Raw genomic sequence first — 56,543 nt, 5'->3', positions numbered from 1 at the left:
CTCGACGACGCGGGCCAGGCCGTCGATCCCGCGCAGGCCGCCGGTCCGCGCCGTGCCCGCACCCACCGGACCAGGCTCGATGCCCTGCCAGCGGGGAAGGAAGACGCCGAGCGTCTGCGGGTCGACCGGCTCGACCTCGGAGCGCAGCGCCGCCAGGGAGCGTCGTCGCAGCGTACGCAGGACGTCCGCGTCGCAGTACTCGTCGCCCGTGCCGCCCAGCACGTCGGGCCGCAGCCTGCCCTGCACCAGCACGCCCGCGTGCTCGAGGCGGCGCAGCACCTCCGTGACCACGGCCACGCCGAGCCCGAAGCGCTGCGCCACCTGCGTGGCGGCGAACGGGCCGTGCGTGCGGGCGTGACGGCGCACGAGGTCGCCCAGGGGGTCGGGGCGCACCTCGGTGAACACCTCCGGCACGCCGACGGGCAGCGCGACCCCGAGCGCGTCGCGCAGGCGCCCCGCGTCCTCGACCGCCGCCCACTGCTCGGCCCGCTCGGCGGGGACGCCACCGAGCCGCACCGTCAGGAGCCGTCGTGACCGCTCGAGCTCGTGCAGCCAGGCCTCGACCTCGGGGCGCACGTCCTCGCGCGTGCGCGCCACGACGTCGGCCGTGGGCAGCGGACCGTGCCGGCGCACCACGTCGGCGACGTCCTCGAGCGAACGGGCCTGACGATCGGGCGCGAGACCGGCGAGCTCGGCCTCGGTGCGCTCGACGGCGGCTGGGTCGAGCAGGTCGGCCAGCTGGGACTCGCCCCCGCCGCCCAGCAGCTCGGCGAGCAGCGTGGGGTCGAGGGTCAGGGCCGCGGCCCGGCGCTCGGCGAGCGGGGCGTCGCCGTCGTACAGGAACTGGGCCGTGTAGCCGAAGAGCAGCGACTGGGCGTACGGCGACGGCGTGGGCGTGGTGACCTCGACGACCCGGACGCGCCGCGCCGCGACGTCGCGCATCAGGTCGGTGAGCGCCTCGACGTCGAAGTCGTCCTGCAGGCACTCCCGCACGGCCTCGAGCAGGATCGGGAAGTCGGGGTACTGCGCCGCGACGCTGAGCAGCTGGGCGGCACGCTGGCGCTGCTGCCACAGCGGCTGGCGGCGGTCGGGGCGCCGGCGCGGCAGCAGGAGCGCACGGGCGGCAGCCTCGCGGAAGCGGGCGCCGAACATGGCCGACCCGCCGAGCTCGGCGCGGACCGCCGTCGCGACCTCGTCGGGGTCGACGAGCAGGTCGGCCAGCTCGATCGCGGGCCCCGCGGGGTCGTCCGCCCAGCGGGCGCCCAGACCGTCCGACGCGGGGGCGTCGGACGAGAGCATGTCGGGCAGCCGCAGCACGATGCCGTCGTCCGAGTGCAGCGCCGCGACGTCGACCCCGAAACGCTCACGCAGCCGCGCCCCGACCACCAGGGCCCACGGCGCGTGCACCTTGGCGCCGTAGGGCGAGTGCACCACGACGCGCCAGTCGCCCAGCTCGTCGCGGAACCGTTCGACCACGAGCGTCGTGTCGGTGGGCACCTCGCCGGTCGCCGTGCGCTGCTCGTGGACGTAGGCGAGCAGGTTGTCGGTCGCCCACGCGTCGAGCCCGGCCCGCTCGACGTGCGCGCGCGCCAGCTCGTCGGGCAGGGTGAGCAGCTCGCGGACCCATCCGCCCATCGCGCGGCCGAGCTCGGCGGGACGCCCGGGGGAGTCGCCCTTCCAGAAGGGCAGCCGACCGGGGACGCCCGGCGCGGGGGTGACGAGCACCCGGTCGGGCGTGATCTCCTCGATGCGCCACGTGCTCGACCCGAGCGTGAACGTGTCGCCGACGCGCGACTCGTAGACCATCTCCTCGTCGAGCTCGCCCACGCGCCGGCCCCCGCGCACCCGGCCACCGGAGCGTTCGGCGTCGACCGGGACGTCGCTCGTGGTCGCGCCGCTGGCGAGGAACACCCCGTACAGGCCACGGTCGGGGATCGTCCCACCGCTCGTGACCGCGAGCCGCAGCGCGCCCGGGCGGGCCGTGAGCACGTCACCGGCCCGGTCCCACACGATCCGTGGGCGCAGCTCGGCGAACTCCTCGCTCGGGTAGCGGCCCGCGAGCATGTCGAGCACAGCGTGCAGCGTGGCCTGGCCCAGCCCGGCGAAGGGTGCCGAGCGGCGCACGACCGCGGCCAGGTCCTCGACCGTCCAGTCGTCGACAGCGACCATCGCGACGACCTGCTGCGCGAGGACGTCGAGGGGGTTGGACGGCACCGACAGCGCCTCGAGCTCACCCGTGCGCATCCGGGACGCGGTGACCGCCGCGGGCACGAGCTCGCCGCGGAACGTCGGGAAGACGATGCCGTGGGACACAGCCCCGACCTGGTGACCGGCGCGACCCACGCGCTGCAGCCCGTTCGCGACCGACGGCGGGGCGCCGACCTGCACCACGAGGTCGACGGCGCCCATGTCGATGCCCAGCTCGAGCGAGCTCGTCGCGACGACCGCGGGCAGCCGACCGGCCTTGAGCTCGGTCTCGGTGCGGGTCCGCTCGGCCCTGCTCATCGACCCGTGGTGCGCGCGGGCCAGGATCGTGGTCGCGTCGCGCGTGTCAACCCCGACCGCGGTCCCCGACGCCGACGGTGCCGCCGCGGGCTGGAGGGCCCCCGGATCGGGCACGTCGAGGCCGTTGCGGGCGGCCCAGACCTCGTTCATGCGGGCCGTGAGGCGCTCGGCCCCGCGCCGGGAGTTCGTGAAGACGAGGGTCGAGCGGTGGTCGGCGACGAGGTCGACGACACGCTCCTCGACGTGCGGCCAGATCGAGGGGCGGGGGGCGGAGCCGGCCGCGGAACCGGTCAGGTCGACCTCGCCCGGGGGAAGCGGCGGGAGCGGGGAGCCGTCCTCGGCGAGCGCGGGCCGGGCCGCTGACCCCACGTCCGAGAGATCGGGCACGGGCACGACGACGTCCACGATGATGCGCTTGGTCGAGGGGGGCTGGACCACGACGACGCGCCGCCCGCCCTCCGCGTGCGGGCGCGCACCGCCGAGGAACGCCGCGACCGCGTCGACGGGGCGCACGGTCGCCGACAGCCCGATCCGCTGCGCGGGCCCCGGTCCGCCCGGCCGGTCGAGCAGCGCGTCGAGCCGTTCGAGCGAGACCGCGAGGTGCGCACCGCGCTTCGTGCCCGCCACGGCGTGGATCTCGTCGAGGATGACGGTGCGCACCCCCGCGAGCCCGGCCCGCGCGGCCGAGGTGAGCACGAGGAACAGCGACTCGGGCGTCGTGATGAGGATGTCGGGCGGCTTGGTCGCGAACGCGCGCCGCTCGGAGGGTGGCGTGTCGCCCGTGCGCACCCCGACGCTCACGTCGGGCAGCTCGAGCCCCAGCCGCGTCGCGGCCTGCCGGATCCCCACGAGGGGCGAGCGGAGGTTGCGTTCGACGTCGGTCGCGAGGGCCTTGAGCGGGGAGACGTACAGCACGCGGCAGCGCTCGACGGGCGGGACGGTGGCCGGGGCCGAGGTCAGCAGGCCGTCGAGGGCCCACAGGAACGCCGCGAGCGTCTTGCCCGATCCGGTCGGGGCCACGACGAGCGAGTGCTCGCCCGACGCGACCGCCGACCATGCGCCCTGCTGGGCCTGCGTGGGACCCGCGAAGGCACCCGTGAACCACTCGCGCGTGGGCGAGGAGAATCGGGCGAGCACATCGGACGGGTCATCCACCGGGCCATTGTCGTCCCGACCGCCGACACCGACGCGCGCACCGCCCCGGTGCCGGCGTGGCGGTGCCCGCGCGACGCCCCGCGGCGCGAGGACGCCCGCGGGGATGGCAGGCTGGACCCGTGCGATTCCGCGAGTTCTGGCAGCTGGTCGACGAGGTGCTGGGCTCGGCCCACGGCCGGGCGCTCACGCGTGACCTCGTCCTGATCGAGCTCGACAACCGCACGGCGATCGCCGCGCTCGACGACGGCGTCGAGCCGCGCACCGTGTGGCACGCGCTGTGCGACGCGCTCGACGTGCCCGAGCCGCTCCGATGGGGGAACGGCACGCACCGCCAGGCACCGCCGCGTCGATGACCGTCACCCGGTGGTGGCCCACGCTCGCGGACGCGGGCGACGCCGCGCTGGGCCTCGTGACCACGGCCCTCGGGCTCGGTGTCGCCATCTCGCTGGTCGACGGCGTGAGCGCGGACAACCCGCTCGCGGTGGTGCTCGTCGCGCTGGTCGTGGCGGTCGGCGACCTGGTGCTGCGCCCCGGGCTGCGGCTCATGGCGCGGGTCGCCGGGGCCGCAGGGGCGCTGGTCGCGGGTCTCGCCGCCCAGGTGCTGGTGGCCTGGCTCGCGCTGAGCACCGTGCCCGGGATCGTCCTCGCGTCCGGCTGGTCGGTCGTGCCCGTGCTCGTCCTCGCCGCTGTCGTCATGGCCGCGGGACGTTGGCTGCTGGGTGTCAGCGACAGCGAGTACGTGATCGGCGACGTGCTGCGCCGGGCCCGGGCACGCGCCCGGCGCGCCGGCGTGGCACCGGCCGCGGGGGATCGCGAGCCCGGGCTGCTCGTGGTCCAGCTCGACGGCGTCGGTGCGGACGTGCTCGAGCAGGCGCTCGAGGGCGGGCTCGCCCCGACCCTCGCGCGCTGGCTCGGCGACGGGCACCGGCTGCAGCGCTGGTGGGCCCGCGTGCCCTCCACGACCCCCGCGAGCCAGGCCGGCCTGCTGCACGGCGACTCCGAGCAGGTCCCGGCGTTCCGCTGGTGGGACCGCGGCCTGGGCCGCATGGTCGTGACGAACCATCCGGTCGACGCCGGGATCGTCGAGGAGCGGCTCACGACGGGCAAGGGCCTGCTGACCCCCGACGGCGTCGCGATCTCGACCATGTTCTCGGGCGACGCGGCCACGAACCTGCTCGTGATGAGCCGCTCGCGCAGGCCGGGACCCGACGGCTCGCGCTCCGGGCTCGGGCCGGGCGCGTCCTACCTGCGGTTCTTCGCGAGCCCGTTCGTGCTCCCGCGCGCGCTCACGCTCAGCGTCGGCGAGATGGTCAAGGAGCTGTACCAGGCGCGTCGGCAGCGGGTGCGGGGAGTCGAGCCCCGGGTCTCGCGCGGCGGCTGGTACGTGGTGCTGCGCGGCGTGTCGAACGTGCTGCTGCGCGACCTCAACACCGCGCTCGTCGCCGAGCACCTGGTGCGCGGCGCCCCGACGGTCTTCGTGGACCTGGTCGACTACGACGAGATCGCCCACCACGCCGGGCCCACGCGCCCCGAGTCGCTGCGCGCGCTCGAAGGGCTCGACCGGGTGCTCGGGGTGCTCGAGCAGGTGCTGCCCGTCGCGGGCCGTGACTACCGCGTGGTCGTGCTCTCCGACCACGGGCAGGCCCTGGGGGCACCGTTCGAGCAGGTCGAGGGCCGGAGCCTGCTCGACCTGGTGCGCGCGCTCATGTCCGACGCCGGGGTGATGGGCGTCGATGCGCCCTCGGGCGAGACCTGGGGTCCCGTCAACGCGCTCCTGACCTCGATGTTCGGCGGCACGGGCGCGCGGCCCACCGTCGTGCTGGGGCCCGACGCCGACGCGCACGCACCGGGGCGCCGCCACGCCGCGGACGACGCGCCGGGCGGGGTGCCCGAGGTCGCCGTCGCGGCGTCGGGCAACCTCGGGCTGGTGTGGTTCCCGCGCCTGGCCGAACGACCCGTGCTCGAGGACGTCCAGGAGCGGTGGCCCGGGCTCGTCGCGGGGCTCGCCGCGCGGCCCGGCGTCGGGGCGGTCGTGGTCGACACCGCCGAGCGCGGGCTCGTGGCCGTCGGCCCGCGTGGCCTCGCCCTGCTCGAGCGCGACGCCCTGGTCGAGGGGGAGGACCCGCTCGCGGCGATGGGCCCGCGGGCGCGCGCCGACCTGGCCCGGGCCGCACGACTGCCGCACACGGGCGACCTGCTGCTCGTCTCCGCGGTCGACGCGCGCGGTCACGTGCACGCCTTCGAGGGGCAGGTCGGCTCGCACGGGGGGCTCGGCGGCGGGCAGAACGTCGCCCTGCTGGTGCACCCCGACGAGCTCGCGACCGACCCGCTCCTGCTCGAGGACGTGGGCGGCACCGCGATGCTCGTCGGGGCCGAGCAGGTGCACGTGCAGCTCGTGCGGTGGGCCGAGCAGCTGGGGCTGCGGCCGTGACGTCGCCGCGTGCTCGCGAGACGCCCGACGCGTCCGACGCGCTCGAGGTCACCTGGCTCGGCCACGCGAGCACGGTCCTCGACCTCGACGGGGTCAGGGTCCTGACCGACCCGCTGCTGCGCCGGCATGCTGGCCTGCTGCGGCGCCGTGGTGCCGCACCGGCCGCGGGCTCGTGGGCGGCGCCCGACGCCGTGCTCGTCTCGCACCTGCACCACGACCACGCGGAGCTCGGGTCGCTGCGCCTGACCGACCCGGCCCCCGTGGTCGCGGCGCCCGCCAACGCGGCGTGGCTGCGTCGGCACGGCGTGCCACCGGCGGTGGGCCTGCGGGACGGGGACTGGTGGCGCGTGCCGGGGTCGGACGTCCGCGTGAGGTCGACGCCCGCGGTGCACGGCGACCGGCCGATGCCGCACCGGCCCGACGCCGCGAACGGGTTCCTCGTGGCCGGCCGCTCGGCCACGGTCTGGTTCGCGGGCGACACCGAGCTGTTCCCCGCCCTGTCCGGCCTGGCAGAGCTCTCGCCGGGCGGGGTCGACCTGGCCCTCGTGCCCGTCGGGGGCTGGGGGCCACGGCTGTCGGGCGGTCACCTCGACCCGGTGCAGGCGGCCCGGGCGTGTGCGCAGGTCGGGGCGCGGTACGCCGTGCCGGTGCACTGGGGCACGCTGCACGCACCCGCCGCCCGTCGCCTGCCGCCGGGCTGGATGGACCGGGCGGGCCCCGCGTTCGCCGTCGCGGTCCAGCGGTGGGCTCCCGGCTGCACGGCGCTCGTGCTCGAACCGGGGCAGCGCGTCCGGGTGCCGCGGCGCCGGTGAGCGCGTGCCGGCGTGCTGTCCCGGCACGACGCAACACGCCCGGCCGCGCGCTCGCGGATCGAACAGGTGTTCGGCTAGGGTGGGTGTGCGAGGCCGGAGCGGGTCCTCGGGAGCGAGTCGGGCACAGTCCGGCACGGCCCTGTGGACGGTGCTCGGACGCATGTCGGTGGTCGGGCATAGCGTCTCTCGCAGTCGACAGACCAGCCCCAGGACGCGCAGCGCGACGCTGCATGACACGACGAGGACACGAACATGGCAGCTCCCCAGGACCGGGCGAAGGCCCTCGAGGCCGCACTCGGCCAGATCGATCGACAGTTCGGCAAGGGCTCGATCATGCGGCTCGGCGACGAGGGGCGTGCCCCGGTCGAGGTGATCCCCACCGGCTCGATCGCGCTCGACATCGCGCTCGGCATCGGCGGGCTCCCGCGCGGACGCGTCGTCGAGATCTACGGCCCTGAGTCCTCGGGCAAGACGACTGTCGCCCTGCACGCGGTCGCGAACGCGCAGCGCGCCGGCGGCATCGCGGCGTTCATCGACGCCGAGCACGCGCTCGACCCCGAGTACGCCAAGAAGCTGGGCGTCGACACCGACGCGCTGCTGGTCTCCCAGCCGGACACCGGCGAGCAGGCGCTCGAGATCATGGACATGCTGATCCGCTCGGGCGCGATCGACATCGTGGTCATCGACTCGGTCGCCGCGCTCGTGCCCAAGGCCGAGATCGAGGGCGAGATGGGGGACAGCCACGTCGGTCTCCAGGCCCGCCTCATGTCCCAGGCGCTGCGCAAGATCACCGGTGCGCTCAACGCCTCCGGCACCACGGCGATCTTCATCAACCAGCTCCGCGAGAAGATCGGTGTGTTCTTCGGCTCGCCCGAGACGACCACGGGTGGCAAGGCGCTGAAGTTCTACGCCTCGGTGCGCCTCGACATCCGTCGCATCGAGACCCTCAAGGAGGGCACCGACGCGGTCGGCAACCGGACCCGGGTCAAGGTCGTCAAGAACAAGATGGCGCCCCCGTTCAAGCAGGCCGAGTTCGACATCATGTACGGCGTGGGCATCTCGCGTGAGGGCAGCCTCATCGACATGGGCGTCGAGCACGGCATCGTGCGCAAGTCCGGCTCGTGGTTCACGTACGAGGGCGACCAGCTCGGCCAGGGCAAGGAGAACTCCCGCGCCTTCCTGCGCGACAACCCCGACCTGGCGAACGAGATCGAGAAGAAGATCAAGGAGAAGCTGGGCATCGGAGCCGTCGTCGACGCGCCCGCCGACGCCGACGGCAAGCCCGGCTTCTGAGGTCGGCAGTGGCAGGACGAGGACGCCGCGGGGCGGGGGGCGACGAGCCCTCCGCCTCCGTGGCGGCTGCGCGGGGCGTGGGGACCGACTCCGAGGAGGTGGCCCGGGCGGTCGCCCTGCGGCTGCTGAACCACTCGGCCCGCAGCCGGGCACAGCTGGCCGAGGCGATGGCGGCCAAGGACGTGCCGTCAGAGGTCGCCGAGGCGGTGCTCGACCGGTTCACCGAGGTGGGGCTCATCGACGACGACGAGTACGCGCGCATGCTCGTGCGCACCCGTCACGCCGAACGCGGGCTGTCACGGCGTGCGATCGGCGTCGAGCTCCGGCGTCGGGGCATCGACGACGAGGTCGCCGCGTCGGCCCTCGACGAGGTGGACGACGCGCAGGAGGCCCAGGCAGCGCGCGCGCTCGTGCGTCGGCGCCTGGCGGCGACCCGAGGTCTCGACCCGCAGGTGAGGGCGCGCCGGACCTTCGCCGCGCTGGGCCGCAAGGGGTACTCGCCCGGGCTGGTCAGCCAGCTCGTCCGTGACGAGCTCGCCGCCGAGGGTGCCGAGCTCGAGGACGAGGACCTCCCCGCGGTCGACTGACCGGTCCGTCCCGATCCCACGGCCACGCAGCAGCGCCGTCACGGCGCGAGTGATCGAGGCGTGGGTGGGCTGACCTGCGTCGGCACCGGGTGGGGGAGAATGACCCTGACCGGTCGACACCCAGCCTGGATGCCGAGCCCGGCCACACAGTCCTGGAGGTGCCCGTGCCGTTCGGCGAGATCGGGATCGTCATCGCGCTGCTGCTCGTGTGCCTCGTCGCGCTCGTGCTCGTGCTGATCGCGCGCCGCGAGGCTGCCGCGCAGCGGGAGCAGGCCACGAAGGACGTCGCGGAGATCAAGAGCGAGGCGCGCGCCCTGCTCGCTGACGCCGAGCGCCGCGCCGACCGGTTGGCCGAGCGCGAGGACGCGATCGCTGCCGAACGGCGCGCTCTCAAGGAGCTCGAGCGCGACCTGCAGGCACGCTCGGCCGAGGTCACCGCCCTGCACGAGCGCACGGTGACCGAGCAGGCCGCCGCCGAGGCGCAGGCGCGCGAGCTGCTCGAGGCGTCCGCCGGCCTGACCACGGACGAGGCGCGGGCCGAGCTCGTGCGCCGCACCGTGGAGACGGCCACCAACGAGGCAGCCGCCCAGGTCCGACGGGCCGAGGCCCACGCCCGACGGACCGCCGAGGCCAAGGCCAAGCGCATCGTCGCCACCGCCGTGCAGCGCGCGGCGGTGCCCACGAGCTCCCAGTCCTCGATCACGGTGCTGCGTCTCCCCTCCGAGGAGATGAAGGGCCGCATCATCGGCAAGGAGGGGCGCAACATCCGCACGTTCGAGGCGCTCACGGGCGTCAACGTGCTGATCGACGACACCCCCGACGCCGTCGTGCTGTCCTGCTTCGACGCCGAGCGCCGCGAGCTCGCCCAGGTCGCGCTCGAGGCGCTCATGGCCGACGGCCGCATCCACCCGCAGCGCATCGAGGCCGCGTACGCCGAAGCGGTCGAGGGCGCCGACGAGCGCACGCTCGCCGCCGGGCACGACGCCGCCGAGCGGGCCGGCGTGGGTGGGCTCGACACCGAGCTCGTGCGCACCATGGGCCGGCTCCGGCTCCGCACGTCCTACGGGCAGAACGTGCTCGAGCACCTGGTCGAGACGGCCCTCGTGGCCGCGGCCATCGCCGCCGAGGTCGGCGCCGACGTCGAGACCACGCGGCGCGCGGCGTTCCTGCACGACCTCGGCAAGGCGCTGACCGCCGAGAAGCAGGGCACGCACGCCCAGCTCGGCGCCGACCTCGCGCGCCGGCACGGCGAGTCGCCCGCTGTCGTCAACGCGATCGCCGCGCACCACGACGAGGTGCCCGTCGAGACCGTCGAAGGCGTGCTCGTCCAAGCGGCCGACGCGATCTCCGCCTCGCGTCCCGGCGCCCGGCGCGAAGAGCTCGACCAGTACGTCGAGCGCATGGACAAGCTCGAGCAGCTCGTCACCGCCCACGCCGGCGTGCGCCGGGCCCTGGCCATGTCCGCGGGCCGTGAGGTGCGCGTGGTGGTCGAGCCCTCGGAGGTCGACGACTACGCGCTCCCGCAGCTCGCCGTGGCGATCGCCAAGCACATCGAGGCCGACCTCGCCTACCCGGGCGAGATCAAGGTCACCGTCGTCCGCGAGATCCGCGCGAGCGCCACCGCCGGCTGAGCGCTGACCGAGGCGTGGGGCGCGGGCCGCAGCGACACCGACCCCGCGGGGTCAGGAGCGTCGGGGGGCCAGGCACAGGGTGACCTGGTGCGCGGTCTCGCCCACCACGGTGTCGACGATGGCCGGGCCGTAGCGGTCGTACTTGGCCTTGTACGCCGCATCGACCGCATCCTCGACGCCGGGGGATGCCGCGGTGAAGGAGACGTCCTGCTCGATCCCGCCAGCACGGATCCGGCCGGTGCCGTTGTTCCGTGCACGGACGTACCAGGGGTTCTTCGGTCCGTAGGCCGAGCGGACGTACAGGCCGTCCCCGACGCGCACGACCCACACGGTCACGTACCGGGCCAGCGTGCCGTCGCGCCGGGCCGAGGCGACGTGCAGCTCCTCGGAGCCGCCGATCTTCGTCAGCTCGTCCTGGGTCCAGCTCGCAGTCATCTCTGCGCCCCGATCGGCTGTGGTGCGGGAGTCCGGGCTCACGGCTCGCCTTCCATGGTGGCACCGCCGCGCGGGACGTGCAGCGTCGATGATGAGCGCGCGCCTGACGTCGCGTCAGCCAGGGCCGCGACGCGGCGTCACGTCGGGGGTGCTCCCGTTGTCGCCGCGATCAGGCTCGGCGCCTCGACCTTCGTGCGCCCGCTGGTGCGTCGTCCGAGCCGCTGCCCCAGCCACGGTGCGAGCTTGGTCAGCGCGTAGTTGATGACGATGAAGATGACGGCGGCGACGGCGAGGGCCTGGAGGATGTTGCCGTTGGCGGCGCCGAGCTGTCGGGCCTCTTGGAGCAGTTCGCGGTAGGTGATGATGTAGCCGAGCGCGGTGTCCTTGAGGATGACGACGAGCTGGCTGACGAGGGCTGGGAGCATCGCGATGAGGGCCTGCGGGACCTCGACGGAGCGCAGCGACTGGCCGCGGGTGAGCCCGACGGCCAGGGCGGCCTCGCGCTGACCGCGGGGCAGGCCGTAGACCCCGGAGCGGACGAGCTCGGCGAAGACCGAGCCGTTGTAGAGGATCAGGGCGGCCACGACGGCGACGAGCGGGTACTCGCTGGGTTCCATCAGGTCGACCTGGGCCAGGCCGAGCCAGATGAAGATCATCATGAGCAGCACGGGAACGGCGCGGAAGAACTCGACCACGACGCCGGACACGCTGCGGATGACACGTGACCGCGCGAGCCGCCCGAGGCCGAAGACGAGTCCGAACACCGCGGAGCCGATGATGGCCAGGCCTGCGGCGCGCAGGGTGTTGATGAGGCCAGGGATGAGGAAGTTCTCCCAGGAACCCGCCTGGAGGAACGGCGTCCAGAGGTCGGCCGCGAGCTGGCCCTTCTTGCCGAGCTGCGCCAGGACGAGCGCGGCGAGCCCGGCCACGACGAGCCCGAACACGATGTTGAGCCACATCATGCGGCGGCGGGTGCGCGGGCCGGGGGCGTCGAACAGGACGCTCTGGGTGCTCATCGGGTCACCGCCAGCCGCCGCGAGAACGAGGTGGTGGCCAGGCCGATCGGGATGACGATGATGACGAACCCGAGGGCGAACGTCAGGAAGATCGCGAAGATCACGTCGGGCCGGAACTCGATCATGGTCTTCATGAGCCCCGAGGCCTCCGCGACGGACCCCGCCGCCGCCACGGTCGAGTTCTTCGCGAGGGCGATGAGGGTGTTGCCGAGCGGAGCGATGGCGCCCCGGAACGCCTGCGGCAGGATGATCAGCCGCGCGGTCGGCAGGAACCCGAGCCCGATCGCGCGCGCGGCCTCGGCCTGCCCGATGGGCACGGTGTTGACCCCCGAGCGCAACGCCTCGCACACGAACGCCGCGTGGTAGATCGACAGGCCGAGCACGGCCAGCCGGAAGAAGTTCTCGTTGAAGTCGGCCGAGAGGGTGACGCCCAGCTGGCTCCAGAGCCCGAGCACGCAGAACACGATGATGATCGTCAGGGGCGTGTTGCGGAACACGTTCACGTAGGCGGTGCCGGCCCAGCGCAGGCTCGGCAGGGGAGAGATCCGCATCACGGCGAGGACGGTGCCGATCACGAGCGCGAGGATCGCGGCGAAGAACGTCAGCTTGATGTTGACCCAGAACGCCGCGGGGACGTCGTAGGTCGAGAACAGCGTGACGAACTGGTCCAGGTAGTCGCCGTCCACGTCACTCGCCTCCTCGGTGCCGGATGGTGCCGGTGCGGGGGTGCGAGGAGGTCCCCGCGCGCCCCCGCACCGGACACGGGCGGGTCAGCTCAGGCGCAGGCCTGCACCTCGGGCGGGTTCAGCGTGTCGTTGGCCTCGTACCCGGAGGCGCCGACGTTCTTGTCGAGGAGCTCCTGCCAGGTCCCGTCCTCGACCAGCTGGGTGATGGCGTCGTTGATCTGCTGGCAGGTCGAGTTGTCCTGCGGCAGGCCGACCCCGTAGTTCTCCTCGGAGAACGGGTTGCCGACGACCTTGACCTTGCCTTCGTTGCTCGGCTGGGCGGCGAGGCCCGCGAGGATGATGTCGTCGGTGGTCACGGCGTCGACGGCACCCGAGGTGAGGGCTGTGACGCACTCGGCGTAGCCGGGCTGCTCGAGCAGGTTCACGCCGGTCGCGTAGTCGTCCTTGATGCGCTGCGCCGACGTCGAGCCGGTGACCGAGCACAGGTTCTTGCCCTCGAGGTCCTCGGGCCCGGTGATCGAGTCGTCGTCGGCCGCGACGAGCAGGTCCTGCCCGGCGACGAAGTACGGCCCCGCGAACGCGACGGTCTCCTTGCGCTTGTCGGTGATGGAGTACGTCGCGAAGATCATGTCGACCTGCCCGGTCGAGAGCAGGTTCTCGCGCTGGGCGGACGGCGCCTCGACCCAGGTGATCTGGTCCTCGCTGTACCCGAGCTGGTCGGCTACGGCGCGCGCCATGTCGACGTCGAAGCCGGTGTACTCGTCGCCGTCCTTGAACCCGAGACCGGGCTGGTCGAACTTGATGCCGATCCGGACGCTCCCGCCACCGCTCTCGCTCTCGCTCGACGAGGCGTCGTCTCCCGAGTCGTCGGATCCGCTGCACGCCGCGAGCAGCAGCGCGGCCGCGGATATGGCCGCGACCCCCAGGTTTCGTCTGCGCATCTTTCGTTCCTCTCGTTGCGTGGCACCACGTGGATCGTGAGGGTCGCGTGCGGGCAGGGCCCGGGATCAGTGCGTGAGGATCTTCGACAGGAAGTCGCGGGCCCGGTCGCTGCGGGGAGCGGTGAAGAACTCCTCGGGGGTCGCCTGCTCGACGACCTGCCCGCCGTCCATGAAGACGACGCGGTGCGCGGCCTTGCGCGCGAAGCCCATCTCGTGGGTGACGACGATCATCGTCATGCCCTCGCGTGCGAGGGCGACCATGACGTCGAGGACCTCGTTGATCATCTCGGGGTCGAGCGCCGAGGTCGGCTCGTCGAAGAGCATGACCTTGGGGTTCATGGCGAGCGCCCGCGCGATCGCGACGCGCTGCTGCTGGCCGCCAGAGAGCTGGGCGGGGAGCTTGTCGGCCTGGTCGGCGACGCCCACCCGCTCGAGCAGGGTCATGGCGAGCTGCCGGGCCGGTGAAGCCTTGACGCCCTTGGCCTTGATCGGGCCGAGCGTGACGTTCTCGAGGACGGTCTTGTGGGCGAACAGGTTGAACGACTGGAAGACCATGCCCACGTCGGCGCGCAGCCGGGCGAGCTCACGCCCCTCCTCGGGCAGCGGGACCCCGTCGATCGTGATGGTGCCCGAGTCGATGGTCTCGAGCCGGTTGATGGTGCGGCACAGCGTGGACTTCCCGCTGCCCGACGGGCCGATCACGACGACGACCTCGCCGCGGCTGACCGTGAGGTCGATGTCGCGGAGCACGTGGAGCGCGCCGAAGTGCTTGTTGACGTCGGTGAGCACGACCAGCGGGTCGCCGAGGGGGTGCGACGCGTCGACGGGCGGTGCCGAATCGTCCGGTAAGGCCTCGACTGGGGGAAGGTCTGCCATTTGTTGAACCTAGGGGGCAATTGTTGCGAGTGCTACCGGTACAGGTCACGTCCCGGCAACGTTCCGGACGTCCGGCCGGGGACGACGCCCCAGGTCGCGCGGCTCGGCCCCGGGGCCGGCCTTACCCTTGACGGTGATGTCCACGACCACGCCTCCCCGCCCCGCCACGACCGACGACACCGCGCCCCGCCGCACCTACCTCGTCAAGACGCTCGGCTGCCAGATGAACGTGCACGACTCCGAGCACATGGCGGGCATGCTCGAGGCGGCCGGATACGTGGCCGCCGACCCGCAGGACGCCGCGGACGAGGCGGCCGACGTCATCGTCATCAACACGTGCGCCGTGCGGGAGAACGCCTCGGACAAGCTCTACGGCAACCTGGGGCGCCTCGCGGGGGCCAAGCGCGCCCGGCCCGGCATGCAGATCGCCGTGGGCGGCTGCCTGGCGCAGAAGGACCGCGCGGGCATCGTGGACCGGGCCCCGTGGGTCGACGTGGTCTTCGGCACCCACAACCTCGACGCGTTGCCCGTGCTGCTCGAGCGCGCGCGCCACAACCAGCGCGCCGAGGTCGAGATCGCCGAGTCGCTCCAGGTGTTCCCCTCGACGCTGCCCACCCGGCGCGAGTCGGTGTACGCGGGCTGGGTGTCGATCAGTGTGGGCTGCAACAACACGTGCACCTTCTGCATCGTGCCGCACCTGCGCGGCAAGGAGCGCGACCGCCGGCCGGGGGAGATCCTCGCCGAGGTCGGCGCGCTCGTGGACCAGGGGGCGATCGAGGTCACGCTGCTCGGGCAGAACGTCAACTCCTACGGCGTCGAGTTCGGCGACCGCGGAGCGTTCGCGAAGCTGCTGCGCGCGACCGGCGCGATCGAGGGCCTCGAGCGGGTGCGCTTCACGTCTCCGCACCCTGCGGCCTTCACCGACGACGTCATCGCCGCGATGGCCGAGACCCCGACGGTGATGCCGCAGCTGCACATGCCGCTCCAGTCCGGGTCGGACCGGGTGCTGCGGGCGATGCGCCGCTCGTACCGCTCGGAGAAGTTCCTCGGCATCCTCGACCGCGTACGGGCCGCGATGCCCGACGCGGCGATCACCACCGACATCATCGTGGGCTTCCCGGGCGAGACCGAGGAGGACTTCGCGGAGACGCTCCGCGTGGTCGAGGCGTCCCGGTTCTCGTCGGCGTTCACGTTCCAGTACTCCCCGCGCCCGGGCACGCCCGCGGCCGACCTGCCCGACCAGCTGCCCAAGGAGGTCGTGCAGGAGCGCTTCGAGCGGCTCACGGCGCTCTCGGACCGCATCGCGCTCGAGGAGAGCCGGGCCCAGGTGGGACGCCGGGTCGAGGTGCTCGTCGCCGAGAGCGGCGGGCGCAAGGACGAGGCGACCCACCGCATCTCCGGACGGGCCGCGGACAACCGTCTGGTGCACGTCGCGCTGCCCGTCGGCCTCGACGCGGCGGCCGCGCCCCGCCCCGGGGACATGGTCGTCGCGCAGGTCACGCAGGCCGCGCCGTACCACCTCGTCGCCGACTCGGCCCTGGCCTCGGCACCGGTCTTCGAGGTGCGTCGCACCCGCGCCGGCGACGCGTGGGCCGCGCGGCAGGACGGCGGCACCGACGAGCACGCGCACGGCGGTGCGGGCGGGGGCGGCTGCGGCACGGGGGCTCCCGCGCCGGCCGGTCCGGTGACGCTCGGGCTGCCGTCGTTCGCACGCCCCACGGCCTGACACGCCCCACGGCCTGACACACCCCACCGCCTGAGCCCGACGACGGGCCGACGGCTCAGTTGTCGGGCGTCCCGGGCGGCGGGGGAGCGTCGGTCGGGATGACACCCTCGATCGACGAGAACATCTGCACTCCCGTGCCGAGCCCGCACGCGAGGAGCTGGGCGATCTGCACGTCGGTCGCGCCCTCCTCGAGGTCGGCCGAGACCTCGCTGTAGAGCGCGAGCAGCCCGTCCTCCTCACGCACGTAGACCTTGGGCCAGATGCGCTCGCGGTTCCAGTCGTTCACCGCGAGGGCCACGGCCCGGCGACGCTCGAGCGGGAGCTGACGCTGCCAGCGGCCGCGCACCTGCAGGATCTCCTCGTGCTCGCCGAGCAGCAGGAACCAGAACCGGTTGCCGTCCCAGGTGCCCGTCAGGTCGCCGTCGTCGTCCACGAGGAACCGGTAGCCGCGCGAGCGCAGGTAGTCGGCGACGCGCTCACGGGTGAGCGGCGTGGGGCTCTCGTCGTCGCGGTGCGCGGCGATGCGCTTCGTGGGCTTGCGCACACCCGGCTTGCGCACCCCCAGCACGCGCGAGAGCCAGTCGCCGATCGGCCGGGGGCTCACGGGGCGCTCCGGGCCGGGTCGGGGTACAGCTCGTCGATCGCGTCGAAGAACATGCTGCCCGTGCTCAGCCCGCAGAACAGCAGCTGGTTGAGCTGGTCGTCGGTCACGCCGTGCTCGAGGTCGGTCGCGACCTCGGCGATGACGTGCACCATGCCGTTGTCGCGGACACGCACGTAGGCCTTGGGCCAGATGCGGTCGGCGTTCCACTCGTTGCACGCGTCGAGCACCTCCTCGAGGCGCTCGATGGCGACCTCCCGGTGCCACTGCCCACGGATCTGGAGGATCTCGGACTCGTCGCCGAACAGGAAGAAGTAGAACAGGCGCCCGCGCCACAGCCCGCCGAGGTCGCCGTCGCTGTCCACGAAGTAGCTGAAGCTGTTGCGCGTGAACCACTCGGCGATGCGGGCGGTCGTCACGGGGGTCGGCACGTCGTCGACGAGCTGCGCCCCGAGCTCGCGTTCGAGGAGCTCGGTGACCTGCTCGTGCAGCTCGTCGTCCTCACCCGCGCCCGAGCCGACGCCCTCGGGGCTGTGCCGCCTGCTCTCCGGCGGGAGCCCGAGCCAGCGGCTCAGTCGACGGTCCCGGAAGAAACCCATGCCGAAACCCTACTCGTGCCTCGGACGGGCTCGGCCACACCGGTCGACCGGGCGCACCCGCGGGGTCGTCCCACGGTGGGACCCACCTCCAGGACGGCTGGGCTACCCTCGGGCGCTGGCGCACCCGCCGTCGCACCCAGCCGTCGCACGCACGAGACACGAGGACCGATCCCATGGGCATGTTCAGCAGACCGGACGCGGCCGCTCCGGCGACCGGGCTCGAGAGGTTGACCCACCAGCGCATCGTCGAGGTGCTCGAGGCCCAGGGCTTCACCTACCTGCTCGACGACGACGGAGACATCTGCGGCCGGTGGGGCGAGCACGTCTTCTACTTCTTCCTGCTGGGCCGCGACTCGGAGTACCTGCAGGTGCGAGGCCGCTGGGCGCGTGAGGTCGGGCCGAGCGAGATCGACGCGCTGACGGCCGAGGCCAACACCTGGAACCTCGACAAGCTGTGGCCCAAGGTCTATGTGCGCGCCGAAGGCTCGGAGGTGGGCGTCTACTCCGAGCACACGGTGGACTACGAGCACGGGGTCAGCGACGGCCAGCTCCAGCTGCACCTGGCGTGCGGCATCAGCACCGCGCTGCAGTTCTTCGCGCACCTCGACGAGCTGTACCCGGACGCCGTGGCGGCGTCGCGCGGCGCCGCGGCGGCCGGAGGTCCGGCAGCCGGCGCCTGATCCGGTCCTCACCGCCTCGCACCCGCCCCCGCACCCGCCCCCGCACCCGCCTGCGCACCCGGGCCGGGTACGGGCGCACGGGGCGCGTCGGTCGGGTGGCCCGCGAGCCGCTACGGTCGGAGCATGCTCGTCGCCGCCGCGCTCGTCCCTGAGACCGCCCTCCTGGTTCCCGGGGCCGCTGGCCGGGCCGACGTGCTCGACGACGTCCGTGCTGCGGCCCTGGAGGCCGTGCGCAGCGTGGTGGACGCACGCCCCGACCAGCTCGTCGTCGTCGCACCGGGCCCGGTGGACCGGGTGCTGGGGGAGCACGTGCGGGCGAGCCTCGCGCCGGCCGGCATCCCGGACGGCCAGCTCGGCTGGCAGCCGCCCGTCCCCGCGGTGCCCGGTGACTTCCCGGCAGGCATCGGCGCGAGCGTCGGGATGCTTCTCACGGGGGCTGCGGGGTGGACGGGCCGGACGCTCGTCGCTGAGGTCGCAGAGCCCGAGGGGGCGGGCCCGGAGCCCCTCGAGGGCGCAGGGGACGCCGCCGACACCGGGGGGCCGAGCGCGAGGACCCGGGCCGAACGGCTGCAGCATTTCGGTGCGACGCTCGCCGCTGCCGCGGACGCCTCGGTGCGGGTCGGTCTCGTCGTGGCGGGGTCGTTGAGCGCGCGGCACGGCCCCGACGGTCCGCTCGCCGACGACCCCCGGGCCGAGCTGTTCGACAGCGAGCTCCTCGCCGACCTGGCCGACGGCGGCCCCGCCGCTCGTGCACGCATGGCGAGGTCTTCGAGCGACGAGGCGTCGTCGCTCGCGGTCAGCGGATGGGGGCCGTGGCAGGTGCTCGTGGGCGCCGTCGGCGGCCCTCCGGCCGACCGTCAGGTGCAGGCCGCGGTGCTGACGGCGCAGGCCCCGTTGGGCGCGCAGTACGTGGTGGCGACGTGGACCCCCGACGTCGAGGTCGGGGCATGAGGCTCGTCGTGGCGGTCGTCGGTCCCACGGCGACCGGGAAGTCCGACCTCGGTCTGGCGCTCGCGGAACGGCTCGGCGGGGAGGTCGTCAACACCGACGCGATGCAGCTGTACCGGGGCATGGACATCGGCACAGCGAAGCTCGACCCCGCCGAGCGGCGCGGGATTCCCCACCACCAGCTCGACGTGCTCGACCCGACCGAGGACGCGTCGGTCGCCGACTACCAGGCCGCGGCCCGCGCCGACCTCGGACGCATCGACGCCCGGGGAGCGCGCGCGATCGCCGTCGGCGGGTCAGGGCTGTACGTCCGGGCCCTGCTCGACCGCATGGAGTTCCCCGGCACCGACCCACAGGTCCGGGCCCGGCTCGAGGAGCGCGTCGAGACCGAGGGGTCGCGTGCGCTGCACGCCGAGCTCGAGCGGCTCGACCCCCGCGCCGCGGCCGGCATCGGGCCGCGCAACGCCCGACGCGTGGTGCGGGCGCTCGAGGTCATCGAGCTCACGGGACGGCCGTACTCGGCGACGCTCCCGCAGCACGTGTACGAGGTCCCCGCGGTCCAGATCGGCCTGGACTGCGACCGTGAGGTGCTCGACGCACGGGTCGAGGCGCGGGTCGCGCGCATGTGGGACGCGGGCCTGGTCGCCGAGGTCGAGGCGCTGGCCCAGCGGGGGTTCGGACGCACAGCGGCGCGTGCCGTGGGATACGCCGAGACCCTCGCGATGCTGCGCGGCGAGCTCGACGAGGCCCAGGCCCGGGCGGCCGTCGAGGCCGGGACGCGGCGGCTCGCCCGCAAGCAGATGGGCTGGTTCGGTCGCGACCCGCGCGTGCACTGGCTCGACGCGCGCGCTCCTGACCTGGTTGATCGTGCGCTCGACCTCGTCGCCGCGGCCGACGCGGGCACCCTCGGTCCGGCCACGGACGACCCGGCTCCGCGCCGTAGTCTGGGTTCATGACTGCGCCTGCGCCCGGGTCGCCCGGCCTGCTGACCGTGACCAAGGGGCACGGCACCCAGAACGACTTCGTGCTGGTCGACGACCGGTTCGACGCGCTCGACCTGACCGAGGCCCTGGTGCGTGCGCTCGCGGACCGCAGGGCGGGGATCGGCGGCGACGGCGTGATCCGCCTCGTGCCCTGCGACGCGCTCCCCGAGGGCGCCCGCTGCCTCGCGCAGGACCCGCGCGCCGAGTGGTTCATGGACTACCGCAACGCCGACGGCTCGATCGCCGAGATGTGCGGCAACGGCGTGCGCGTGTTCGCGGCCTACCTCGTCGAGCTCGGCCTGTGGGACCCCGCGGCCGACGGCGACCTGACGATCGGGACGCGCGCCGGGGTGCGCCACGTCCGCCAGGAGCCCGTGGCCGGGGCGCCCGGCGGGGTCTGGTACGCGGTCGACATGGGCCGCTGGCACCTCCCCGGAGGGGCGGCCGCCGAGCGCGCCGGGTTCGACGCCGAGGTCGTCGTCACGGGCCTCGAGGTCGCCCGGCCCGCACTGAGCGTCGACGTGGGCAACCCGCACACCGTGCTCGCGCTGGCAGGCGACGCCGAGCTCGACGCGGTCGACCTGACCCGCGCGCCGTCGGTCTCGCCGCAGCCGCCGCACGGCACCAACGTCGAGCTCGTGCTCCCGCTCGGCGAGCAGACCGCCCCCGACGGCACCCTCGTGGGCCGCGCCCGCATGCGCGTGCACGAGCGCGGGGTAGGGGAGACGCGGTCGTGCGGCACGGGCGCGTGCGCGGCTGCGCTCGCGGTACGGACGTGGGGCGGCCCGCAGGCCCCCGACGTCTGGCTCGTCGACGTCCCGGGCGGGACCGTGCGGGTGCGCGTGCTGGCCGACGACCACGTCGAGCTCGCGGGCCCCGCTGTGCTCGTGGCCCGCGCCGAGGTCGACCTGGCCGCGCTCGCGGTCTGAGCCCGCCGCGGCGACCGGCTGACGGGCGGGTGGCCGGGCGTGGTGCGCGGAACACCGGGACCCGGACCCGCGTTGCAGCGGGCATGACCGAGCCACCCCGCGTCGTCGAGACCGACGACGTCGTGCTGACGGGCGACGACCTCGGTGCGCCCCTCGGGCCGCGCGCCACGTTCGTCCAGCTCTCGAGCGCGTTCTGCCTGCCCTGCCGGTCGACGAGGACCGTGCTCGCGCGCGTCGCGGCCCAGCACGAGGGGGTGGCGCACATCGAGCTCGACGTGGCCGATCACCTCGACCTCGGCGAGCGGCTGGACGTGGCCGCGACGCCCACCGTGCTCGTGCTCGACGCCGCCGGTGTCGTGCGGGTGCGGGCCGTCGGGGCGCCGACCCTCGCGCAGGCGCGGGTCGCGCTCGCGCGGGCGCTCAGCGGGCCGTGACCCGCAGCACCCGGAAGCCCTTGGCGGTGGCCACCCGCTCGACCGTGGCCGCGTCGCCCAGCTGGTCGGCGACCCATCGTTGGAGCGAGTCGGCCCCCAGGTTCTTGCCGACCACGAGGTGGGCCTCGGCCCCCGGGGCGAGCCGGGGGAGCCAGCGCAGCAGCAGCTCGTGCAGGGCCTCCTTGCCGACCCGGATGGGCGGGTTGGACCAGATCGCGGCGAGGCGCACGTCCGCGGGCACGTCGTCCGGGGTGGTCGCGACGACGTTCGCCAGGCCCAGCCGCTCGGCGTTGCGGCGCACCAGGTCGAGCGCGCGCTCGTTGACGTCCACGGCCCAGACCCGCGCGTCGGGCGACGCGAGCGCGAGGCTCAGGGCGACGGGCCCCCAGCCGCAGCCCAGGTCGAGCAGGTCGCCCGTGGCGGGGGCCGGCGGGACGGTGCGGAGCAGGACCTCGGTGCCGAGGTCGACGTGCTCGGGCGAGAACACCCCGCCCGCGGTCTCGACCTCGACGTCCTGCCCGGCGAGGTGGACGCGCAGCGTGCGGCGCTCGTCGGCAGAGGCCGGCTGGGCGGTGAAGTAGTGGTCGTTCCCGGTCATCCCGCGACCCTATCCGGGCCCGCGGGGCCCTCAGCCCGCAGCGAATAGCGTCGCGTCGCGCCTCGCGGGCGTGACACCCTGGACGTGGGACCGGACGGCTGGTTCTTCGACGGGCGGGTGGACCCGCTCGTGCAGCACCGACGAGAGGCAACGTGTGAACGACCCGCAGCACCCCGTGGCGCGCCAGGACGACGACGACGAGGCCGTGGTGCCCCGCAGCGCGCAGCAGGTGGCGGACGACGTCGTGGCGCGGGTGCTCGCCCGGGCCGGCACGGCTCGGCACGACGGTGGCACCGTGCACTCGGCCTACGACGGCGACCAGCTCGACCTCGAGGAGCGCACCTCGCTGCGCCGCGTGGCGGGCCTGTCGACCGAGCTCGAGGACGTCACCGAGGTCGAGTACCGGCAGCTGCGGCTCGAGCGCGTGGTGCTCGTCGGGATCTGGGGCGCACCCGCCAACGAACCTGGCTCGAGCACCGCCGAGGAGGCCGAGATCTCGCTGCGCGAGCTGGCCGCCCTCGCCGAGACCGCGGGCTCGGAGGTGCTCGACGGCCTGCTGCAGCGCCGCCGCAACCCCGACCCCGGCACGTTCCTCGGCTCGGGCAAGGCCGCCGAGCTCGCGACGGTCGTCGCGGCCGTCGGCGCCGACACCGTCGTGGTGGACGCCGAGCTCGCCCCCTCGCAGCGACGCGCGCTCGAGGACGTGGTGCGGGTCAAGGTGATCGACCGCACCGCGCTGATCCTCGACATCTTCGCCCAGCACGCCAAGTCGCGGGAGGGCAAGGCCCAGGTGGAGCTCGCCCAGCTCGAGTACCTGCTGCCGCGCCTGCGTGGCTGGGGTGACTCGATGTCCCGGCAGGCCGGTGGCCAGGTCGGTGGCGCAGGGGCAGGCATGGGCTCGCGTGGGCCCGGTGAGACGAAGATCGAGCTCGACCGCCGCCGGATCCGTGACCGCATGGCAAAGCTGCGCCGCGAGATCGCCGCGATGGAACCCGCCCGCGTGACCAAGCGGGCCAACCGCAAGCGCAACGCCGTCCCCTCGGTGACGATCGCGGGCTACACCAACGCAGGCAAGTCGTCGCTGCTCAACCGGCTCACGGGCGCCGGGGTGCTGGTCGAGAACGCCCTGTTCGCGACCCTGGACCCGACCGTGCGCCGTGCCGAGGCCGCCGACGGGCGCGTGTACACGCTGACCGACACGGTCGGCTTCGTGCGCTCGCTGCCGCACCAGCTCGTCGAGGCTTTCCGGTCGAGCCTCGAAGAGGTCGCGGACGCCGATCTCGTGCTGCACGTCGTCGACGCCTCGCACCCCGATCCGGAGGGGCAGATCGCGGCCGTCCGGCACGTGTTCGCCGACATCCCCGGCGCGATGGACGTGCCCGAGGTCATCGTGCTCAACAAGGCCGACCTGGCCGACCCGGACGTCGTCGCCCGGCTGCGTTCGCGCGAGCCCGGCGCGGTCGTCGTCTCGGCGCACACCGGTGAGGGCATCGAGCAGCTGCAGGCGCTGATCGCCGACCAGCTGCCGCGACCCGGGGTGCCCGTCGACGTCGTGATCCCGTACGACCGGGGCGACCTGGTCAACCGGGTGCACCTGCACGGCGAGATCGACTCCGAGGAGCACACCCCGGCCGGCACGTCGCTGCGCGGGCGCGTCGACGAGTCGCTCGCGGCCGAGCTCGCCGCCGCCGCGGTCCGCACCGACTGAGGCGTCAGCCGCGGCGACTAGGCTGTCGCGGTGCCTGAGCCCGAACCTGCCGTGTCCGTGGACGAGCTCCTGGACCTCGCGGTCGGGGCGCTCGGCGGGTCTCCGCGCGAGGGCCAGCAGCAGATGGCCCGCGCGGTCGCCGAGACGATCGAGGCCGGTGAGCACCTGCTCGTGCAGGCGGGCACCGGCACGGGGAAGTCGCTCGGGTACCTGGTGCCCGCTGTGCGCCACGCCGTGCTCGAGGACGAGCGCGTCATCGTCTCGACCGCGACCTTGGCCCTCCAGCGGCAGGTCATCACGCGGGACCTCCCGCTGGTGGCCGACGCGCTCGCGCCCCGGCTGCCGCGTCCGCCGCGCATCGCGCTGCTCAAGGGCTGGCACAACTACGTCTGCGTGCACAAGGTCGCGGGGGGCTACCCGGCCGACGAGCCCGGCACCCTGTTCGACCTGGGCGACCACGCCGGTGCGGCCGACCACCCGGCCCCCGAGGCCGGCGAGGGTCGCGCGCGGGGCGGACGCGGCGCGGGCGAGGACCTCGGCGCGCAGGTCGTGCGGCTGCGCGAGTGGGCCGCGGAGACCGAGACCGGCGACCGGGACGACCTCGTCCCGGGCGTGAGCGAGCGCGCCTGGCGGCAGGTGTCGGTGACGTCGCTCGAGTGCCTCGGTGCGCGCTGCCCGCTGCTCGACGAGTGCTTCCCCGAACGTGCCCGCGGGCTGGCCCGCGAGGCCGACGTGGTGGTCACGAACCACGCGATGCTGGGCATCGCGGCGTCGGGGTCTCCCGGCGTCCTGCCCGAGCACGAGGTGCTCGTGGTCGACGAGGCGCACGAGCTCACCGACCGGGTGACGGCCCAGGCCACGGGCGACCTGTCGGTGGGCACGATCGAGCACGCCGCGCGGCTCGCACGTCGGCACGGCGGGCTCGCCACCACCGACCTCGACGCGGCGAGCGCGGCCCTCGGTGCCGTGCTCATGGAGCTGCCCGAGGGTCGCTTCGCCGACGGCCTGCCACCCGCCGCCCTCGACGCCGTGGCGGCCGTGCGTGACGCGTCCCGCGCGCTGCTCTCGGCCCTCAAGCCCGAGGGGGTCCCCGCGCAGGCGGTGGGTCGCTCGACGTCGGGACCGCCCGACGGCGGGCTGAAGATGGCGGTCTCCACGATGCTCATGCTGTTCGAGACCGCCGAGCGCATGGCGGGCGACCCCGAGGACAACCGGCACACGGTGCTGTGGTGCGCCCGCGGTGACGGCACCGCGCGCGGCGGCACCATGACGCGCCTGCACGCCGCGCCGCTGGCGGTCAACGGGCTGATCCGCACGAACCTGTTCGCCGGCCGGTCCGCGGTCCTCACGTCGGCCACGCTCGCGCTGGGCGGCTCGTTCGCACCGGTCGCCCGCTCGGTCGGCCTCGAGTCGCGCCCCGACGCCGAGCCTCGCGGCCCCGAGAAGCTCGCGGGCACCGGCGCAGCCCCGGTGCCGTCGTCGCTGCCCTGGCGGGGCCTCGACGTGGGCTCGCCGTTCGACTACGGGCGCCAGGGCATCCTCTACATCGCCCGGCACCTGCCCCCGCCCGGGCGCGAGCCCGCCACGGACGCCCAGCTGGACGAGATCGCCGAGCTCATCACCGCCGCCGGGGGACGCACCCTCGGGCTGTTCTCCTCCCGCCGCGCCGCCGACGCCGTGGCTCAGGCGATGCGCGAGCGCCTCGACGTCCCGGTGCTCGCTCAGGGCGACGACCAGCTCCCGACGCTCGTCCAGGCGTTCGCGGCGGACGAGAAGACCTGCCTCTTCGGCACCCTGTCGCTGTGGCAGGGCGTCGACGTGCCCGGGCCCGCGTGCCAGCTCGTGCTGATCGACCGCATCCCGTTCCCGCGCCCCGACGACCCGGTGCGGTCGGCCCGGTCCGACGCGGTCGCGGCGGCCGGTGGCAACGGCTTCATGTCGGTGTCCGCGACGCACGCCGCGCTGCTGCTCGCGCAGGGCGCCGGGCGGCTGATCCGCTCGACCACCGACCGTGGCGTCGTCGCGATGCTCGACCCGCGGCTCGCGACCGCGCGCTACGGCGAGTTCCTCGCCCGGTCGCTGCCGGAGTTCTGGCGGACCACCGACCGGGAGGTCGCGCTGGCCGCCCTCCGCCGGCTCGACGCGGTTTCGTCCGTCAGCAACTAGCCTGGTCGGACGGCACCACGGTGCCGTGCGGGCGATTCGGCCCACCGGTGGAGGAGGACGCGTGAGCGCGAGCGACGAGAGTGACGACCTGGGCTTCCCGAGCACCCCGGCAGGCCCCCAGCGGCGCACGAGCAAGCTCGCGGTCGTGGGTGCGGGCGCGGTCGGTTCGACCATGGCGTACGCCGCGCTCATGCGGGGCGCAGCCCGGACGGTGGCGCTGTACGACATCAACAAGGCGAAGGTCGAGGCGGAGGCTCTCGATCTGGGGCACGGGATCCAGTTCATGCCGATGGCCGACGTGATCGGCTCGGACGACATCGCTGTGTGCGCCGACGCCGACGTCGTGGTCGTCACCGCCGGCGCGAAGCAGAAGCCCGGCCAGACCCGCATCGACCTCGCCGAGGCCACGATCTCCCTCGTCGGCAAGATCCTCCCGGGCCTGGTCGAGGTCGCGCCGAACGCCGTCTACGTGATGGTCACCAACCCGGTCGACATCGTCACCTACGCGGCGCTCAAGATGTCCGGCCTGCCCTCCAACCAGCTCTTCGGCTCGGGCACGGTGCTCGACTCCTCCCGGCTGCGCTACCTCATCGCGCAGCACACCGGGGTCGCGGTGCAGAACGTGCACGCGTACATCGCGGGCGAGCACGGGGACACCGAGCTGCCCCTGTGGAGCTCGGCGACGATCGGCGCGGTTCCCCTCCTCGACTGGAACGGCATCGGCGGGCGCGGACCGCTGACCGAGGACGTGCGCGAGGGGATCGCGCGCGAGGTCGTCGAGTCGGCCTACCGCATCATCGAGGGCAAGGGCGCCACGAACTACGCCGTCGCCCTCGCGGGCTCCCGCATCATCGAGGCCGTGCTCAAGGACGAGCAGCGGATCCTGCCCGTCTCGTCGCTGCTCAGCGACTTCCACGGCATCTCGGACGTGTGCCTGTCGGTGCCGGCGCTGGTGGGCGGTCTCGGGGTGGGCGAGCAGCTCGAGATCCCGATGTCCTCCGACGAGCTCGCGGGGCTGCGTCGTTCGGCCGAGGCGCTCAAGGCCGTCGCGCGGCGGTTCGGCCTGTAGCGCGCGGCGGCGCTCGGGCCGGCGCTGGGGCCCGACAGGCGCGGCGCCGGCGCTCAGTGGGTGCGAAGCGCCTGAATGAGCTCGTCCTTGCGCATCGACGACCGACCCGCGATGCCGAGCTCGGCCGCACGCTCGCGCAGCCGGCTCACCGTCCAGCCGTCGTACGAGCCGGCCTCGCCGCCTCTGCGGGCGACAGCGCTGCGTGAGGTGTCGGCGGCGGTGTTGGCGATGCGTGCCGACTTCTCCTTGCTGTCACCCTCCGCGCGCAGGCGCTCGTAGAGCTCCTTGTCCTTGACGCTCGGCCCAGGGTCTCTGATGCGTCCGGGCATGCCGACCCTCCTCAGCTCTCGGGCCCGGGTGCGGGCCCGTCTGCACAGCCTTCCGGAGCCGGGCGTCGCTCGCACCCCGTCGGACCGGTGCAGGTTCGACGGGGTGGGCTCGGGCGGTCCGCTCGGCTCAGAGGCTGCGCAGCACGCTCACGACGCGCCCCAGGACCTGGGCGTCGTCGCCCGGGATCGGGGAGTACGCGGGGTTGTGCGGCAGCAGCCACACGTGTCCCTCGCTCTGCTTGAACGTCTTGACGGTCGCCTCGCCGTCGATCATCGCGGCCACGATCTCGCCGTTCTCGGCCACCGGCTGACGGCGGACCACGACCCAGTCGCCGTCGCAGATCGCGGCGTCGATCATCGAGTCGCCCGCGACCTTGAGCAGGAACAGCTCGCCGTCGCCCACGAGCTGGCGCGGCAGCGGGAACACGTCCTCGACGACCTGCTCGGCGAGGATCGGACCACCGGCGGCGATCCGACCCACGACGGGGACGTAGGACGGCGTCGGGGTGCTGTCGCGCGCGGCCGTGTCTTCGTCGCCGAAGCCTGCCGAGGTCGCCGGCGACCAGCGCTGCACGCCGCGCGAGTCGTCGGCCTGCACGACCTCGATCGCGCGCGGGCGGTGCGGGTCGCGTCGCAGGTAGCCCTTGCGCTCGAGCGTGGTGAGCTGGTGCTTGACGCTCGACGGGCTCGTGAGACCGACGGCCTCGCCGATCTCCCGCATGCTCGGCGGGTACCCGCGCAGCTCGACCGACGAGCGGACGGTGTCGAGCACGAGCCGCTGGCGCGGGGTCAGCTCGTCATCGGGGGGAGCGGCCGGGAGCGAACGGACGGTGGCCGTCGTCGTGCCCGGCGCCCGTGCCGGGCCGTCCTGGACCGTGCTGCCGTCGTTGCCCACCGTTGGCCTCCCCAAAGCTCACTCGTCCGTGTGGCGCTGTCGCGGGGCCGTTGCGCCGACCGGGTGTCCGTGTCGGTGCCTCGTGATGCCCTGTCACCTGTGGCGCCAGCCTAGGGGAGCGGACCCGTTCGATCAAACATCTGTTCGAGCGAGTCTCGACATCTCCTCCCGGCGAGTGGTAGACATCGTACAAGCGTTCGACGTACAGGTGTTCGAGCGACCGAGATGGTCCGACGAGAGGTGGTTCCGGTGAGCACGATGGTGATCGGCCCCGTGGCCGTCCGTGGTGAGGCGTTCGCCGGGTCGCTGGTCCCGCGTGGCGCGGGCCGGGCCGAGCGGGACGGTCTCAGCGCCCGGGAGCGCGTCTCGCTCGACACCGGCGCTCCGCTGCGACTGACCACGCGCGGTCGCTGGGTCGTGGCGGTGCTGTCGCTCGTGGTCGTGAGCCTGGTGGGCCTCATCGGTACGCGCGCCGTCGCCGACGCGCCGCCGCCCGCCCTCGAGAGCTACACCGTGATGGCGGGGGACACCTTCTGGCAGATCGCCGCAGACGTGGCCGGTCCGGGGGAGGACGTCCGGGACGTCATCCTCGAGCTCGTCGAGCTCAACGGGCTCGACGGCGCCGGCCTGATGTCGGGGCAGCAGATCCTGCTTCCCACGGAGCGTTGAACGGCGCGTCCGCAGCGCGGTGCCGCGGTGCACGGCCCGGTGAGCGGCCACCTTGCAGGCCGACGACCCGACGACATATGTTGCTTCTCGACGTCTGTCAAGACGTCAGGACGTCGCGCCCCCTGTGCGGCGCATCATCAACCGGTCTGCGGTCGCCCACGGGCGGCGGGCCTACCGGCGAGGAGCCACCTGTGCACTGCCCGTTCTGTCGGCACGGCGACTCGAGGGTCGTCGACTCCCGCACCTCGGACGACGGTGCGTCGATCCGGCGGCGCCGTCAGTGCCCGCAGTGCAACCGGCGCTTCACCACCGTCGAGACCGCGAGCCTGTCGGTCGTCAAGCGCTCGGGGGTGACCGAGCCCTTCAGTCGGGAGAAGGTCGTCAACGGGGTGCGCAAGGCCTGCCAGGGGCGGCCCGTGAGCGAGGACGACCTCGCTCTGCTCGCGCAGCGCGTCGAGGAGACCATCCGCGCGAGCGGCAGCGCCGAGCTCGACGCCTACGAGATCGGCCTGACCATCCTGGGTCCGCTCCGCGAGCTCGACGAGGTCGCCTACCTGCGGTTCGCGAGCGTGTACCAGGCATTCAGCTCGCTCGAGGACTTCGAGGCCGCCATCACGGTGCTGCGGGCCGAGCACGAGGTCGCCGCGGCGACCGACGAGACGGGTCCGGCGGCGGGCGACGCACGGTCCGAGCAGGACTGACACCCCTCAGGTCGCGGCGCGTCGCCCACGGTCGTCGCTCGAGGCGGCCGTGAGACGGACATTTTTCTCCGTCGTGCGCGCAGGCATAGGTTGCGGAGCGTGATCCCCGACGACCTGACGCTTCTGCGCACCCCTGGAACCCCTGCCGTGCTGCCCGACGGGAGGCACGCCGTCATCTCGGTGGTCGGTCCCGACCTGGAGGCCGACGAGTACACCGGGCAGCTGTGGGTCGTCGGCCTCGACGGCGCGTCCGCACCCCGCAGGCTCACCCGCGGGCACCGTGACACGTCCCCCGACGTCTCGCCCGACGGCCGCTGGGTCGCTTTCGTGCGCGCCGAGCCGCAAGGACGTCCGCAGGTCCACGTCGTCGAGGTCGCCGGTGGTGAGCCGGTGGCGCTCACCGAGGAGCCGCTCGGAGCCTCGACCCCCCGGTTCTCGCCAGACGGCACCCGCATCGCCTACCTCGCTCGGGTGCCCGACGACGGGCGGTACGTGGCGGGCGGCGATGCGGGCGCCGAGGCCCCGCGCCACATCACCACGTTCCAGTACCGGCACGACGGCCTGGGCTTCGGCACGGACCGGCGTCAGCACGTCATGGTCGTCGACGTGCCGCAGGATCCCGCGGCCCGCTCGGCGGTCGCTCCCGCCCGCACCCAGCTCACGCTCGGCGACGTCGACGTGGACGGCCACCGCTGGATGCCGGACGGCGCGCACCTCGTGGCCGTCGCCGCGGTGCACGAGGGCCGGGACGAGGACCTGCGGGTCGACGCCGTGGTCGTCGACGCCCGGACCCCGGGTGCACCGCGTCAGCTCACCACCGCGGGCGCGGGCAGCGACCTCGCGGTGGCGACGGTGGTGCCCGCCGCGGACGGCAGCCGGCTGTGGCTGCTCGCCCAGGACATGGGCCCGGACGGGCGGGAGTTCGTCGCCGCTCAGACCGGCCTGTTCGTGCTCGACCTCGTCGCCGACGAGGACGGCCCGACGGCCGTGGGCGCGCCGCGCCGCCTGACGGACGCCGAGGCGGTCGACCTGACCCCCGGCGTGCTGGTCCCGGCGGGCGACGAGGTGCTCGTCGGAGAGCTGAGCCGCGGTGCCGTCGAGCTGGTCGCGGTGCACGACGGCGAGCTGAGCGGCGGCGAGCTGAGCGACGGCGAGCTGCGCGTGGTGCTCGGTGCGCCGCACGTGGTGCAGGGTGCGGCTCTCGTGCCGGATGCCGGGCGCGTGGTCGTGACGTCGGCCGGCCCGGGCACCTCGGGCGACGTGCTCGTCGTCGACCTGGTGACGGGGCTGTCCCGCGAGGTCACCGACCTGTCCGAGCCGCTGCGGGCCACGGGACGCGTGCGCGTGCCGGTCGAGCTCGACGCGACGGCTCCCGACGGCTACCCCGTGTACGGCTGGGTGGTGCACCCGGATCCTGCGCGGTACGGAACCGGTCCGCACCCGACGATCCTGATGATCCACGGTGGTCCGTACGCGCAGTACACGCACGGCCTGTTCGACGAGGTGCAGGTGCTCGCCGAGGCCGGGTACGCGGTCGTGTACGGCAACCCGCGCGGGTCGGCCGGCTACGGCGCCGCGCACGGCCGGGCCATCACGAAGGGCTTCGGCACCGTCGACACGGACGACGTGCTCGCGCTGCTCGGCGCCGCCCTCGAGGACCCAGCGCTCGACGGCGCCCGGGTGGGCGTGATGGGCGGCTCGTACGGGGGCTACCTCACGGCGTGGCTGACGACGCGGACCGACCGGTTCGCGGCGGCGATCGTCGAGCGTGGCTTCCTGGACCCGGTCAGCTTCGTGGGGTCGAGCGACATCGGCTGGTTCTTCGGGCTGTCCTACCTCGGCGACGGCGGAACGCCCGAGGAGGCTGCGGCGCTGGCCGCGCAGTCGCCGATGGCGCAGGTCGCGCGCGTCCAGACGCCCACGCTCGTGATCCACTCCGAGCAGGACTGGCGGTGCCCGGTCGAGCAGGGCCAGCGCTGGTTCGTCGAGCTGAAGCGTCGTGGCGTCGAGTCCGAGCTGCTGCTGTTCCCGGGCGAGGGGCACGAGCTGACGCGGTCGGGGCGTCCGAGCCACCGCAAGGCGCGCTTCGAGCACGTCCTGACCTGGTGGGCGCGGCACCTGCCGGTGTGACCTCTGACGAACGAGGGCCTTGCCCGTCCGGGACCACCGGACGGACAAGGCCCTCGTTCGTGGGTGGGTGCGTCGGTCAGGCGCCGCCCATGACGCGTTCGCGCACGACGCGCCGCATGACCTTGCCGATCTGGGAGCGCGGCAGGTCGGCGACGATGACGAGCTCGCGGGGGAGGGCGTAGCGCGCGAGGCGCTGCTCGCACCAGGCCCGGACGGCGGCGAGGTCGAGCCCGGCGGTGCCGGCCGCGTCGGCGTCGAGGACGACGGCGGCCACGACCTTCTCGCCCATGTCCCCGCCGGGGATCCCGACGACGGCCACGTCGGCCACGCCCGGCATCGAGCGCAGGTGCGCCTCGACCTGCGAGGGGTACACCTTGTAGCCGCCGGTGACGATCATCTCCTTGATGCGGTCGACGAGCGTCGCGAAGCCGTGCTCGTCGACGACCACGACGTCGCCCGTGCGCAGCCAGCCGTCGGGCAGGAGCTGCTCGGCGGTCTCCTCGGGCCGGTTCCAGTAGCCCGAGAAGACCTGGGGGCCGCGGATGAGCAGCTCACCGCGCTCACCGGGGGCGACGTCGACCGAGGTGTCATCGGGGTCGACGACGCGCATCTCGGTGCTCGGGAACGGGAGCCCGAGGGCGCCGGGACGACGGTCTGCGGTGCAGGGGTTGCCGAGCGCGACGGGCCCGGTCTCGGTCATGCCGTAGCCCTCGATGAGGAGGCCGCCCGTGAGGCGCTCCCAGCGCTCGGCGGTGGCCCGCGCGATGGGCATGGCCCCGGCGAGCGCGAGCTTGATGCTGCTGAGGTCGGCGCCCTTCTTCTCGGCGAGGGCCGCGAGCCGGTCGAACATGGGCGCCACGCCGGGCAGGAACGTCGCGGGGCGCCTGCGCTGCGCGGCGAGGACGGCCTCGGGGTCGAACTTGCCGAAGGTGACGAGCGTCGCGCCGATGCGGGCTGCGTAGTTGAGGCACAGGGTGAGCCCGAACGCGTGGAAGAACGGGAGCACGGCGTAGAAGGTCTCGGTGCCGTCGGCGAGCTGTGTCCAGGCGCCGCCCTGCGTGGTGTTGGCGCCGAGCGAGCGGTGGGTCAGCACCGCGCCCTTGGGCGTGCCGGTCGTGCCTCCGGTGTACTGGATGGTGGCGACGTCGTCGGCGGTGGCGGGCGCGTGGCTCGCGGGGACGGGGGTCGCTGCGGCGACGAGGCGGTGCCACATCGGCGTGGTCGCGGGGACGTCACCCCTCAGCTGGGCGCGCAGGCGACGGGCCCGCGGCACCGGCAGCGACAGCGCGAGGCGCTTGGCGACGGGCAGGTCGCGCGTGAGGTCCACGGCGACGACCTGACGGAGCTGGGTGTTGTCCTGGATCGCGAGCACGCGGCTCGCGGTCTGCTCCCAGCAGATCGCCACGGCCGCGCCCGAGTCCCGCAGCTGGTGCTCGAGCTCACCCTCCGAGTAGGTGGGGTTGTGCTCGACCACGACGGCTCCGAGGCGCAGCACGGCCCAGTACGCGACGACGTGGGCATGGCAGTTGGGCAGCGCGATCGCGACCCGGTCGCCGCGCTGGACCCCGAGGGCCAGCAGCGCACCGGCGGCACGCTCGACCTCGTCGAGCAGCTCGCGGTACGTGGTGGTCTGACCCTCGAAGTCGACGGCGATGCGGTCGGGGAACCGCTCCGCGGTGCGGACGAGGGTCGCGGTGAGCGGCTCGTCGGGGACTGTGACGTCGGCGGGGACACCGGTCGCGTACGACGCGACCCAGGGACGGTCGATGGGTGAACTCACTCTTCGAGGGTAACCTACGGCCCCGTAAGTTACTACACAGTAGGTTGCAATTCACAGGTCGCTCGAACGCGGCCCCCAGAGGTTCACCCCGCCGTCGACGGCGTCGAGGTCGATCGCCGCGAGCTCGTCGGGCGTCAGGGGCGACTGGTGCAGCGCCGCCAGGTTCGACTCGAGCTGCTCCCGGGTGCGGGCCCCCAGCACGACTGTCGTCACGCGAGGGTCCCGCAGCACCCACCCGATCGCCAGCTGCGCGAGGCTCTGGCCCCGTGCCCGCGCGATCGCGTCGAGCGCGCGGACGTGCGCGAGGTTCGCCTCGCTCAGGTACTCCGGTCGCATCGGCCCGCCGCGGGCAGCCCGTGAGTCCGCCGGAACCCCGTGCAGGTAGCGGTCGGTCAGCAGGCCCTGCGCGAGCGGCGAGAACGCCGCGATCCCGAGCCCGCCGTCCGACGCGACCTCGAGCAGCGATCGCCCGCCGGCACCGGGGTCGGGCTCCTCGACCCAGCGGTTGAGCATCGAGTAGGACGGCTGGCAGATCGTCAGCGGCACGCCGAGCGACGCCGCGACCTCGAGGGCCTGCGCGGTGCGCGACGCCGAGTACGACGAGATCCCGACGGCCCGGGCGCGTCCGGAGGTGAGCGCGGTGCCCAGGGCCCCGATGGTCTCCTCGAGCGGGGTGCGGGGGTCGAACCGGTGGCTGTAGAACAGGTCGACGTGGTCCAGGCCCAGCCGCCCGAGCGACTGGTCGAGCGACGCGATCAGGTACTTGCGCGAGCCGTGCTCGCCGTACGGGCCGGGCCACTGCCGGTAGCCCGCCTTGGTCGAGACGACCAGCTGGTCGCGTGAGGACGCGAGGTCGCGCGTGAGGATCCGCCCGACGCTCTCCTCGGCGGCGCCCGGAGGGGGACCGTAGTTGTTCGCGAGGTCGAGGTGCGTGACCCCGAGGTCCACGGCGGCGAGCACGAGCTCGCGCTGCGTGGCGAAGGGCGTCGCGCCGCCGAAGTTCTGCCACAGCCCCAGGCTCACCTCGGGGAGCACCAGGCCGCTGCGTCCGCAGCGGCGTTCAGGCAGGTCGGGACGTGCGGAGGCGACGACAGGCATGGCATGACGGTACGCGGCCCCCGCCCGCCTAGACTGCCGGTGTCGACCTCTCCGGTCCTCGCCGCCGTGGCCCCGCGCCCCGGGGTGCAGCCGCGCAGCCCGCTTCGAATGCGCTGGCGCCCGGCGCGGACGTCAGGAAGGCTGGACAGGTGGCGCGACGGAAACCTCCGCGTGCCGCCGGACACCGTGCAGTACCCATGAGGAGGCATCGCGATGGCGCAGCAGGACGACAGGTCGACCGCACCGGCGGCTTCCGAGGACGCCAAGGCGAAGTTCCGCGAGGCGCTGGACCGCAAGAAGGCGGCCCAGCACCGCACGTCGGACGGGTCGGCGAACACCGGCTCCGTGCACAGCTCCGAGACCGCCGGTCCCGTGCAGCGCCAGTTCCGGCGCAAGTCGGGCTCGGCCTGACAGATCCGAACAGCAGGACCGACGACGGCGGCGACCGGGGCACGAGCCCAGGTCGCCGCCGTCGTCGGTCGAGCAGCCGGTGCGGCGCGCAGCACGCGCCGTGCAGCTACGAGAGCAGACGCATCCGCACCGACTCGGGCCGCGCCGCGAGGGCCTCGACGACCGCGGGGTCGACGTAGGCCCCGGCGTCGGTCACCACGTAGCCGATGTCTCCGCGGGTCCCGAGCAGCTGGCCCTCGATGTTCACGCCGTGCTCGGCGAGCGTCGCGTTGACGGCCGCGAGCACGCCCGGCACGTTCCGGTGCAGGTACGCGAGGCGGTGCGCACCCGGCAGCCGGTCCAGCGCGAGGTTGGGCAGGTTCACGCTCAGCGTGGTCGACCCGGTCGCGACGTAGTCGCGCAGCTTGTTCGAGACGAACTGGCCGATGGCCTCCTGCGCCTCCTCGGTCGACCCGCCGGTGTGCGGGGTGAGGATGACGTTGGGCAGCCCGCGCAGCTCGGAGTCGAACGGGTCACCCTTGCGCTTGGGCTCGACCGGGAACACGTCGACGGCCGCCCCCGAGAGATGGCCCGAGACGATCGCGTCCCGCAGCGCGGTGTAGTCGACCACGAAGCCGCGTGACAGGTTGAGGAACACGGCGCCGGGTCGCATCCGGGCGAACTGCTGCGCCCCGAACAGTCCCGCGTTCCCGCCCCGGCCGTCGACGTGCAGCGTCACGACGTCCGCGACCTCGAGCACCTCGTCGAGCGAGTCGGCGCGCCGGGCGTTGCCCAGCGAGAGCTTCTCGGAGGTGTCGTAGAAGACGACGGACATGCCGAGGTTCTCGGCGAGCACCGAGAGCTGGGTGCCGATGTTGCCGTAGCCGACGATCCCGAGCGTGCGTCCACGCACCTCGTGCGCGCCGGTGGCCGACTTGTTCCACACGCCGTCGTGCATCGCTCGGTCGAACTCGGTGAGGCGTCGGGTGAGCGCGATGATCTCCGCGATCGCGACCTCGACCACCGACCGGGTGTTCGAGAACGGCGCGTTGAACGTCGCGACACCGCGCGACGCCGCGGCCTGGAGGTCGATCTGGTTCGTCCCGATGCAGTACGCCCCGATCGCCATGAGGTCGGGCGCCGCCGCGAGTGCGGCCTCGGAGACGTGGGTCTTGGAGCGGATGCCGAGAAGGTTGACCCCCTTGAGGGCCTCGACGAGCTCGGCCTCGTCGAGGGCGCCGGTGCGGGTGGTCACCTCGAACCCGGCGGCTTCGAGGATGGTCCTGGCCTGGGGGTGGAGGTTCTCGAGGAGAAGGGCGCGCAGCACGCCCCCATGGTGCGCCTCCGACCCGCGAGAGCCCAAACAGGTCCCGACCCTCGGACACAGGGCCCGACCTGCGCTCACGTCCCCGGTGTGACGAGCCCGGTCGGGAGTTCGCGGCTGTGCACGATGCGCAGCGCCTGCGTGGGCCGGGTCATCGCGACGTACAGGTCTCCTGCGCCGCCCGCGAGCACCTGGTCGGGCTCGAGCAGCACGACCACGTCGAACTCGAGGCCCTTGGTCTCGCGAGGCGTGAGCAGCGACAGCGGTGCGTCGAGGTTCGCAGCGCCGCCGCCCGCGGCCCGGGGGTCGAGGGCGGCGCCCAGACCGGCCTCCTGCGCGGCTGCCCGCACGTCGGGGAGCAGCGCGGCGGGGGCCACGACCGCGACCCGACCACCGCCCGCATCCGCGTCCAGGCCGGTGAGCCACTCCTGGGCGTGCCGCACGGCAGCGGCCACGAGGTCGTCGGGTGCGACCTGCTCGCTCAAGAGCGCGCCGGCGACGTCGCGTGCCGAGGTCAGCGGGCTCACGGGCAGACCCGCGACCGTGGCCATGCGCTGCGCGGCGTCGGCCACCTCGGCCGGCGTGCGGTAGTTGACGGTGAGCTCGGACAGGCGCCAGGAGGACCGCAGGAGCGGGTCGAGCATCGCGGTCCAGCTGTGCGCGCCCGCGGGCGAGCTCGTCTGGGCCACGTCGCCGACGATCGTCATGGAGCGGGTCGGGACGCGACGCAGCAGCATCCGCCATGCCATCGACGAGAGCTCCTGGGCCTCGTCGACCACCACGTGGCCGTAGGTCCACGTGCGGTCGGCGGCCGCACGTTCGGCCGTCGTGAGCCGGGGTCCGCTGCTCGCGAACCGGTCCGCGAGCATCTCGGCCGAGACGAGCCCGTCGCCACCGCTCGACTGCAGCACGCGCCGCGCGTACTCGAGCTCGCTCTCCCGGCGCGCCGCATCGGCGCGGGCCTGGGCGCGGGCCGCCTGGTCGTCCTCGCCGAGCAGCTCAGCGGCCTCGTCGAGCAGCGGCACGTCGGCCGCGGTCCACGGTGCATCGGGTGAGCGCTGCAGCAGGCCGCGCTCGCGCCGGCTCAGCTCGGGGGCCGCCGCGTCGAGCCGGTACGGCTTGGTGAAAAGGTCCTGCACCAGGCCCTGCGGGGTCAGCGGCATCCACGCGAGGTTGAGTGCGATCCGCACCTCACGGGTCGTGCGCAGCTCCTCGACGATCTCGGCGCGGTCGTCGGGTGCAACAGGCCAGCCGAGCTGGGCGACGTACTGGTCGGCCAGACGCGAGAGCATGTCGCGCACGAACGCCGAGCGCGCCTGGTTGTGCGGCCGGTGCCCACGCCGGGCCCGGGCGATGGCCGAGGCGACGTCGGAGGGTTCGACCACCACCGTGCGGCCGTCGACGGAGATGCTCGTCGCCTCGCGCGGCACCCGTTCGCGCTGGCGCACCGCCCGCTCGATGATGCGCGTCCACACCGAGCGGCCCTTGATCTCGGTGACGACGTCGGGCTCGGAGCCCGTCGCGACGACCCCGGGGAACAGCTCAGCGATCGTGGAGGTCACGACCCCGGTCTCGCCGAGCGACGGCAGCACCTGGTCGATGTACCGCAGGAACGTGCGGCTCGGACCCACGAGCAGCACCCCCGAGCGCTCGAGCATCCGGCGGTGGGCGTACAGCAGGTACGCGGCGCGGTGCAGGGCGACAGCCGTCTTGCCCGTGCCGGGGCCGCCCTGCACCACGAGCGAGCCCTGCAGGTCGGAACGGATGATGGCGTCCTGCTCGGCCTGGATCGTCGCGACGATGTCGGCCATGCGCCCGGTGCGCCCTGCCGCGAGCGAGGCGAGCAGCGCGCCCTCGCCCGAGAGGCCGGCGGCCGACACGGTGCCGTCGGCGCCGTCCTCGCCCAGCTGGTCGAGGTCGAGCACCTCGTCCTCGACCCCCGTGACCGAGCGTCCGCGCGTCACCAGGTGCCGGCGGCGCACGACTCCGTCGGGCTGGGCGGCGGTCGCCCGGTAGAAGGCCTGCGCCGCCGGGGCGCGCCAGTCCGTGAGCAGCGAGGCGTGGTCGGTGTCGGTCAGGCCGATGCGCCCGATGTAGCGCCGGGCGCCGTCGCTCAGGTCGAGCCGTCCGAACGCCAGCCGGTCCTCGACCGCCTCGAGCTGCGCGAGCCGGTCCTCGTACAGCGTCGCGAACGCGTCGCGCTCGCTGCGGTTCTGCGGCGACCCCGACGGCCCGTGGCGGCGGACGGCCGCCAGGCGCTCCCGGGTCTGCTCGCGCAGCGTGTCGAGCCGTGCGTAGAGCTCGTCCACGGTCTGCTGCTCGTCACGAAGCTCCGACTCGATCCCCGCCACGTCCACCGTCCTGTCTGTCCCGGTGCCCCGACCGGCCCCGCCGCCTGCACGTTCTCGTGCGGGCAGCCGTCCATTATCCGCTACGCCGACCCCTCTCGGCGCCGTCGGGCGCTGGCGCGTCCTCCCCAGTGCGCCGTTCTAGGCTCTGCCCCGGCGTACAGACGAGAGGACCCCCGTGACAGACATCGCACGTTCGACCTACGAGGTGGTGTCACCCGCCGGCCCGCTCGACCGCACCATGCGCGTCCTGCTCGTCGAGGACGACGACGGCGACGCCCTGCTGGTCGAGGAGAGCCTGCTCGACGCGGGCCTCGACGTCCGGATCGTCCGGGCCCGGACGATCCGCGAGGCGCTCGAGCACCTCGACGTCGACTGCGTGCTCCTCGACCTGGGCCTTCCGGACGCGATGGGCCTCGACGCGCTCGACCGGCTGCTCGCGGCGGGGGCGCCGGCCGTCGTGGTGCTCACCGGGCTCGCGGGCAGCGACCTCGGGCTCGAGGCGGTCAGCTGCGGGGCGCAGGACTACCTCGTCAAGGGCGAGGTCGACGGCTCGACCCTGGGCCGTGCGGTGCGCTACGCCGTCCAGCGGCGGCGACTCGAGGTCACCGACCGGGCGCTGTACCGCAGCCTCGTGCGCGCCGAGGAGACGAACCGGCTCGAGCGTGCGCTGCTGCCCACCCCGGCGGTCCGCGACCCGCGGCTCGAGGTGCGCGTCGGCTACCGGGCGGGGCGCGAGGGGCTCCTCGGCGGCGACTTCTACGACGTCGTCGAGCGCCCCGACGGCAGCGTGCTCGGCCTGGTGGGCGACGTGTGCGGGCACGGGCCCGACGAGGCGGCGCTCGGCGCGACGCTGCGTACCGCGTGGCGCACGCTCGTCCTCGCGGGGATCGCCGCAGCAGACATGCTCGGCCTGCTCGAGCGGGTGCTCGTCGCCGAACGCGCGCGCCCCGAGATCTTCACCACGGTCGCGATGGTCGAGATCGCACCCGATCGCGCGAGCGTCGACCTGTACCTCGCGGGCCACCCCGTGCCGTTGCTCCTGGGCCCGCCGACCCTGCTGCTGCCTCCCACGGGGCGGGGGCGCGCGCTGGGCATCCCGGTGCCGGGCGGATGGTCCCCGACACGGATCGAGCTCGGGGCGAGCTGGCGGCTGATGCTGTACACCGACGGGGTGATCGAGGCAACGGTGCTGGGAAGCGGGGGCCGCGTCGGCAAGGACGGCCTGCTGACGGTCGTCGACGCTGCGCTGGAGCGGGGCGTGCCCGACGTCGTCGACGAGGTCCTGCGCGACGTGCGTGCGCTGCACGGCGGCGAGCTCGTCGACGACACCGCCGTCGTGGTGCTGGGGTGGGGCCGGTGAGCACCCCCACGCCCGCCACGCCGCAGGCCATGACGCTGCGTCGCCGCCTGGGGCAGACCCTCGTGGCCGCCGGTGTGCTGCTGGGGCTCGTGGTCGGTGCGTCCGGCGTCGTCGTCGTCCGGGTGATCGACCTCCAGCACCAGGTCACCGAGGTGTACTTCGACGCGATCACGCGCGCGGACGGCGCCTACGTGCGGCTCGTCGACGCCGAGACGGCCGTCCGCGGCTACGCCCTGACGGGTGACGAGATCTCGCTCGAGCCGTTCGCCCGGGCCTCCGAGTCGACGACCACGTTCGCCTCGCTCGCCGAGGACTCGGTCCGCAGCGGCTTCCCGGACTCGACGACGGACGCCGCAGACGCCGCGGCGTCCGCCTCGCACGCGTGGCAGAGCGAGTTCGCCGGACCGCTGATCGCCCAGGTGGCGCAGGACGGCCCGGCGTCGGTGACCCCCGAGCAGATCGAGGCGGGCCAGGTCCTGTTCGACGAGGTCCGGGTCGAGGTCGAGGCCTACCTCGCCGAGCTGCGCGAGCTGCGCGACACCGCGGGTGGCGCGCTCGAGGTGTGGACCACGGCGCTGTCCGGGGCCGTCCTCGTCCTCGCTCTCGCGGCCGTCGTCGTCGGCACGACGGTGTGGGTCATGCTGCGCCGCTGGGTGACGAACCCGATCGCCGCGCTCGCGGCCGACGCCCAGGCCGTCAGCTCGGGCGACCTGACGCACCCCGTGGCCGCCACCGGGCCGGGCGAGATCGCGGTCCTGGCCCGGGACATGGAGCGCATGCGTCGGACCCTGGTGGACCAGCTCGACGCGCTCGAGGAGTCGTCCCGCCAGGTCAGGGAGACGCACCAGCAGCTCACCGAGCAGGCCGAGGAGCTGCGCCGGTCCAACCGCGACCTCGAGCAGTTCGCCTACGTCGCGTCGCACGACCTGCAGGAGCCGCTGCGGAAGGTCGCGAGCTTCACCCAGCTGCTGCAGAAGCGCTACGGGGGTCAGCTCGACGAACGGGCCGACCAGTACATCGACTTCGCGGTCGACGGCGCCAAGCGCATGCAGCAGCTCATCCAGGACCTCCTCGGCTTCTCGCGCGTCGGGCGCCTCGGCGGCGAGGAGACAGACGTCGACCTGACGAAGGTGCTCGCCGAGGCGGTCGAGAACCTGGGTGAGGCCGTCGCCGAATCCGGGGCTGTCGTCACGTCCGACGCTCTGCCGCAGGTCCGGGGCGAGCGTTCGTTGCTGGTGCAGCTGCTGCAGAACCTCGTCGGGAACGCCGTCAAGTTCCGCGACCCGGAGCGCGAGCCGCGCGTCCATGTCACCGCCCGGAGGGTGGAAGGATCGTGGGAGCTGGAGTGCACGGACAACGGGATCGGCATCGACCCGCAGTACGCCGAACGCGTGTTCGTGATCTTCCAGCGCCTGCACGCCAAGGACGTCTACGAGGGCACGGGCATCGGGCTCGCGCTGTGCAAGAAGATCGTCGAGTATCACGGCGGTCGGATCTGGATCGACCCGTCGGCCACGCAGGGCACCAGCATCCGCTGGACGCTGCCGGCGACGGATGAGGACTGACCGCCCCGCGGTCGAGACGGGAGAAGTGGTGCAGAGCTCGAACAAGGCCATCGACATCCTGCTGGTGGAGGACGACCCGGGCGACGTGCTGATGACGCGGGAGGCGTTCGCGGACAACAAGGTCGCCAACCGGCTGGCCGTCGTCTCGGACGGCGTGAGCGCCCTCGAGTACCTGCGCAAGGAGGGCGAGTACGCCGACGTCCCGACCCCTGACCTGGTGCTGCTCGACCTCAACCTGCCGCGCATGGACGGGCGCGAGGTGCTCCAGGCGCTCAAGCAGGACGAGCAGCTGCGGTCGATCCCCGTGGTCGTCCTGACGACGTCCGACGCCGAGGAGGACGTGATCCGCAGCTACTCGCTGCACGCCAACGCCTACGTCAGCAAGCCCGTCGACTTCGACCGTTTCATCGAGGTCGTGCACAAGATCGACGAGTTCTTCGTCACCGTCGTCCGCCTGCCGGGACGCTGAGGTCCGAGGGAAGAGCGCGGGCCGCTCTCGTGTTGACGGGGTGTGGCCCTGCGACTGCAACGGCCTGACGTGCCTTCGAGAGCGAGGACCCATGCTGGACCCGAGCGAGATCTACGCGGTCGACCCGGCGGTCGCCGCCGAGGTGACTGCCCGTGCTGCGCTCGGCAGCGGGCCGGTGCTGGTGCACGCGATGCACGGCTTCGTCGACGCCGGTGGTGCCGGGCGACGGGCGGCCGAGCACCTCACCGAGGAGCTCACGACGACCCGCCTCGCGACGTTCGACGCCGACCAGCTCGTCGACTACCGCTCACGGCGCCCCATGATGACGTTCGACGCGACCACCTGGAGCTCGTACGACGAGCCGGTTCTCGTGGTGGACCTCGTGCGTGACGCCGAGGGCGCTCCCTTCCTGCTGCTGCACGGCGCGGAGCCGGACGTGCAGTGGGAACGGTTCACGGCGGCGGTGCGCCAGCTCGTCGAGCGCTTCGACGTGCCCCTGACGGTGGGGCTGCACGGCATCCCGATGGGGGTGCCGCACACGCGTCCGCTGTCCGTCACGGCCCACGCGACCAGGCCCGAGCTCGTGGCCGACCACCCGGCGTGGTTCGGCTCGGTCCAGGTGCCCGCGAGCGCGGCCTCGCTGCTCGAGCTGCGTCTGGGGGAGTCGGGGCACGACGCGATGGGTTTCGCGGTCCACGTGCCGCACTACCTCGCGCAGTCGACCTACCCGCAGGCCAGCATGATCGCGCTCGAGAACGTCGAACGGGCCACGGGACTGGACCTGCGCCTGCGGGCGCTCACCGACGCGGCCGAGGAGACGATCGCCGAGATCGAGCGTCAGGTCGAGGGCTCCGAGGAGGTGGCCGCGGTGGTGCACGCCCTCGAGGAGCAGTACGACGCGTTCACCCGCAGCACGGGTCGAACGGGCCTGCTGGCCAACACCACGCAGCTGCCGACCGCCGACGAGCTCGGGGCGGAGTTCGAGCGGTTCCTCGCCGAACGCACCGACGACGGCCCGGGGCTCTGACCCTCGCGGTTCGTGGTTCGTGCGGCCGTCGGTGCGGGAGCGTCGTCGCTGCACAGGGCGTCGGACGAGGTCTCGGACGCCGTGACCTGATCGTTGTCGAACTGGGTGCAGATCGGGTCAGAAACCATGGCGTCGACAAGGCCGTCATGAGAAGATCGCGACTGTTGCAGTGACGAACTGACGCTTGACCGGCGCCACCCGAACGCGGGTGACACCCTCCAGCCGAACGGCTGGTTTGTCCGGTGCAGGACGCGGGACAAGGCATTGCGGCACGACGCAGGGCGCTGGGCCAGGCGTCGTCACCGGTTGGAACAGAAGGACATGAACATGGCACAGGGTGCTGTCAAGTGGTTCAACGCTGAGAAGGGCTATGGGTTCATCGCCCAGGACGGCGGCGGCGCCGACGTCTTCGTCCACTACTCCGCGATCGACTCGTCGGGCTACCGCTCGCTCGAGGAGGGCCAGCGCGTCGAGTTCGAGATCACGCAGGGCCCGAAGGGCCCCCAGGCGGAGCAGGTCCGCCCGCTCTGATCAGCAGAGCACCAGGTCGCCGGAGATGACTCTCCGAGGCCGCGTGCACTGACGACGAGGCCGCACCCCAGCTGGGGTGCGGCCTCGTCGTGCGTCCGGCGCGTCAGACGGCCCGGTCAGCGGATCGGGTCGTCCGGTGCGGGCGGGTCGACGAGCGGCTGGGCGGTGCCGACGAACGCCACGAGGTCCGCCCCGACCAGCAGGCGCGCGGGCGCGGGCAGCGACCTCAGCTCGCGTTCGACGCCGGGGGCCGTGAGCACCCAGGGGTCGTCGGTCGCGGCGAGCACCACGTTGCCGTACCCCCGTCCGCGCAGCAGCCCAGGCTCGGCGACGACGCCGACGTGGGCGAACGTGGCGCGGAGCGTGGCGACCTCGGCGCGCGCGAGGGCCAGGGGAGGGCGGTCGGCGCAGTTGGCGAGGTACAGGCCACCGGGGCGCAGCACCCGGGCGACGTCCTGGACGAACTCAAGGGTGGTCACGTGCGCGGGGGTGCGGTCGCCCGCGAACACGTCGCGCACGAGGACGTCGGCCGACGCGTCGGGGAGCGTCGCGAGCTGAGCGCGCGCGTCCCCCGGGCGGATCCGCAGCGCGGGGGCGCGCGGCAGGTCGAACCAGGTGCGCACGAGCTCGGGCAGCGCGGTGTCGAGCTCGACCGCGACCTGACGCGACCCGGGCCGGTTCGCGTGCACCGCACGGGCCAGTGCGCACCCGGCCGCCCCGAGGTGCACCACGGACAGCGGCGCCCCGCGCGGGCCGGCGCGCTCGATCAGCACGGCCATCTGCTGCATGTACTCGAACGCGAGACGCTGCGGGTCCTCGAGGTCGAGGTACGAGCTCGGGACGCCGTTGACGAGCACGGTGACGCCCGAGGGGTCGTCGGAGGTGCGCACCAGCTCGACCGTGCCGGTCGGGATCTGGACGGGCCCGTCGGGCCACGGCGGTCGTGTCGGTGGGCGGTGGGACTGTGGGGCACGTCGCCCCGTGCGGTCGCGGGAAGCCACACGCACACGGTACGGGTTGACGGGCGTCGAACAGGTGTTCGATAATCGAGAGGTCGGGACGAGAGGAGGTGCGGGTCACCATGAGCGCGACGCGCCCCCGCCGTACGCCGGTGCTGGCCGGCCCTGCCACCGCGCTGCTCCAGCGCGCAGACGCCGAGCTGGTCGCGGCGCAGTTCTCGTCCGAGCCGTGGGAGCAGCTGACCCACGCGCACCTGGCCGCGGTCCGTGCCGGTGCGGCGCTGCTGGCGGCGCGCGGCCGCCCGTCGGGCCGTCGGGCTCCCCGTACGGTGTGGGAGATGGTCGACGTCGTGGCCCCCGAGCTCCAGCGCTGGACGAGCTACTTCGCAGCGGGAGCGAACCTGCGCTCGGCGATCGAGGCCGGTCGTTTCGACGTGGTCGGCACGGAGCGCGCCGAGCAGGTGCTGTGCGCGGCCGAGGACTTCCTCGATGCGGTGCGCGACCTCGTCGAGAACGACCCGGGCCTCGCCGACGCCGGTCCCGCGCTGCCCGGACGCCCGCAGCTGCTCGCTGCGAGCGCGTCGTGAGCCGAGGCCCGCGCCCGTCGGGGCGTCGCGACTGGGGCGACGACGAGGGGGGCACCTCGATCCTGCACGTCGACATGGACGCGTTCTTCGCATCGGTCGAGCTCGCCCGGCGGCCCCACCTGCGCGGGCTCCCCGTGATCGTCGGGGGAGAGCAGCGGGGCGTGGTGCTGGCCGCGACGTACGAGGCGCGTGCGTTCGGGGTGCACTCGGCGATGCCGATGGCCCACGCGCGGCGCAGGTGCCCGCAGGCGGTCGTCATCCCTCCCGATCACGGGGCCTACCGTGCGGTCTCGGAAGGCGTCATGCAGGTGCTGCGTGACGTGACCACGCTCGTCGAGCAGGTCAGCGTCGACGAGGCGTTCCTCGACGTCGCCGGGGCGCGACGGAGGTTGGGCCCTCCGACCCACATCGCCGAGCTCGTCCGACGCACGGTCCGGGCCGAGTTCGGGATCACGTGCTCGGTGGGCATCGCCGCGACGAAGTTCGTCGCGAAGCTGGCCTCGGGGCACGCGAAGCCCGACGGTGTCCTGCTCGTCCCCGCGTCCGCGACGGTCGACTACCTGCGCACGCTCCCGGTGGGGGCGCTGTGGGGCGTCGGCGAGTCGACCGAGGCGGCGCTGGCCCGCTGGGGCGTGCGCACGGTCGCGGAGCTCGCTGACAGCGACGTCGGCACGATCCAGCGAGCCGTGGGTCGGGTCGCCGGGGCGCACCTGTACGACCTCGCGTGGGGCCGGGACCCCCGTCCGGTCGAGCCGGGGCGCGAGGAGAAGAGCATCGGCGCGGAGGAGACCTTCGCGGTCGACGTCGCCGACCTCGCAGTCGTCGAGGCCAAGGTGCTCGAGCTCGCGGACCGGTGCGCGTCGCGGTTGCGGTCGCACTCGCTGGTGGCCCGCACCGTCAGCCTCAAGGTCCGCACGTCGGACTTCCGGACGCTCACGCGATCCCGCACCCTCGCGACACCCACCGATGTGGGCCGGGAGGTCTACCTCGCGGCGCGCGCGCTGCTCGCGGGCGTGGACCTGGGCGGCCTGGCCGTCCGGCTGGTCGGGGTCCGTGTGGAAGGCCTGAGCGCCGCGGCGTCCACCGTGCGGCAGCCGACCCTCGAGGAGGCCGTCGCCGAGAACTCGGGCGCCCGGCGTGACGTGGAGCGCGCCATGGACGAGGTGCGGGGTCGTTTCGGGCGGGCAGCGATCCGAGCCGGGACGACGTCGCTCGCATCGAAACGGAACTCGACTACCGAGTTCGTGCCTGGGGACCTATCCTGATCCAAAGACATCTCTACGTGGAGTACGGGGGTAGGAATGCCTCTGTCCGAGTACGAGCAGCGGGTACTGGAACAGATGGAGCGGCAGCTCACATCTGACGACCCCAGACTCGCCAACACCCTCGCCTCACGTGGACGTCGGTCGGTCGGGCGCTACGTGCTCGCCAGTGCCGTCGCCGTCGTCGGGCTTCTGATGCTGGTCGCGGGTGCCGCGACCACCTGGGCCTGGATCGGCGTCCTCGGTTTCGTGGTGATGTTCGGTGCCGTGGCCTTCGGTTTCTCCCAGCCGCGTGCGACCGGCCCCACCGGGGTCGTCGGTCAGAACGGCAAGGTGCAGGCAAGCCCCAAGCGTCGTCAGGCGGGCTTCATGACCCGTCTCGAGGCGCGCTGGCAGCACCGGCGCGAGCAGGGCGGCCGCTGACCGCTCCGGTCACCCCGTCGACGACCAGGTCGACCCGCTCCGCCAACGCGTGCGGGTCGAGCGACCCCGGGTTCGGCGCGTAGCGCTCGCGTTCGACAGCCGTCGCCAGGTCGACCAAGGCGCTGTCCGCGTCCGCATCGAGCGGCGAACCGCCGAGCTCGACGACCCTGTCGCGCACCAGGTCGACGACCTGCCGCGGGGTGCGGGCGTCTGACCACACGATGTGCGCCGGGCGCAGGCGGGCGCGCATCCGTTCCCACGCGGTCTCGGCGGTGAGGTGCGCGGCACGCACCGATCGGCGTCGGACGAGGAAGACCGCCCCGATCACGAGCGCCACGAGGAGGCCCGCGAGCGGTGCCACGAGCGCGCGTGGGATCTCGGACTCGTCGATCTCGGGCGCGGGGATGGAGGTCCGGGGCGGGGCGGTCGTCGTCGTGGGCACGGGGTTCGCCGGGGCGTTGGCCTCGGGGTCCTCGCTCGGGGTGCTCGACGACGCGATCAGCGGGTCGCTCCACCGGGGAGGTGACCCGGTCTGGACGGCCGGGGTCGGCTCGAAGCGCACCCAGCCGCTCCCCTCGAAGTACAGCTCGGGCCAGGCGTGCGACTGGCGTCCCGTCACGGTGTACACGCCGTCGTCTCCCACGGTCCCCGGCAGGAAGCCGATGCCGAGCCGGGCCGGGATCCCGAGCGTGCGTGCCAGCACCGCCATCGACGTCGCGAACTGGACGCAGTACCCGCGACGGCTGTCGATGAAGTCCCACACCGCGTCGTCGGACGTCGCGGGCGCGACCCTCGTGTCGTAGACGAAGTTCTGCGGGTTGCGGAAGTACGCCTGGAGCGCCATCGCCTGGTCGTACGGGGTCGACGCGTCAGCCGTGAGCTGCGCGGCCAGGGCGCGGATGTCGGCGACGTGGCCGGTCTCGGCGACCGCGAGGTACGGCTCGAGGTCCACGGACGCCCCCGTCCCGGCACCGCGCAGCGTGTCGCCGGTCAGGTCGGGCACCGCGACGGTCATCGAGTACGACGTCCCCTTGCGGGTGCTGCTGTCGCCGACGACCTCGTCCCGGACGGCGTCGTACGACCAGGAGCCGTCGATCGAGACGGTCCGGGCGAACGTGCTCACCGGCAGCCGGTCCTCGCGCAGCCCGTCGACAGTCACCGCCACCTCGGCGAGCCGGGCCGACGCGAGCGCGGTGTCCACGTCCTGCCCGTCGGGCACGAGGAACTCGTCGTGCTGCCACGCCACCGTGTCGCCGCCACCGCCGGGCTCCCAGCTGCGACCGTCGAAGTCGCGCAGCGTGAAGGCGCGCAACGGGCCCACGAGACGGGCGTCGATCACGGTCGCCGCGCCGACGCGCGTGTCCCAGGCCAGAGCGGCCGACGATCCGGCCGCGGCCACGCCCCGGGCGGTCGCGGCCTTCGCGGAAGCGTCCTGCTCGGCCTCGGACGTGGCACCGTCGGTGCCCTCGCCGTCAGGCCCGAAGGTCGCGGGACCGTCGGACGGGCTCGTCGAGCCGCCGACCACTCCGTCCGAGGCGACGGTGTAGCGGAGCACGACCTGGTCCGAGCGCGGACCGAGGCTCTCACGCATGTCGAGCGCGTCGTTGAGGCGTACGGGTCCCATGACGTTCGAGCCCAGCCGGGGCAGGTGCACCGAGGCCCAGCCGGGGATCGCCCCGAGCAGCGGTCCGGCCACGAGGGTGAGCACGACGACGCTGCTCGCCGCGGCGAGCGCCCAGGTCGCCCGGCGGGCGGCGCCGGGCCCGAGGTTGGCCGGTGCCGCGGACAGGGCGAGCAGCAGCAGGTACGCCAGGGCCGTGAGGGCGAGCGAGCGACCGGACGCCGGCGCGCCGAGCGCGATCCCGGGCAGCCACACGACGAGCAGCACGGGTCCGGCCCACGCCGGGGCGGCGAGCGTGAGCGCGACGAGGTCGGTCGCGAGCAGCAGCGCGGCCGCGCACGACACGACCAGGAGCTCGACGGGGCGGGTGACCTGCATCGGGACGAAAGAGGAGTTGACGAGGTCGATCGCGAGGCGGAAGCCGTTGACGACGCGTTCGACCGAGCCCGTGTCGGGCAGCACCTGCATGCGCCCGGGAGGTGCGCCGTAGACGACGAGCACGCCCAGCGCCGCGACGAGCCCGCCCACGACCGTCGGTGCCCACCGTGCGCGGGTCGCCGCGCGGGTGGCCGCGGTGACGACGGCCAGGACCAGCACCGTGACGACCGCCGCGGGGAGCCAGCGGCCCGGGGTGACGAGGTCGTCGAGCGCGAGCAGGCTCCCGCACACAGCGGCGGCCACGAGGGCGGAGGCGAGCAGCGACCTGGGCCCGCGCGGGATGCCGCGCTCGTTCCCGGACGCGGTCACGAGCGTGCCCCGAGCATCCGGAGCCAGCACTGCACGGGATCCTCCTCGGGGCGTACCGGGCACGCGCGCCAGCCGAGCCGGCGCAGCTGGTCGAGCGTGTGCTGGGCCTCCTGGTGCTCGGCGACCGACCAGGCAGGGTCGGTGCGGACCATGGCCCAGGCCTGCGCGGTGGAGGCGAGGTGCGCGAGCGCGGTGCGGGTCGGGCCGCTGAGCGGGCCGACCACAGCCATGACGATCTCGCCGCCCGAGCTCGTGCCCAGCATCTGACGGACCGCCGCGAGGGTCTGGTCGTCCGCGGCGGACGCGGTGGGAGGTTCGATGTCGATCGTGCGGTCGAGCAGGTCGGCCCGTGAGCCCGGGCCGGGCCGGGCGTGCGTGCTCGCGGCGGCGGCGTCGGCCGTGCTCGTGGCCGGCCCCAGCAGGCGCACGGGGTGGCCGGCGTCGAGCATCGCCAGGGCGATCGAGGCCGCGAGCGAGATGCTCCACTCGAGCGCCTCGGGGCGCACGGGCACGTCGAGGAGCACGGTGACGGGTCGCATGCCTGCGCGTTCGTCGGAGCGCACCACGAGCTCGCCCCGGCGGGCGCTGCTGCGCCAGTGCACGCGTCGCAGGTCGTCCCCGACCTGGTACTCACGGAGCGAGGAGTCGTCGGTGGACGGGCTGCGCGCCCCGAGGGCGACGCGGTCGGGCTCGTCGACCAGCACGCCCCGGGGCACGGGGAGCTCGGTGATCGCGGGCCAGACGGCGATCTCTGCGGCGTCGCCGAGCGTGCTGCTCGCGCGGACGACCCCGAACGGGTCGGTGCGGGTCACGACGAGAGGTCCCAGCGCCCAGCGGCCGCGGCGGGTCGCCTGCACCGGGTAGGCGAGAGTGACGACGCGGTCGGTGCGCGTGACCCGGGCGCGCAGCGGCCGCCCGCCCGAGAGCTCTGCCGAGGCCTGCTCGCCGAGCCGCAGGCCGGCGAGGCGGACGCGACCGGAGAGGTCGTCCGCGGCGACGTCGACCTGGACGTGGGCGACCGACCCGGCGTGCACGGGGCTGGGCTCGACCGATCGCAGCACGCGCAGCCGGTGCCGGCCGCGGCCGGGGTCACGCACGGCGGTGATGACGTACGCGCCGATCACCAGCAGCAGGACGAGCGCGCCGACCTGGACGAGGTCGACCGTGCCGAGCCCCACGCCGACGACGACCGCGCAGGCACCGCCGATGGCGAGCCCGATCCCGCGGTTCGTGGGACGGGGACGCATCAGCCGGTCGCCCGCCGTTCGCGCGGCGTCACGCCCGCGGTCGGCAGGGCGATCTGCGTCACGATCTCGCGGACGATGTCGGTGGTCGACCGCCCCGAGAGCCGCGCCTCGGTCGAGGGCAGCAGCCGGTGCGCGAGCACCGGCTCGGCGAGCCGCTGCACGTCGTCGGGGAGCACGTGGTCGCGGCCCGACATCGCGGCCAGGGCCTTGGCGGCCCGCAGGAGCTGGATGGAGGCGCGGGGCGAGGCGCCCAGGCGCAGGCCCGGGTCCTGCCGGGTGGCGGTCACGAGGTCGACGACGTAGCGCTTGACGGCCGGCGAGGCGTACAGGCGCCGGGCGGTGCTCACCAGACGTGCGATCTGCGGGGCGTCCGTCACGGGGCGCAGCGTCGAGAACGGGTCGGACGTCTCCTGCAGGTCGAGCATGTCGAGCTCGGAGTCCAGGCTCGGGTAGCCCACGGTCAGTCGGGCCATGAAGCGGTCGCGCTGTGCCTCGGGAAGCGGGTAGGTGCCCTCCATCTCGACCGGGTTCTGCGTCGCGATGACGAGGAACGGGCGGGGGAGCGGGTAGGTGTGCCCGTCGACGGTGGCCTGGGTCTCCTGCATGCACTCCAGCAGGGCGGACTGCGTCTTGGGCGAGGCCCGGTTGATCTCGTCGCCGATGACGATGTGCGCGAACAGCGGACCGGGGCGGAACTCGAACTCGTGGGTCTGGCTGCGGTAGATGTTCACGCCGGTCAGGTCGCTGGGCAGCAGGTCGGGGGTGAACTGGATCCGGCCCACCGAGCAGTCGATCGTGCGGGCGAGCGCCTTGGCGAGCGTCGTCTTGCCGACCCCGGGGACGTCCTCGAGCAGCAGGTGGCCCTCGGCGAGCAGCACGGCGACCGTGACACGCACCAGCTCGGTGCGACCCGTGACGACCTGCTCGATGCCCGCGCGGATCCGGTCCGTGGTCTCGACCAGGTCGTCCAGCTCGGACGACGACGGCACGGCCTGCAGCATGGCGACTCCATTCAGGGGGCGGGGCACGAGCCTATGGGTGGACGTCGGGGCCATCGCGTGCTCCAACCAGGTGAATTCCGATGGGCGCCGTCGGGTGTCCACCACTTCCCCCCACGGTCCTCTCCACCGAGGCTCCGGACCACTCGAAGCCTGCCGGTTTTGACCCGTCATGGGCGGAGGAACCCCCCGAAAGCGACGGCGTGAACAGTAGCCGGTCGATCCGGTGCGCGTGCCGCATCGCCGCTGGGGCCGATTTCCCTCCACCTCGCTCCACCGCTCTGACCTGCACCTTTACTCGTGAGCTCGGGTGAAACCGGGGTAGGACCAGTTGCGGGTGGAGGGAAGTGGAGTACCGTGGAGGCACTTGGTGAGGACTGGATGAGAAACGTGGACCGCACGCCGTGACGATGAGCAGAGGGGGCGGCCGTGAGCATCGAGTCGGCCTTCAGCGGCTTGGGCTCCTCGGCGCCGTTCCTCGGCACGTACACCCCGCGTCTGGACGACAAGGGGCGGCTGATCCTGCCCGCCAAGTTCCGCGCCCAGCTGGCGCCCGGTCTCGTGATGACGCGCGGCCAGGAGCGCTGCCTGTTCCTGCTGCCGATGGACGAGTTCCGGCGCATGCACGACCAGATCCGGCAGGCGCCGGTCACGAGCAAGCAGGCCCGCGACTACCTGCGCGTCTTCCTCTCGGGCGCGAGCGACGAGCTGCCGGACAAGCAGGGCCGGATCTCGATCCCTCCGATGCTGCGCACGTACGCCGGGCTGGACCGCGACGTGGCGGTCATCGGTGCGGGCTCGCGCGTCGAGGTCTGGGACCTCGCCGCCTGGGAGACGTACCTCGCCGAGCAGGAGGCCGGCTACGCGGAGACGGCCGAGGAGGTGTTCCCGAACGGACCCTTCTGAGCCCGTCCGGCGCACCCGCCGGTCACCGCTGACCCGAACGCACTGACCAGCACGACGACCCGACTGCAGGCCCCAGGTCCACCGCCCGGCGAGATCTCCTCCCGTCTTCTCTGTCGCACTTCCCCGCGACAGAGGGCCGGTGGGGGATCTGGTCGGACGGCGGAGGGGCCGCCCGACCACCACAGGCCCGCAGCGCACACTGCCGCCGCGGGGCACCCGGCCCCAGCGAGAGGAGACACCGATGACCGGAACCGCCACGGCCCAGCCCGACGACGCGTCGAAGCGGCACACCCCGGTGCTGCTCGAGCGGTGCCTCGAGCTGCTGGCCCCCGCGCTCGAGGCCCCGGGCGCCGTGATGGTGGACTCGACGCTCGGCATGGGTGGTCACACCGAGGCCGTGCTCACGCGCTTCCCCGAGGTGCGGGTCGTCGGGCTCGACCGCGACCCGCAGGCCCTCGAGCTCGCAGGACGTCGGCTCGCCCCGTTCGGTGACCGCTTCACGCCCGTGCACGCGATCTACGACGAGATCGGCGACGTGCTGCGCTCGCTCGGCATCCCCGCGGTGCAGGGCGTCCTGATGGACCTCGGCGTGTCCTCGCTCCAGCTCGACGAGACCGAGCGCGGCTTCTCCTACTCCCAGGACGCGCCGCTCGACATGCGCATGGACGCGACGGTGGGTCAGACCGCAGCGGACGTGCTCAACACCTACGACGTGCGTGACCTCACGCGGATCCTGCGCGAGTACGGCGAGGAGCGCTTCGCCCAGCGGATCGCCCGCCGGATCGTCGCGCAGCGCGAGACCGCGCCCCTGGCCCGTACCGGCGAGCTCGTCGACATCCTGCGCGCGAGCATCCCCGCAGCCACCCGCAAGACCGGCGGCAACCCCGCCAAGCGCACGTTCCAGGCGCTGCGCATCGAGGTGAACGGCGAGCTCGAGGTGCTCGAGCGCGCGCTGCCCGCCTCGATCGAGGCGCTCGCCGTGGGCGGCCGCATCGTCGTCGAGGCCTACCACTCGCTCGAGGACCGGCTCGTCAAGCGGGCCCTCGCCGTGGGCGCGACGTCGAGCGCGCCGGCGGGTCTGCCCGTCGAGCCCGAGACGCACAAGCCGTTCCTGCGGCTCGTCACGCGCGGCGCCGAGGAGGCCGACGAGGCCGAGCGTGAGCGCAACCCACGCTCGCAGTCGGTGCGGCTGCGCGCGGCCGAGCGACTTCGACCCACCCCCGACCACCTCCGCGGCAGCGGTGCACCGAGGAGACCAGCATGAGCGCACAGGCAGCAGCACGGGTCCCGGTGCAGGCGGTTCCCCGCCCGGCACGTCCCACCGCTGCGCCGTCCACCCAGCCCGCCCCGCGGCTGCTGCTGGTCCGCGCACCCGCGCAGGCCCGCACCCGGGTGCCGTTCGTGGTGGCCTGCATGCTGATCCTGGCGGCCGCGCTCGTCTCGGCGCTGCTGCTCAACACGACGATGGCCCGCGGGGCCTTCGAGAAGCAGACGCTCGGTGCCGAGCTCTCCCGGCTCGCCCAGACGGAGCTCGACCTCTCGGCCGAGGCCGACCGGCTCCGGTCGCCCGAGGTGCTGGCGACCGCCGCCCGGGCCCGGGGCATGGTGCCCGCCGAGAGCACGGCGTGGCTCCGGCTCGCGGACGGCACGGTGCAGGGTGCGCCCGGGGGTGCGGGAGCAGGCGGATGAGCGAACGGGTGTCGACGCGGGCTGCCGCACCGGCACCCGGACGCGCCCCCGGACGTCCGGAGGCGCGAGGAGCCGTCCCGCGCGCCGCCGAGGCGACGTCGGAGGCGCCACGCCGCGCACCCACCGGGAAGCCCCGCCCTGCACCCGTGCAGAACCGGGCGCCGCGCAGCGCGCCGCGCCCCGGCACGGACGCCCTGCGCGCCCAGCAGCAGCCCCGCACCCGCACACCTGGCACGAGGCCCGGCGGTACAGGGCCGATCGGTCCACGACGCCCCGGCCGTGGCGGGGGACCCGGGGCGGGCGACCCGCGGCGTCGGCAGGCGTTCCTCACGGTCATGGTGCTCGTGCTGCTCACCGCGTTCGCGGCACGGCTCGTGTGGATCCAGGGCATCCGCGGCGAGGCCGTCGCGCAGGAGGCGTTGGAGAAGCGGCTCACGAGCGTCTCGACGCTCGCCGTGCGCGGGCAGATCACCGACGCGAACGGCGACACGCTCGCGCGCTCGGTCGAGCGCTACACGCTCGCCGTCGACCAGACGACGATCGCGACCTGGTCGAAGAAGGGCACCGAGCCGCTCCTGGCCGGCCCCGCGGGGGCGGCGTCGCTGCTGGCCCCGCTGCTCGACATGAACGAGGCCGAGCTCGGCGCCCTGCTCACGGGTGACCGCACGTACAAGGTCGTCAAGAAGGACCTGCTGCCCGAGCAGATGCGGGCGATCCGTGAGCTGCGCATCGGCGGGGTCCAGTTCGAGCGGGTCGCCGAGCGGGTCTACCCCAACGGGACCGTCAGCGGGAACCTGCTGGGCTGGGTCAACAGCGAGGGCGACGGCGCCACGGGGCTCGAGGCGATGCTCGACGAGCGGCTGACGGGCTCGCCCGGCAAGCTCGTCTTCGAGCAGGGCCGCAAGGGGCAGGCGATCCCGGGCGGCTACGAGGAGTCGACCGACGCGGTCCCGGGCGACAGCGTGCAGCTGACGCTGCTCAGCGACCTGCAGTGGAAGGCCGAGGACGCGATCAACGCGCAGGTCGCCGCGACGGGCGCCGACTCGGGGACGGTCGTGGTGATCGACATCCGGACCGGCGAGGTGCTCGCGCTCGCCGACTCGGGGTCCGTCGACCCCAACAACCCGACGTCCGCGGCCCGCGGGTCGAGCGCGATCTCGGACATCTTCGACCCGGGCTCGACCGCCAAGGTGATCACCATGGCCGCGGGGATCGAGACCGGCCTCGTGACACCCACCACACCCTTCACCGTGCCGTACCAGTACACGACCCCGAACGGTCAGACGTTCAAGGACTCGCACGAGCACGCGGGCATGCAGCTCACGACCACCGGGATCCTCGCGCAGTCGTCGAACACGGGCACCGTGATGATCGGCGAGCAGCTGCCGCAGCAGGTCAGGTACGACTACCTCGCGAAGTTCGGCTTCGGCTCCAAGACGGGGATCGAGCTGCCCAACGAGTCGCGCGGCCGCCTGCGCGACTCCGCCGACTGGGACGGGCGCACCAAGTACGCGGTGCTCTTCGGCCAGGGCCTGTCGGTCACGGCGCTCCAGGCGACCGAGGTCTTCGCCACGATCGCGAACGACGGGATGCGCGTCCAGCCGCACATCATCAAGGGCTGGACGTCGGCCGACGGCACGTTCACCCCGACGATCACGCCCCCGGCGACCCAGGTCGTCTCGAAGGAGACCGCCGACACCGTGCTCACGATGCTCGAGAGCGCGGTCGACGACGGCACCGGCTCGGCAGCCTCGATCCCCGGCTACCGCATCGCGGGGAAGACCGGTACCGCGCAGGTGTTCGAGCCCGCAGGCATCGCCGCTTCGTTCATCGGTGTCGCGCCGGCCGACGAGCCGCGCATCGCGGTCAGCGTGGTGCTGCACAACCCGCGCACGTCCGAGTGGGGCGGCACCGTCGCGGCCCCGGTCTTCTCCGAGGTGACGCGCTACGCGCTCCAGGAGCTCGCGGTGGCCCCGAGCGGCCTTCCGGCCGCGCTGTACGCGACGACGTGGTGACCGGCGTGACGTCTGCCACGGTGGCCGCCCAGCGCCCGTGGCGGGATCGTGGCTCGTCCGACCGGGGTAGATTCTCCCTATGACGTCCCCCCAGGGTCGGATGCGCCCGCTGCACCCCGCCACTCACCGGGTCGACGACCTCGCCGCCACGTTCGACCTCGAGGTCCGTGGCGTCGCCCCCCGACCCGAGACCACCCTCACCGGCGTGAGCGTCGCCAGCGGCGACGTGCTGCCCGGCGACCTGTTCGTCGCCCTGAGCGGTCTCAAGGTCCACGGTGCGACGTACGCCGCCCAGGCGCTCGAGGCCGGCGCGGTCGCGATCCTCACCGACGACGCCGGCGCCGAGCTGGTCGCCGCGCTCGACCCGCAGGTCCCCGTCCTGGTGGCCCCCGACCCGCGCGCCCTCGCCGGACCGGTCGCGGCCTGGGCCCACGACCACCCGGCGCGCGGCATCGTGACCGTCGGCATCACGGGCACCAACGGCAAGACGACCACGACCTACTTCGTCGACGCCGCGCTCCGCACCCGGCACGCCAGCACGGGCGTGATGGGCACCGTCGAGCTGCGCATCGGCTCGGAGGCGATCGAGAGCCCGCGCACCACGGTCGAGGCACCCGTCGTGCAGTCGATCCTGGCGCTCATGCACGAGCGCGGCGCCACG

At 73.7% G+C, this 56,543-nt stretch carries 51 protein-coding genes (2 of these 51 only partly in view); 32 read left to right on the top strand and 19 right to left on the bottom strand.

Annotation, left to right across the window (positions count from 1 at the left end; genetic code table 11):
- A protein-coding gene (locus tag ACGIF2_RS04605; protein WP_396043967.1) for an ATP-dependent helicase crosses the window boundary here: on the bottom strand, nt 1-3,660 show its 5' portion. 1,371 nt of this gene lie to the left of the window's left edge; 3,660 of the gene's 5,031 nt are visible here — the first part of the coding sequence; its start codon is at nt 3,658-3,660; its stop codon lies off the left edge, out of view.
- Nucleotides 3,661-3,779: 119 nt separating this feature from the next.
- Between ACGIF2_RS04605 and ACGIF2_RS04600 the strand changes: the two genes are divergently transcribed.
- The 6 genes from ACGIF2_RS04600 (at nt 3,780) to rny (ending at nt 10,414) form a co-directional block, all read left to right on the top strand.
- Complete coding sequence (locus tag ACGIF2_RS04600; RefSeq protein ID WP_396043965.1) at nt 3,780-4,013, top strand: DUF3046 domain-containing protein; 234 nt, start codon at nt 3,780-3,782, stop codon at nt 4,011-4,013.
- A complete protein-coding gene (locus tag ACGIF2_RS04595; protein WP_396043963.1) occupies nt 4,010-6,091 on the top strand; it encodes an alkaline phosphatase family protein in 2,082 nt (693 codons plus the stop codon). Before ACGIF2_RS04600 ends, ACGIF2_RS04595 begins: the two co-directional genes overlap by 4 nt.
- Nucleotides 6,088-6,903, top strand: a complete 816-nt coding sequence (locus ACGIF2_RS04590; protein ID WP_396043961.1) for an MBL fold metallo-hydrolase — start codon at nt 6,088-6,090, stop codon at nt 6,901-6,903. The genes ACGIF2_RS04595 and ACGIF2_RS04590 overlap by 4 nt, the downstream gene beginning before the upstream one ends.
- 252 nt (nt 6,904-7,155) lie before the next feature.
- Entirely contained in the window at nt 7,156-8,196 is a 1,041-nt protein-coding gene (gene recA / locus ACGIF2_RS04585; protein WP_396043959.1) for a recombinase RecA, read from the top strand.
- 77 nt (nt 8,197-8,273) lie between these two features.
- Nucleotides 8,274-8,783 (top strand): regulatory protein RecX, encoded by a 510-nt coding sequence (locus ACGIF2_RS04580; RefSeq protein WP_396043957.1) that lies wholly within the window; start codon nt 8,274-8,276, stop codon nt 8,781-8,783.
- A 158-nt stretch (nt 8,784-8,941) separates the two neighbouring features.
- The gene (gene rny / locus ACGIF2_RS04575; RefSeq protein WP_396043955.1) at nt 8,942-10,414 is read left to right on the top strand and encodes a ribonuclease Y; all 1,473 of its coding nucleotides are present in this window, start codon (nt 8,942-8,944) and stop codon (nt 10,412-10,414) included.
- Between the two features lie 51 nt (nt 10,415-10,465).
- Here rny and ACGIF2_RS04570 read toward each other — a convergent pair whose 3' ends face one another.
- The 5 genes from ACGIF2_RS04570 to ACGIF2_RS04550 all read right to left on the bottom strand — a co-directional run bounded on the left by ACGIF2_RS04570 (nt 10,466) and on the right by ACGIF2_RS04550 (nt 14,368).
- Nucleotides 10,466-10,849 carry a DUF2255 family protein gene (locus ACGIF2_RS04570; protein WP_396043953.1) on the bottom strand — a complete coding sequence of 128 codons (384 nt, stop codon included), beginning with the start codon at nt 10,847-10,849 and terminating at the stop codon, nt 10,466-10,468.
- Nucleotides 10,850-10,986: 137 nt separating this feature from the next.
- Nucleotides 10,987-11,865, bottom strand: a complete 879-nt coding sequence (locus tag ACGIF2_RS04565) for an amino acid ABC transporter permease (protein WP_396043951.1) — start codon at nt 11,863-11,865, stop codon at nt 10,987-10,989.
- On the bottom strand, nt 11,862-12,551 hold the full coding sequence (locus ACGIF2_RS04560) for an amino acid ABC transporter permease (RefSeq protein WP_396043949.1): 690 nt from the start codon (nt 12,549-12,551) through the stop codon (nt 11,862-11,864). Before ACGIF2_RS04560 ends, ACGIF2_RS04565 begins: the two co-directional genes overlap by 4 nt.
- Nucleotides 12,552-12,640: 89 nt before the next feature.
- The gene (locus ACGIF2_RS04555) at nt 12,641-13,492 is read right to left on the bottom strand and encodes a glutamate ABC transporter substrate-binding protein (RefSeq protein WP_396043947.1); all 852 of its coding nucleotides are present in this window, start codon (nt 13,490-13,492) and stop codon (nt 12,641-12,643) included.
- Nucleotides 13,493-13,558: 66 nt separating this feature from the next.
- A complete protein-coding gene (locus tag ACGIF2_RS04550; RefSeq protein WP_396043945.1) occupies nt 13,559-14,368 on the bottom strand; it encodes an amino acid ABC transporter ATP-binding protein in 810 nt (269 codons plus the stop codon).
- Between the two features lie 136 nt (nt 14,369-14,504).
- Between ACGIF2_RS04550 and miaB the strand changes: the two genes are divergently transcribed.
- Entirely contained in the window at nt 14,505-16,094 is a 1,590-nt protein-coding gene (gene miaB, locus ACGIF2_RS04545) for a tRNA (N6-isopentenyl adenosine(37)-C2)-methylthiotransferase MiaB (protein ID WP_396043943.1), read from the top strand.
- Nucleotides 16,095-16,149: 55 nt separating this feature from the next.
- Here the strand turns inward: miaB and ACGIF2_RS04540 are convergent, their stop codons facing one another.
- Both ACGIF2_RS04540 and ACGIF2_RS04535 read right to left on the bottom strand, forming a co-directional pair.
- Complete coding sequence (locus ACGIF2_RS04540) at nt 16,150-16,698, bottom strand: YbjN domain-containing protein (RefSeq protein ID WP_396043941.1); 549 nt, start codon at nt 16,696-16,698, stop codon at nt 16,150-16,152.
- Nucleotides 16,695-17,294: a YbjN domain-containing protein gene (locus ACGIF2_RS04535; RefSeq protein WP_396043939.1), complete on the bottom strand. Its 600-nt coding sequence runs from the start codon at nt 17,292-17,294 to the stop codon at nt 16,695-16,697. Before ACGIF2_RS04535 ends, ACGIF2_RS04540 begins: the two co-directional genes overlap by 4 nt.
- 179 nt (nt 17,295-17,473) lie before the next feature.
- Here ACGIF2_RS04535 and ACGIF2_RS04530 point away from each other — a divergent pair, with 179 nt between their 5' ends.
- The 5 genes from ACGIF2_RS04530 to ACGIF2_RS04510 all read left to right on the top strand — a co-directional run bounded on the left by ACGIF2_RS04530 (nt 17,474) and on the right by ACGIF2_RS04510 (nt 21,268).
- On the top strand, nt 17,474-17,974 hold the full coding sequence (locus tag ACGIF2_RS04530) for a YbjN domain-containing protein (RefSeq protein WP_396043937.1): 501 nt from the start codon (nt 17,474-17,476) through the stop codon (nt 17,972-17,974).
- A 123-nt stretch (nt 17,975-18,097) separates the two neighbouring features.
- The gene (locus tag ACGIF2_RS04525) at nt 18,098-18,925 is read left to right on the top strand and encodes a hypothetical protein (RefSeq protein WP_396043935.1); all 828 of its coding nucleotides are present in this window, start codon (nt 18,098-18,100) and stop codon (nt 18,923-18,925) included.
- The gene (miaA, locus tag ACGIF2_RS04520; protein ID WP_396043933.1) at nt 18,922-19,878 is read left to right on the top strand and encodes a tRNA (adenosine(37)-N6)-dimethylallyltransferase MiaA; all 957 of its coding nucleotides are present in this window, start codon (nt 18,922-18,924) and stop codon (nt 19,876-19,878) included. The genes ACGIF2_RS04525 and miaA overlap by 4 nt, the downstream gene beginning before the upstream one ends.
- A complete protein-coding gene (dapF, locus tag ACGIF2_RS04515) occupies nt 19,875-20,834 on the top strand; it encodes a diaminopimelate epimerase (protein WP_396043931.1) in 960 nt (319 codons plus the stop codon). The genes miaA and dapF overlap by 4 nt, the downstream gene beginning before the upstream one ends.
- Before the next feature lie 83 nt (nt 20,835-20,917).
- Nucleotides 20,918-21,268 (top strand): TlpA family protein disulfide reductase, encoded by a 351-nt coding sequence (locus ACGIF2_RS04510; protein ID WP_396043929.1) that lies wholly within the window; start codon nt 20,918-20,920, stop codon nt 21,266-21,268.
- On the opposite strand, the gene ACGIF2_RS04505 is transcribed toward ACGIF2_RS04510, so the two are convergent.
- Nucleotides 21,255-21,866 carry a class I SAM-dependent methyltransferase gene (locus tag ACGIF2_RS04505; protein WP_396043927.1) on the bottom strand — a complete coding sequence of 204 codons (612 nt, stop codon included), beginning with the start codon at nt 21,864-21,866 and terminating at the stop codon, nt 21,255-21,257. The genes ACGIF2_RS04510 and ACGIF2_RS04505 overlap by 14 nt on opposite strands.
- A 154-nt stretch (nt 21,867-22,020) precedes the next feature.
- Here ACGIF2_RS04505 and hflX point away from each other — a divergent pair, with 154 nt between their 5' ends.
- From hflX to ACGIF2_RS04490, 3 genes are all read left to right on the top strand, one after another.
- On the top strand, nt 22,021-23,574 hold the full coding sequence (gene hflX, locus ACGIF2_RS04500; RefSeq protein WP_396043925.1) for a GTPase HflX: 1,554 nt from the start codon (nt 22,021-22,023) through the stop codon (nt 23,572-23,574).
- 30 nt (nt 23,575-23,604) lie between these two features.
- Nucleotides 23,605-25,740, top strand: coding sequence for an ATP-dependent DNA helicase (locus tag ACGIF2_RS04495; RefSeq protein WP_396043923.1), 2,136 nt, complete (start codon nt 23,605-23,607; stop codon nt 25,738-25,740).
- A gap of 61 nt (nt 25,741-25,801) precedes the next feature.
- Nucleotides 25,802-26,809 carry an L-lactate dehydrogenase gene (locus ACGIF2_RS04490; RefSeq protein WP_396043921.1) on the top strand — a complete coding sequence of 336 codons (1,008 nt, stop codon included), beginning with the start codon at nt 25,802-25,804 and terminating at the stop codon, nt 26,807-26,809.
- 53 nt (nt 26,810-26,862) lie between these two features.
- Here the strand turns inward: ACGIF2_RS04490 and ACGIF2_RS04485 are convergent, their stop codons facing one another.
- Both ACGIF2_RS04485 and lexA read right to left on the bottom strand, forming a co-directional pair.
- Nucleotides 26,863-27,138: a Rho termination factor N-terminal domain-containing protein gene (locus tag ACGIF2_RS04485; RefSeq protein WP_396043919.1), complete on the bottom strand. Its 276-nt coding sequence runs from the start codon at nt 27,136-27,138 to the stop codon at nt 26,863-26,865.
- A 127-nt stretch (nt 27,139-27,265) separates the two neighbouring features.
- Nucleotides 27,266-28,033 (bottom strand): transcriptional repressor LexA, encoded by a 768-nt coding sequence (lexA, locus tag ACGIF2_RS04480; RefSeq protein ID WP_396043917.1) that lies wholly within the window; start codon nt 28,031-28,033, stop codon nt 27,266-27,268.
- 258 nt (nt 28,034-28,291) lie between these two features.
- Here lexA and ACGIF2_RS04475 point away from each other — a divergent pair, with 258 nt between their 5' ends.
- The 3 genes from ACGIF2_RS04475 (at nt 28,292) to ACGIF2_RS04465 (ending at nt 31,533) form a co-directional block, all read left to right on the top strand.
- On the top strand, nt 28,292-28,702 hold the full coding sequence (locus tag ACGIF2_RS04475; RefSeq protein ID WP_396044223.1) for a LysM peptidoglycan-binding domain-containing protein: 411 nt from the start codon (nt 28,292-28,294) through the stop codon (nt 28,700-28,702).
- Nucleotides 28,703-28,893: 191 nt separating this feature from the next.
- Nucleotides 28,894-29,403 carry a transcriptional regulator NrdR gene (nrdR, locus tag ACGIF2_RS04470; RefSeq protein WP_396043915.1) on the top strand — a complete coding sequence of 170 codons (510 nt, stop codon included), beginning with the start codon at nt 28,894-28,896 and terminating at the stop codon, nt 29,401-29,403.
- A gap of 99 nt (nt 29,404-29,502) precedes the next feature.
- On the top strand, nt 29,503-31,533 hold the full coding sequence (locus tag ACGIF2_RS04465; protein ID WP_396043913.1) for a S9 family peptidase: 2,031 nt from the start codon (nt 29,503-29,505) through the stop codon (nt 31,531-31,533).
- Between the two features lie 76 nt (nt 31,534-31,609).
- Here ACGIF2_RS04465 and ACGIF2_RS04460 read toward each other — a convergent pair whose 3' ends face one another.
- Together ACGIF2_RS04460 and ACGIF2_RS04455 are read right to left on the bottom strand one after the other, a co-directional pair.
- Nucleotides 31,610-33,313, bottom strand: a complete 1,704-nt coding sequence (locus ACGIF2_RS04460) for an AMP-binding protein (RefSeq protein ID WP_396043911.1) — start codon at nt 33,311-33,313, stop codon at nt 31,610-31,612.
- 51 nt (nt 33,314-33,364) lie between these two features.
- On the bottom strand, nt 33,365-34,411 hold the full coding sequence (locus tag ACGIF2_RS04455) for an aldo/keto reductase (RefSeq protein WP_396043910.1): 1,047 nt from the start codon (nt 34,409-34,411) through the stop codon (nt 33,365-33,367).
- Between the two features lie 213 nt (nt 34,412-34,624).
- On the opposite strand from ACGIF2_RS04455, the gene ACGIF2_RS04450 reads away from it, so the two are divergent.
- Complete coding sequence (locus ACGIF2_RS04450; protein ID WP_396043908.1) at nt 34,625-34,822, top strand: DUF5302 domain-containing protein; 198 nt, start codon at nt 34,625-34,627, stop codon at nt 34,820-34,822.
- Nucleotides 34,823-34,928: 106 nt separating this feature from the next.
- On the opposite strand, the gene serA is transcribed toward ACGIF2_RS04450, so the two are convergent.
- Complete coding sequence (gene serA, locus ACGIF2_RS04445; protein WP_396043906.1) at nt 34,929-36,128, bottom strand: phosphoglycerate dehydrogenase; 1,200 nt, start codon at nt 36,126-36,128, stop codon at nt 34,929-34,931.
- Between the two features lie 74 nt (nt 36,129-36,202).
- Nucleotides 36,203-38,476 carry a HelD family protein gene (locus ACGIF2_RS04440; protein ID WP_396043904.1) on the bottom strand — a complete coding sequence of 758 codons (2,274 nt, stop codon included), beginning with the start codon at nt 38,474-38,476 and terminating at the stop codon, nt 36,203-36,205.
- 175 nt (nt 38,477-38,651) lie between these two features.
- Here ACGIF2_RS04440 and ACGIF2_RS04435 point away from each other — a divergent pair, with 175 nt between their 5' ends.
- The 5 genes from ACGIF2_RS04435 to ACGIF2_RS04415 all read left to right on the top strand — a co-directional run bounded on the left by ACGIF2_RS04435 (nt 38,652) and on the right by ACGIF2_RS04415 (nt 43,428).
- Nucleotides 38,652-39,836 (top strand): PP2C family protein-serine/threonine phosphatase, encoded by a 1,185-nt coding sequence (locus tag ACGIF2_RS04435; protein WP_396043902.1) that lies wholly within the window; start codon nt 38,652-38,654, stop codon nt 39,834-39,836.
- The gene (locus ACGIF2_RS04430; protein ID WP_396043900.1) at nt 39,833-41,401 is read left to right on the top strand and encodes an ATP-binding protein; all 1,569 of its coding nucleotides are present in this window, start codon (nt 39,833-39,835) and stop codon (nt 41,399-41,401) included. Before ACGIF2_RS04435 ends, ACGIF2_RS04430 begins: the two co-directional genes overlap by 4 nt.
- Entirely contained in the window at nt 41,391-41,870 is a 480-nt protein-coding gene (locus ACGIF2_RS04425) for a response regulator (protein WP_396043898.1), read from the top strand. The genes ACGIF2_RS04430 and ACGIF2_RS04425 overlap by 11 nt, the downstream gene beginning before the upstream one ends.
- 91 nt (nt 41,871-41,961) lie before the next feature.
- Nucleotides 41,962-42,897: a proteasome assembly chaperone family protein gene (locus tag ACGIF2_RS04420; RefSeq protein ID WP_396043896.1), complete on the top strand. Its 936-nt coding sequence runs from the start codon at nt 41,962-41,964 to the stop codon at nt 42,895-42,897.
- Between the two features lie 327 nt (nt 42,898-43,224).
- Nucleotides 43,225-43,428 carry a cold-shock protein gene (locus ACGIF2_RS04415; protein WP_154731012.1) on the top strand — a complete coding sequence of 68 codons (204 nt, stop codon included), beginning with the start codon at nt 43,225-43,227 and terminating at the stop codon, nt 43,426-43,428.
- A gap of 116 nt (nt 43,429-43,544) precedes the next feature.
- Here ACGIF2_RS04415 and ACGIF2_RS04410 read toward each other — a convergent pair whose 3' ends face one another.
- Nucleotides 43,545-44,318: a spermidine synthase gene (locus ACGIF2_RS04410; protein ID WP_396043894.1), complete on the bottom strand. Its 774-nt coding sequence runs from the start codon at nt 44,316-44,318 to the stop codon at nt 43,545-43,547.
- Nucleotides 44,319-44,509: 191 nt separating this feature from the next.
- On the opposite strand from ACGIF2_RS04410, the gene ACGIF2_RS04405 reads away from it, so the two are divergent.
- Genes ACGIF2_RS04405 through ACGIF2_RS04395 form a run of 3 tightly spaced genes read left to right on the top strand, consistent with a single transcriptional unit; the run spans nt 44,510 to nt 46,659 of the window.
- The gene (locus tag ACGIF2_RS04405; RefSeq protein WP_396043892.1) at nt 44,510-44,974 is read left to right on the top strand and encodes an SAV_6107 family HEPN domain-containing protein; all 465 of its coding nucleotides are present in this window, start codon (nt 44,510-44,512) and stop codon (nt 44,972-44,974) included.
- Complete coding sequence (locus ACGIF2_RS04400) at nt 44,971-46,239, top strand: DNA polymerase IV (protein ID WP_396043890.1); 1,269 nt, start codon at nt 44,971-44,973, stop codon at nt 46,237-46,239. Before ACGIF2_RS04405 ends, ACGIF2_RS04400 begins: the two co-directional genes overlap by 4 nt.
- Before the next feature lie 36 nt (nt 46,240-46,275).
- The gene (locus tag ACGIF2_RS04395; RefSeq protein WP_396043888.1) at nt 46,276-46,659 is read left to right on the top strand and encodes a DUF3040 domain-containing protein; all 384 of its coding nucleotides are present in this window, start codon (nt 46,276-46,278) and stop codon (nt 46,657-46,659) included.
- Here ACGIF2_RS04395 and ACGIF2_RS04390 read toward each other — a convergent pair.
- From ACGIF2_RS04390 to ACGIF2_RS04380, 3 genes are read right to left on the bottom strand one after another with little or no spacing between them, the layout of a single operon-like run.
- Entirely contained in the window at nt 46,604-49,027 is a 2,424-nt protein-coding gene (locus tag ACGIF2_RS04390; RefSeq protein ID WP_396043886.1) for a transglutaminaseTgpA domain-containing protein, read from the bottom strand. The genes ACGIF2_RS04395 and ACGIF2_RS04390 overlap by 56 nt on opposite strands.
- On the bottom strand, nt 49,024-50,274 hold the full coding sequence (locus ACGIF2_RS04385; protein WP_396043884.1) for a DUF58 domain-containing protein: 1,251 nt from the start codon (nt 50,272-50,274) through the stop codon (nt 49,024-49,026). The genes ACGIF2_RS04390 and ACGIF2_RS04385 overlap by 4 nt, the downstream gene beginning before the upstream one ends.
- On the bottom strand, nt 50,274-51,275 hold the full coding sequence (locus ACGIF2_RS04380) for an AAA family ATPase (RefSeq protein WP_396043882.1): 1,002 nt from the start codon (nt 51,273-51,275) through the stop codon (nt 50,274-50,276). Before ACGIF2_RS04380 ends, ACGIF2_RS04385 begins: the two co-directional genes overlap by 1 nt.
- Before the next feature lie 453 nt (nt 51,276-51,728).
- Here ACGIF2_RS04380 and mraZ point away from each other — a divergent pair, with 453 nt between their 5' ends.
- From mraZ to ACGIF2_RS04355, 5 genes are all read left to right on the top strand, one after another.
- Nucleotides 51,729-52,178 (top strand): division/cell wall cluster transcriptional repressor MraZ, encoded by a 450-nt coding sequence (mraZ, locus tag ACGIF2_RS04375; protein ID WP_396044221.1) that lies wholly within the window; start codon nt 51,729-51,731, stop codon nt 52,176-52,178.
- 241 nt (nt 52,179-52,419) lie between these two features.
- On the top strand, nt 52,420-53,442 hold the full coding sequence (gene rsmH, locus ACGIF2_RS04370; RefSeq protein ID WP_396043880.1) for a 16S rRNA (cytosine(1402)-N(4))-methyltransferase RsmH: 1,023 nt from the start codon (nt 52,420-52,422) through the stop codon (nt 53,440-53,442).
- Complete coding sequence (locus tag ACGIF2_RS04365; protein ID WP_396043878.1) at nt 53,439-53,867, top strand: hypothetical protein; 429 nt, start codon at nt 53,439-53,441, stop codon at nt 53,865-53,867. Before rsmH ends, ACGIF2_RS04365 begins: the two co-directional genes overlap by 4 nt.
- A gap of 335 nt (nt 53,868-54,202) precedes the next feature.
- Nucleotides 54,203-55,882 (top strand): peptidoglycan D,D-transpeptidase FtsI family protein, encoded by a 1,680-nt coding sequence (locus ACGIF2_RS04360; RefSeq protein WP_396043876.1) that lies wholly within the window; start codon nt 54,203-54,205, stop codon nt 55,880-55,882.
- A 79-nt stretch (nt 55,883-55,961) separates the two neighbouring features.
- Nucleotides 55,962-56,543, top strand: partial view of a UDP-N-acetylmuramoyl-L-alanyl-D-glutamate--2,6-diaminopimelate ligase gene (locus ACGIF2_RS04355; protein WP_396043874.1) — the 5' portion only. Its footprint extends 1,002 nt past the window's final position; 582 of the gene's 1,584 nt are visible here — the first part of the coding sequence; the start codon lies at nt 55,962-55,964; its stop codon lies beyond the right edge, outside the window.

Source organism: Cellulomonas sp. P22, from assembly GCF_044392165.1.
Note: the sequence above shows the minus strand (reverse complement) of the source record. Positions and strands in the feature narration are given on the sequence as shown.

What these genes read in the sequence shown, in the direction of transcription:
- ACGIF2_RS04595 (WP_396043963.1), top strand. Translation starts at nt 4,010, where the DNA reads ATGACCGTCACCCGGTGGTGGCCCACGCTCGCGGACGCGGGCGACGCC.
- recA (WP_396043959.1), top strand. Translation starts at nt 7,156, where the DNA reads ATGGCAGCTCCCCAGGACCGGGCGAAGGCCCTCGAGGCCGCACTCGGC.
- ACGIF2_RS04570 (WP_396043953.1), bottom strand. Translation starts at nt 10,849, where the DNA reads ATGACTGCGAGCTGGACCCAGGACGAGCTGACGAAGATCGGCGGCTCC.
- ACGIF2_RS04565 (WP_396043951.1), bottom strand. Translation starts at nt 11,865, where the DNA reads ATGAGCACCCAGAGCGTCCTGTTCGACGCCCCCGGCCCGCGCACCCGC.
- ACGIF2_RS04555 (WP_396043947.1), bottom strand. Translation starts at nt 13,492, where the DNA reads ATGCGCAGACGAAACCTGGGGGTCGCGGCCATATCCGCGGCCGCGCTG.
- ACGIF2_RS04550 (WP_396043945.1), bottom strand. Translation starts at nt 14,368, where the DNA reads ATGGCAGACCTTCCCCCAGTCGAGGCCTTACCGGACGATTCGGCACCG.
- miaB (WP_396043943.1), top strand. Translation starts at nt 14,505, where the DNA reads ATGTCCACGACCACGCCTCCCCGCCCCGCCACGACCGACGACACCGCG.
- ACGIF2_RS04535 (WP_396043939.1), bottom strand. Translation starts at nt 17,294, where the DNA reads ATGGGTTTCTTCCGGGACCGTCGACTGAGCCGCTGGCTCGGGCTCCCG.
- ACGIF2_RS04530 (WP_396043937.1), top strand. Translation starts at nt 17,474, where the DNA reads ATGTTCAGCAGACCGGACGCGGCCGCTCCGGCGACCGGGCTCGAGAGG.
- ACGIF2_RS04525 (WP_396043935.1), top strand. Translation starts at nt 18,098, where the DNA reads ATGCTCGTCGCCGCCGCGCTCGTCCCTGAGACCGCCCTCCTGGTTCCC.
- miaA (WP_396043933.1), top strand. Translation starts at nt 18,922, where the DNA reads ATGAGGCTCGTCGTGGCGGTCGTCGGTCCCACGGCGACCGGGAAGTCC.
- dapF (WP_396043931.1), top strand. Translation starts at nt 19,875, where the DNA reads ATGACTGCGCCTGCGCCCGGGTCGCCCGGCCTGCTGACCGTGACCAAG.
- ACGIF2_RS04510 (WP_396043929.1), top strand. Translation starts at nt 20,918, where the DNA reads ATGACCGAGCCACCCCGCGTCGTCGAGACCGACGACGTCGTGCTGACG.
- ACGIF2_RS04505 (WP_396043927.1), bottom strand. Translation starts at nt 21,866, where the DNA reads ATGACCGGGAACGACCACTACTTCACCGCCCAGCCGGCCTCTGCCGAC.
- ACGIF2_RS04485 (WP_396043919.1), bottom strand. Translation starts at nt 27,138, where the DNA reads ATGCCCGGACGCATCAGAGACCCTGGGCCGAGCGTCAAGGACAAGGAG.
- ACGIF2_RS04475 (WP_396044223.1), top strand. Translation starts at nt 28,292, where the DNA reads ATGGTGATCGGCCCCGTGGCCGTCCGTGGTGAGGCGTTCGCCGGGTCG.
- ACGIF2_RS04455 (WP_396043910.1), bottom strand. Translation starts at nt 34,411, where the DNA reads ATGCCTGTCGTCGCCTCCGCACGTCCCGACCTGCCTGAACGCCGCTGC.
- ACGIF2_RS04450 (WP_396043908.1), top strand. Translation starts at nt 34,625, where the DNA reads ATGGCGCAGCAGGACGACAGGTCGACCGCACCGGCGGCTTCCGAGGAC.
- ACGIF2_RS04425 (WP_396043898.1), top strand. Translation starts at nt 41,391, where the DNA reads ATGAGGACTGACCGCCCCGCGGTCGAGACGGGAGAAGTGGTGCAGAGC.
- ACGIF2_RS04420 (WP_396043896.1), top strand. Translation starts at nt 41,962, where the DNA reads ATGCTGGACCCGAGCGAGATCTACGCGGTCGACCCGGCGGTCGCCGCC.
- ACGIF2_RS04415 (WP_154731012.1), top strand. Translation starts at nt 43,225, where the DNA reads ATGGCACAGGGTGCTGTCAAGTGGTTCAACGCTGAGAAGGGCTATGGG.
- ACGIF2_RS04405 (WP_396043892.1), top strand. Translation starts at nt 44,510, where the DNA reads ATGAGCGCGACGCGCCCCCGCCGTACGCCGGTGCTGGCCGGCCCTGCC.
- ACGIF2_RS04395 (WP_396043888.1), top strand. Translation starts at nt 46,276, where the DNA reads ATGCCTCTGTCCGAGTACGAGCAGCGGGTACTGGAACAGATGGAGCGG.
- ACGIF2_RS04385 (WP_396043884.1), bottom strand. Translation starts at nt 50,274, where the DNA reads ATGCGTCCCCGTCCCACGAACCGCGGGATCGGGCTCGCCATCGGCGGT.
- ACGIF2_RS04380 (WP_396043882.1), bottom strand. Translation starts at nt 51,275, where the DNA reads ATGCTGCAGGCCGTGCCGTCGTCGTCCGAGCTGGACGACCTGGTCGAG.
- rsmH (WP_396043880.1), top strand. Translation starts at nt 52,420, where the DNA reads ATGACCGGAACCGCCACGGCCCAGCCCGACGACGCGTCGAAGCGGCAC.
- ACGIF2_RS04365 (WP_396043878.1), top strand. Translation starts at nt 53,439, where the DNA reads ATGAGCGCACAGGCAGCAGCACGGGTCCCGGTGCAGGCGGTTCCCCGC.
- ACGIF2_RS04360 (WP_396043876.1), top strand. Translation starts at nt 54,203, where the DNA reads ATGGTGCTCGTGCTGCTCACCGCGTTCGCGGCACGGCTCGTGTGGATC.